Genomic DNA, 56,706 nt, shown 5'->3' with positions numbered 1-56,706 from the left:
GCCATCGGTAAATCCGGCGCCGCTGCCGACCGAGACAAGCTGTCGATCTCCTTCGGAGAGGTATTGGTCGCCGAAAAAGGCTGGGTCTCGCCTGGCTACAAAGAGGCCGACGGCGGCGCCGAGATGGCGAAACCAGAGATTGTCATCAAGGTTGATCTGGGGCTGGCAGAGGGGAAGAGTACCGTCTGGACCTGCGACCTGACCCATCAGTATATTTCCATAAACGCGGATTACCGGTCATGAAGATGGTTCTTGTGTCCGCCGTCGCCCTGATTGATGTCGAAGGTCGTGTGCTGCTCGCGCAGCGCCCTGAGGGCAAAGCGATGGCTGGTCTGTGGGAATTCCCAGGCGGCAAGGTTGAATCAGGCGAAACCCCTGAGGCCGCATTGATCCGGGAGTTGGAGGAGGAGCTTGGCATCAACACCTGGGAATCCTGCCTCGCGCCGCTGACATTTGCCAGCCACAGCTATGATGATTTTCATCTGCTTATGCCTCTGTTTGCCTGCCGCAAATGGGAAGGCATCCCGCAAGCCAAAGAGGGGCAAACCCTGAAGTGGGTGCGCGCGCAGAACTTGCGCGACTACCCGATGCCAGCCGCTGACATTCCGCTGATCCCGATCCTGCGAGACTGGCTGTAGCCGGGAATTTTCCTATTTTACGGTGCGATCGCATGGCTCCGCCAGCTTCTGTGGCGGGGTCGCGGTCAGCCCATCAATCAATCGTTAACTTTTTTCGTCAACCCTGAGAGCCAAGCAGAAGTAATTTATTGAAGTCTTGGCGACCAAAGGTGGCAGCGATCATGATCCGAACAATCAAACAGGGCGCGTTCATTTTTATACAGGGCACGTTCGTGCGCAGCCTGCCCAATGGAAAGATCTCAGTCCGTGTCGGCAACAAAACTTACGAAGGTGAACCGGTCAGCCGCGCGGCCTGACAGGCACCAACACAGCCCCTCCTTGGCGGGTTTGTCCTCCCCAAACCTGCTACAAAAAAAACCCCGACCAGTTTGGTCGGGGTTTTTTTATTTTCATTGTCGAATTACCGATCAATCGAGCGTACGGGTCACTTCCTCGCGCTCGAAAATCTCGATCACATCACCCTTGCGGACATCATCGTAGTTTTCAAACGCCATACCGCATTCCTGACCCGACTGAACCTCGGCCACTTCGTCCTTGAAGCGTTTGAGAGTCTTCAGCGTGCCTTCGTGGATCACGACGTTGTCGCGCAGCAGACGGACGCCGGCGGAGCGGCGTGCCACACCTTCGGTGACCAGACAACCTGCAACCTTGCCCACGTTGGACACTTTGAAGACGTCCTTGATCTCGGCGTAGCCGATGAAGTTCTCGCGGATTTCTGCGGACAGCAGACCCGATGCAGCAGCTTTCACATCGTCCACAAGGTCATAGATGACCGAGTAGTAACGGATCTCCACACCCTTCTGGTTGGCAGAGTTCCGCGCCGATGTGTTGGCACGAACGTTGAAGCCCATGACCGGCGCGCCGGAGGCTTCGGCCAGACCGATATCGGTCTCGGTGATCGCACCGACACCCGAGTGCAGCACGCGCACGCGCACCTCGTTGTTGCCGATTTTTTCCATCGCCTGAACGATAGCCTCGGCAGAGCCTTGCACATCAGCCTTGACCAGAATCGGCAGCTCAGAGACGTTTTCGTCTTCCTTGGCCTTCTGCATCAGCTGTTCCAGCGTGGTCGCGGCACCCGCAGCAGCTCGCTTATCCTTCGCGGCCTGCTCACGATACTCAGCGATCTCACGGGCCTGCGCCTCGGTGTCGGTCACGTTCAGAACATCGCCCGCTTCCGGTGTCCCGTTGAGGCCAAGAACCTCAACCGGAACCGAGGGGCCTGCTTCCTGCACGCGCTCACCCTTGTCGTTGATCAGCGCACGGACCTTACCGTATTGCTCACCTACAACAAAGATATCGCCCTGACGCAGCGTCCCGTTCTGAACCAGAACGGTGGCAACAGGGCCACGGCCCACATCCAGCTGCGCCTCGATCACGGCACCTTGGGCCGCACGATCAGGGTTGGCTTTCAGTTCCAGAATTTCCGCCTGCAGCGCAATCGCTTCCAGCAGTTCGTCGAGACCCTGACCTGTAACGGCAGAGACTTCGACATCCTGGACTTCACCAGACATGGCTTCCACGATCACTTCGTGCTGCAGCAGATCGGTGCGGACCTTGTTCGGGTCAGCTGCCGGTTTGTCGATCTTGTTGATCGCAACAATCATCGGAACCTGCGCCGCCTTGGCGTGGTTGATCGCTTCAATCGTCTGAGGCATCACGGCATCGTCAGCAGCAACAACCAGAACCACGATATCTGTCACCTGAGCCCCACGCGAACGCATGGAGGTAAAGGCAGCGTGACCCGGTGTATCAAGGAAGCTCAGCACAGCGCCACCCTCGGTTTTCACCTGATAGGCACCGATGTGTTGGGTGATGCCACCGGCCTCGCCAGCAACAACCCGCGCATCGCGAATTGCGTCCAAGAGCGAGGTTTTACCGTGGTCAACGTGACCCATGATGGTAATCACTGGCGGACGCGACTGCAGATCTTCGTCCTTGTCCTCGACCTCTTTGATGACGTCTTCGACATCCGAATCAGAAACCCGGACAACTTTGTGGCCAAATTCTTCGATGATCAACTCGGCAGTATCGGCATCAATGGTCTGGTTCTGCGTGACCATCATGCCCATGTTCATCAGAGATTTCACAACTTCGCCGACGCGCTCCGCCATCCGGTTGGCCAGCTCAGAGACAACAATTGCCTCAGGCAGCTGGACGTCACGGATCACCTTCTCACGCTCAACCGAGCCCATCGCCTTCTGACGCGCACGCTCCTGCTTACGCTTCATCGACGCCATGGAGCGCTGACGACCGCCTTCGCCACCGGTGGCCTGACCAAGTGTCAGCTTCCCGGAGCGGCGACCACCACCATCATTGCGACCCTTGGCATTGCGGTTTTGCCGGTCGTCACGATCGCGGTCACCCTTGCGGGGCTGCGAGGACGGGCCGGGTGCCGGGCGTGCCGCGGCTGGTTCAGATTTTTTCTTTTCAGCGTCAGAGGCTGCGCGTTTTGCAGCGGCTTCGGCTTCGACGCGCTTACGCTCTTCGTCTTCGGCCTTCTGACGGGCGCGCTCTTCAGCTTCGCGCTGTTCACGTTCCTTGGCTTCCTGCTCAGCCCGGCGGCGCTCACGCTCTTCAGCGCGGGCCTTCTCCTCAGCTTCGCGCTGCTGCGCTTCTTCCACTTCGCGGGCCTTGGCGGCCTGCAACGCCTTCAGACGGCGCGCCATCTCTGCATCGCTGATGCCAGCCGGACGCCGCGATGCGTCGCCGGAGGGCGTCGCACCGGAGCCCCCTTTTGCCGCGGTCGGCTTGGGGACCACAACGCGTTTGCGCTTGGTTTCCACCACGACATTCTTGGTCCGACCGTGGCTGAAGCTCTGTTTCACATTCCCGGGCCGGGACCCACCACCACGAAGACCCAACGTCTTTTTGCCGTCACTATCGCTCATAAAGCTCTTTATCCTTCCGTGCGGCCCTTGCCGCCCACCGTTTCGCGCAAACCTTGTAGTCGTTGCGCTTCCTCTACAACACGTTTGCCGAGTCCACCAGAGGCCAGCGCCGCATGTATCACAGTTTGGCGCCCAAAGGCCATGCCCAGCTCATCCGCAGTGAGGCATCCGATGAATTTCCCACGGTGCGGCGTGCTTAATTTTGATTTGCCCCGTCCCGATCCATCCGAAGCCTGAATCAAGACGCGAGCGTGTTCCTTGGCCAGCCAGTCCTTGACCTTCTCGTAGCCAGAGACCGCATCACCCGACTTGCGCGCCAGGCTGATCAGTTCGATCAGGCGCCGCAGCACCTGACCTTTGATTTCATCTTCCAGCCCATCGGGCACCGTCACCGGAGCCTTGAAACCGCGCGCAAAGAGTTTCTTCTTTATCGCGGTGCGAAGCGCAACCTCGGTTGAAGTCACATAGACCCCACGCCCGGGCAACTTACCCATCACGTCAGGAACCACCTGACCTTCGGGGCCAACAACGAAGCGGATCAGCCCTTCCTTGGGCTGAATCTCGCCTGTTGCCAGACATTTCCGCTCCGGTCCATCGGACCGGTCTTTGTCACTGCCACCGCGTGCCATTGCTACCCTCGCTGCGAGGCCTGATATCAGGCTTCGCCCTCTTCTGCTTCGCCGCCTTCGATGTCGGCATCGTCTTCAGCGTCCGCTTCCAGTTCGGTGGGATCCACCCAACCCAGCAAAACGCGGGCAGTCATGACAAGGGTCTGGGCGTCTTCCAGCGACACATCAAATGGTTCCAGAATGCCGTCATCCTTGACGCGCTCACCTTTGTTGGTGGTCCAGCCGCCGGCCAGTTCCCAATCCGCGCAGGTGGCGAAATCTTCCAGCGTCTTGATGCCATCCTTGGCCAACGCTTCAACCATTTGGGGCGTCAGACCGTCAAAGTCAATCAGGCTATCCTCAACACCCAAGGCACGGGCCGCATCAATTGCTGCCTTCGCCTGCGCTTCCAGATAGTCAGCAGCACGGGCCTGCAGCTCTTGTGCGGTGCCTTCGTCAACGCCGTCGATGACCAGCAATTCATCCAGCTCGACATAGGCAACTTCTTCGAGGTTGGTGAAGCCTTCGGAAACCAGCAACTGAGCGAAGAACTCGTCCAGATCCAGTGTTTCCATGAACAGCTTGGTGCGCGCCTCGAATTCCTTCTGGCGACGGGCCGATTCTTCTTCCTCGGTCATGATGTCGATATCCAGCGCAGTCAGCTGGGATGCCAGACGCACGTTCTGGCCACGACGGCCGATGGCCAGCGACAGCTGCTCTTCGGGGACCACGACCTCGATCTTGCCAGCTTCTTCGTCCAGAACAACCTTGGACACTTCCGCAGGCTGCAGAGCGTTCACGAGGAAGGTCGGCTGATCTTCATTCCAGGGGATGATGTCGATCTTTTCACCCTGCAGCTCATTGACCACAGCCTGCACACGCGAACCGCGCATACCGACACAGGCGCCAACCGGATCGATGGAGCCATCATAGCTGATCACAGCAATCTTCGCGCGCGAACCCGGATCCCGGGCCACGGCCTTGATTTCAATCACACCGTCATAGATTTCCGGCACTTCCATCTTGAACAGCTCAGCCATGAATTCCGGCGCAGTCCGCGACAGGAAGATCTGCGGGCCACGGGGCTCACGGCGCACATCCTTGATGAAGCAGCGGATCCGATCATTGGGGCGATAGCTCTCACGGCCAATTTTCTCGTTGCGGCGCAGGATGGCTTCGCCAGCGCCCACATCGACGATGACATTGCCATATTCTTCGCGCTTCACCAGACCATTGATGATGGTGCCGGCGCGATCCTTGAATTCTTCGTACTGACGATCACGCTCAGCTTCGCGCACCTTTTGCAGGATCACCTGCTTGGCGGACTGGGCGGCAATACGGCCCATTTCGACCGGAGGCACTTCCTCGACGAAAACATCGCCAACCGACGGATCGGCCATATATTGCTTGGCCTGCTCAACAGTCAATTCCGCCTGGTAGTTCTCCAGCGCGTCATCTTCGACCACGGTGCGGACGCGGGTAAAGGTCGCACGACCAGTCTTGCGGTCGATGGATACACGGATATCCATTTCGCTGCCGTAGCGGCTCTTGGCGGCCCGCGCCAGGCTCTCTTCCATCGCATCGACAACCAAACCGGGGTCGATCATCTTTTCGCGCGCCACGGCTTCTGCAGTCTGCAGAAGCTCCAACTGGTTTGCTGATGTGATAGCCATTACTTTTTCTCCTCTTCGGACCCATCGGCCTCGATTTCGTCGAATGCGTCTTCGTTCAGGGTGCCCGCAGCTTTGCGCTGGCGCAGCATTTCTTTGATCAGATCGTCGGTCAGAACCAGTTTGGCGTCGCTCAACCAATCAAATTTCAAACCGATGGTGATAGTCTCGCCATGTTCTTCGATATTGATCAGAACTTCATCATCCTCGACACCCGCCAGCTCGCCCTTGAAACGGCGACGGCCATCGATCAGCTCGCTGGTTTCAATCTTGGCCTCATAGCCTTCGAACATCTCGAAGTCCTTGAGGCGTGTCAGAGGGCGGTCAATACCGGGGCTGGAGACCTCCAGTGCATAGCTGTCGAGGATCGGATCCTCCACGTCCAGCGTCGCGCTGACCGCATTGGAGATTTCGGCGCAGCCATCAACCTCAATGCCGCCGTCAGGCTTGTCTGCCATGATTTGCAGCGTGGTGGTCTTGCCGGACATCAGCCGAATACGCACCAGCTCAAAACCGAGATCTTCGATCACCGGAGTGATGATCTCGGCAAGCCGCCGGTCGATGGCTGCCTTGGCTATCAGGTCATTGGTCATACGAATTCCAGATCAGTGATTCGGGCACAAAAAAACGGGCGCGCGGCCCGTTGAATTTTCCGGTGGAGCTGAGGGGCAAACCCGACGCGCCGCTGTTACGACAGGCATATACGCCGTCTCAGGTCAAACTGCAAGGGGCAGATCCCTGTCGCCCTCCAGTCACCAGCCGCACCGCAAGCAAGACCTCATAGTTTCACCAATCAGACACGCCACCAGCGCTCAGCGATACGGCCATCATCCAGCGCTGAGCGGGCACCTATCCTGCGCGGCAGGCCCACATCCCGACGTGCCGCCAAGGCCATATCGCTCGCCGATGGATGATAGTGAAAACTGCCGTGCGACAACAACCCGTCAGGCGCAGGTAAGGCGGCGACATCAACGTACCCCTCCCGCAAGGCCTCTGCCCGAACCCCTGCATCAGGAATCACAATCAGCTCAACGGTATCGACCCAGCCTGCCTGACCCGATTTGTAGTGATCCGTCACCCGCGTCGCCCGAAAATCGCGGCCAGCGCGCGCGCGGTCCACCCGGTAGCACCCGGTCCCATCTGCCACAGAGAGATCACACGAAACCTCTCCGCCCGCAGCGATCGAAAAACGGCCATCTGCCAGCAGATAGGGAAGATGCGGGTTCGAGGCGCCCAGCGCAATCTGGATACTGTCTTGAGAAAGCACCTCAATCTGCGCCCCGTGATCGGCTTCAATAACGCTGTTGCGCAGGCTGGCGGCCACATCCTGAGCATGTAGCTGCGCCCCACTATGAAATGTCACATCGGACCGGATATCAAATCGCCAGATCCGCGCATCCGGGCTGCTGCTCCAACGGGTGGCCAACTCAGGGCGCAATGACCCATCCGGGCCGATTTCCGTCAGCGTATCAAAGACAGCACCACGGGCCACATGATCCATCAGATCGCCATCCCGTGGTACAGCCAATCGCAGGGTTCCCCCCGACCGAGGGGCATCTGCAAGTGCCGCACCGGTGGCAGCCAGCAGCGCCGCAGCCGCACCCGATGTGAACAACGCACGTCTGTCGATCCGTGTCATGGCTCCTGCTCCTCGGCAATCTGGTCCATCGCGCGCACCAGTTCCGCGCTGATTCCCGGTTCCGAGAGAGCATGCCCGGCATTGCGCACCATCTTCAACTCTGCATTTGGCCACAGCTCCTTCAACCGCCAGGCCGAGGTCGGTGGGCAGATCATGTCATACCGCCCCTGAACGATTACGCCCGGAATATGCGATATGCGACCCATATTGGCGAAGATCTGACCATCGTAATCCAGAAATCCGCCATTGATGAAATAGTGATTCTCCAACCGGGCAAAGGCGCGGGCGTAGTCACCGGGGCTTTCCCCTGAAACGCCGTTGGAATGGATAGAGGCCAGTGCATTCTCCCACGCCGACCAAGCCCGACCGAACCGAATCTCTTCTGCCATATCGCCAGAAAACAATCGCCGATTATAGGCCGCGATCAGGTCGCTACGCTCATCGTCCGGGATCAGCGAGACAAATCGCGACCAAGTTTCCGGCCAGAACCGACCGGCGCCGCCCCCATAGAACCAATCCAGCTCCGACTTGGTCATCAGGAACACGCCCCGCAGGATCAGCTGGCGCACCCTCTCCGGATGGGTCTGGGCATAGATCAACGACAGCGTCGCCCCCCAGCTGCCACCGAACACCATCCATTGCGACACTCCGATCAGGCGTCGAATGATCTCCATATCCGCGACCAGATGCCAGGTTGTGTTGTCCTCGCAGGAGGCATGTGGCCGCGACCGTCCGCACCCCCGCTGATCGAACAGGATAATTCTGTAAAGCTCCGGATCAAAATACCTCCGCATCGCGGGGCTGGATCCGCCACCCGGCCCCCCGTGACAGACCACGACAGGGGTGCCATCCGGATTGCCGCTTTGCTCCATATAGATATGGTGCCCCTGCCCAACATCGATCATACGCTGGTCGAAAGGTTCGATGGGCGGGTACAAATACTGCACTGCGCGCTTTTGATACGGGTATTTGTCCATTACTGACCTAACTTAGTCCTGACTGATAAAAGAACACACGGAGACAGGAATGCAAGCGCCTCAATCCACGGTAGATCCGTCCGAGATCGCAAAATTCGAAGCCATGGCTGCTGAATGGTGGGATCCGACCGGAAAATTCAAACCGCTGCATATGTTGAACCCCTGTCGCCTTGATTACATCACGCAGCAGATCGCAGCAGAATTCGACCGTGACCTGTCGTCGGATGCGCCATTTTCAGGTCTGCGTTTGCTTGATATCGGTTGTGGTGGCGGCCTGCTGAGCGAACCCATGGCGCGCCTGGGAGCGGACGTCGTCGGTGCAGATGCTGCAGCCGGTAATATCCCGGTGGCGCAGGTCCACGCGCAGCAATCCGGACTGGATATCGACTATCGCCATACTACAGCTGAGGCACTGGCCGAAGCGGGCGAACAGTTCGATGTGGTCCTGAATATGGAAGTGGTCGAACATGTGGCCGACCCGCTTAGCTATCTGACCGCCACGCGGCAATTGCTAAAACCCGGCGGATTGCAGATCTGCTCTACCATCAACCGCAATCCCAAAAGCTACGCCATGGCCATCTTTGGCGCAGAGGTGGTGATGCGCTGGCTGCCGCGCGGCACCCATGAATGGTCGAAGTTCATCACCCCTGATGAATTGTTCGACCTGTTGACAAAATCTGGATTGACGCCGGTTGATCGCAAGGGATTCGTCTTCAACCCTGTGTTCTGGAGCTGGTCACTCTCGGAGCGAGACCTGAGTGTCAACTACGTCACCGCAAGCACCAAACCACGATAAAACATGTCGAAAATTGGCCGCTCCTATACTTAAGGATAGGTGATCATCCTTCTGCGCCGTTGGGCCAATACGCTGCCCGTGGTAAAAAGGTGGTAAGGGTCAAAATGTTCTGACCTGTCACCGAGTGAATGCACAGAGGCCCTTGTTCCGGGCCGCCCTGTCGTTAAGCCTACCACTCACGGACCAGCCTGACGGGGGGCACCAAGGACGTCTGTTCGCAGGCGTCCTTTTCCGTTGTCGGGGAGAGACGCCCAGCGCGGACATCTCCATCTAGTCGCGGCTGCCCAGCTTGATCCGAAATTCTCGCAGGATCGGCAGCGCGGATTTGACCCGGTCACCGCCCAGTTCCTCCACCACTTCGGAGATCATCGGCACGATGCTCGCCAGTGCAGCATCGCGCGCCTGCCGCCCAGCCGGGCTGATGGCAACCATTTTACGCCGCGCATCGTCCCAATCAGGGCGAATATGGACATAACCGGCGGCCTCCAGCTTTCCCAGCGTATTGGTCATCGCGCCGCGGGTCACATGAAACGCCTTCGCCAGCTGCGCGGGAGAGCGTTCCACGCCAGTACGTGCCAGATGGTTCAACACGGAGAAATGCGACAGTTCCATTCCCTTGGGCAGCACCTGTCCCAACCGGGTTCGCGCCAGCTGATCTGCCATCAGAATTTCGCTAAACAGCGAAACCGCAAGGGAATTTGTATCATCCATCAGGGGCCGTCGAACTCTCGGTCATGCGACAGGGAAGGCACCTGTCTGCGCGCTTGTGCCACTTTTTCAAGGTCAAGATCAATGTAGGTGATGCCGATATCCGTACCACCATCCGCAAGGATCTCACCCCACGGCGACACGGCAAGCGAATGGCCATAGGTGCGACGTGACTGCCCACGGGAAGCCGCATGGGTGCCAGTCTGTGCCGCGGCCAACACATAGCAACCCGTTTCGATGGCCCGCGCCTGTAGCAGGGCGTGCCAATGGGCGGCTCCTGTGACATGGGAAAATGCCGCAGGCGCCAAGAGAACCTGCGCCCCTGCCTTGGCCAGACGCCGATGCAGATAGGGAAAGCGCACATCATAGCAGATAGTCAGACCCAACACGGCAAAGGGGGTTTCTGCAACCACCGCTTCGTGACCGGGCCGGTATCCATCGGACTCGCGGTAGGTTTCCTCAGGTGTGACGTCCACGTCAAACATGTGGATCTTATCATAGCGGGCGACAATCTCACCCTTCGGGTCAATCAAAAACTGGCGATTGGCAAAGCGCCCATCTGTATCCGTCGTCTTCAGCGCCAGTGACCCCAGCGACAACCAGATTCCATGTTGCGCCGCCGTGTCCCGTAACGCTGACAACGTCGGATCATCAGCCTCCTGATGCAGGACGGATTGCTGATGACTGCGACTGCCGGACAGACAATTGGTCACCTCCGGCGTCAGCACAAACCCAGCGCCGCCCGCCACAGCATCGTCGATCATCTGCCGCACTATTCCCAGATTTTCGGCTGGTTGGTCGCTTGACGTCATTTGAAGCAGAGCGGCACGCATCTGTCATCTCCTCAGGCTGTCACATATTTTACCGCAGATCAGGCGGCGAGCAGCGGATCCAGCTTCCCGGAGCGGTCCAGCGCATAAAGATCATCACATCCGCCCACATGAGTTTCACCCACGAAAATCTGCGGCACTGTGCGCCCGCCATTGGCACGCTCAATCATTTCAGCCTTGCGGTCCGGGTTTGCCAAAACGTCGATTTCGTCAAAGCTTACACCTTTTTGCGTCAGCAAGCGTTTGGCAGCATGGCAGAACCCGCAAAGCGGGGATGTGTAGATTTCGACCGGTTTCATTCGGGTCTCCGTTTGAACATATCTGTTGGCTTGGCACGAACTTGGGCAGTCCATGATTAAATTGCCAGCCCCAGCGCGTTCAGATCACGAGTGCGTGACCCGTGCAAGCACCGCAACACGCACCCCCGTCGCCCCAGCATCAAGGCAAGCCTCGCTGCAAGCGCTGAGCGTTGCGCCGCTGGTCATCACATCATCCACCAACAGGACAATTCTGCCATTGATCCGCTCGGCGTGTTTTGGGTGGGCAGCAATCGACTGCGCCAATGTCGTGTAACGCTGATGGCGATTTTGCCCCTCCAGCGACGGGGTACGCCGTGTCCGGCGCAGTAGATCCGGGCAATAATCCAAGTCGGCGTCTTGTGCCACGATCTTGGCCAGTAGATCAGACTGATTGTAGCGACGGCGCAAAAACCGCGACCAATGCAACGGCACTGGCGCCACCAGCGGAGCATTTGCCAACAAGGTGGCCGCAGCCCGCGTCAGCCAGCGCGCCGCAGGCCGCGCGATCTCTGTGCGATCTCCATGCTTCAACGCCAGAATCAAACGCCGCGCGGTGCCTTCGTAAGACAGTGCCGCACGCCCCTGCTGCCAAGGGCGCGGATGCGCCATACAGTCATCACACTCAAGCCGAAAACCGTCCCCCTCTCCCATCAGCGCGACGCCGCAGCCGTCACAACAGGTTCCGCTGATGAAGGGGGTGTCGCGCCAACAGGGACCACAAAGCCCGAAATCACTGTCCACCCAATCTCCGCAGGCCAGACAGCGCGGTGGGTAAATCAATGAAACAGCCGTTTGTATCCGTGCCTTCAACATCCTAAATAGCCCTCATGACCCAAGCCACGACGCCCCGCCCGCAGCTGTTCGACCGCCGCGCCATTGCCGCCCATCGCAGCCGACTGACGCCTCAGGCCCTGTTCCTGCATGACATCGCCCGCGATGAGATTGAGGATCGGCTATCCATGGTTAACAGAAGCTTTACCAACCCAGCACTGGTTGCGCCCTTTGCCGAAGGATGGGAGCGCTGTCTGCCTGATGCCAAACATGTGGCGGATGACGAGACCTTGGATCTGGCAGTGGGTGCGCATGATCTTGTTGTGCACGCGATGTCGCTTCATTGGGCCAATGATCCTGTGGGCCAGCTGATCCAGTGTCACCGCGCCCTGAGCGAAGATGGGCTGCTGCTGGTTGTGATGCTGGGCGGCCAAACCCTTCATGAACTGCGCAGCGCCCTGGCAACGGCCGAAACACGGCTTCTTGGCGGGCTCTCCCCGCGCGTGGCCCCGATGGCCGAGGTCCGTGATCTGGGTGCCTTGTTGCAGCGGGCCGGATTTGCACTGCCGGTTGCTGATGTGGTGCCGCTGACGGCAAAATACCGCGACCTGCAACATTTGATGCATGAATTACGTGGCATGGGCGAAACCAATGCGATGACCGAACGACAGAGGATAACACCATCGCGCCGTCTCTTTGCAGAAGCTGAAGAGATCTACCGCGACACCTACGCAACTGCGGACGGTCTTTTGCCCGCAACATTTGAACTGATTTGCCTGACCGGTTGGTCGCCATCAGAAACCCAGCAGAAACCGCTCCGCCCAGGATCGGCGAAGGCCCGTCTGGCCGATGCGCTAAAGGTGCCAGAAACACCACTGCCCAAGTAGACAGTCACCGTCATAGATCTATCCTATGGCTGTGGTGGAATGATCCAATTGGCTATTTCCGCCGTATCTTCGTATTGCTAGGGCGGACCTTGATCCGCTGACCGATTACCGCACAGGACCCTAATAGATGCTGGACGCCACTGCCCCCGCCACCTGCCCCGCTCATGCTCCGGCAGATCACCCAAAAATCGCCCCGGCGAAAGTTGGTGTTCTCTTGGCCAATCTCGGCACGCCTGACGATTACAGTTACTGGCCGATGCGTCGCTACCTCAGCGAGTTTCTCTCTGATAAACGGGTGATCGATTATCCGGCCTGGAAATGGCAGCCACTGCTCCAGCTGATCATTCTGGCCAAACGGCCCTTCACATCGGGAGCCGCCTATAAATCCATCTGGAACCACGATAAGGGCGAGAGCCCCTTGATGACGATTACCAAAGAACAAACTGCGGCGATGTCCGAGGCCCTGCAGGACCGGTATGGCAGCGAGGTTATGGTGGATTTCTGTATGCGCTACGGCAATCCGTCTACAAAGTCCAAAGTCCGCGAAATGGTTGAGGCAGGCTGCCAGAAAATCCTCTTCGTGCCGCTATATCCGCAATACGCCGGTGCGACGTCTGCGACCGCCAATGACCAGTTTTTCCGCGCCCTGATGGAGGAGACCTGGCAGCCGGCTGCGCGCACAGTGGCTCCCTACTTCGACGATCCTGCCTATATCGATGCGCTGGCCCGCTCGGTCGAAAAAGCCTACGCCGCCGCAGAGAAAAAGCCCGAGATTCTCGTGGTTTCCTATCACGGCATGCCAAAACGCTATCTGATGCAGGGTGATCCTTACCACTGCCAGTGTCAGAAAACGACGCGCCTTCTGAAGGAGCGTCTCGGCTGGACCGACACCCAGATCACGACCACGTTCCAATCGGTCTTCGGGCCTGAGGAGTGGCTGAAACCCTACACCGTGGATCACGTCGCCACCCTTGCCAAGGACGGGAAGAAGAATATCGCGGTGATCGCACCGGCCTTCTCAGCTGATTGCATTGAAACACTTGAAGAAATCAACGAGGAAATCCGTGAGAGCTTTGAGCATGCAGGCGGCGAGGACTTTCTCTATATCCCCTGTCTGAACGACGATGCTGAGCATATCGACGCGCTTTCCGGTGTGATCGAACGCAATTTGAAAGGGTGGCTGGACTAATCGCCACGCCCCGGTCCAAATAGCCCAAACGCCCCGGCCAACGGGGCTTGGGAGTTTTGAACAGGGGCATTTCATGACCGCAATCCATTTGGCCGAAGATCACTGGGCCGCCGTCCTGCACGACCACTGGGGCATCCGTGCCGAATTGTCCCGGTTGGACGGGGAATATGACCTTAACTATCGCGCGCTCACTCCTGACGGCCAGGGCTATATCCTGAAAGCCATGCGCCCCGGCTGCGTCTCCGACCTTGTCGATATGCAAATCGCGGCTCTGGCGCATCTCCAAAACACCGATCCCGGCCTGCCGGTCCCCCGCACCGTTGCTGCAAGCAACGGAGAGCTGTGCCTCAGTCTCCAGGATGACACCGGCGAAGACCGACTGGTGTGGGTGCAAACCCTGCTGCCCGGCCGCTGCTATGCCAAAAGCGCGCCGAAATCCGCAGAGCTGATCCGCGAAATCGGCGCGACCCTCGCCGGTACCACCCGCGCGCTCAAAGATTTTGTGCACCCCGCCCTGGAGCGTAGGTTCAAATGGGATTTGATGACCGCAGACTGGATCACGGATGACATCACCTGCATTGCGGATGACAGCAGGCAGCAGGCGATTGCCGAGATATGCGCCGATTTTTCATCCCTGAAACCACAGCTCGACGCCCTGCCAAGACAGGCGATCCACAATGATGCAAATGACTACAATATCCTCGTCACTGGCGAACTGTCGGAGCCTCGAGTTGTCAGCGGCCTGATTGATCTTGGCGATATGTGCGCCGCGCCACGGATCTGTGATCTCGCCATTGCGGCCGCCTATGTCGTGCTCGACCACCCCCAACCGCAGAGAGCGCTTGCGGCACTGGTGTCGGGATATCACGCTGTAACCCCGCTTGCGGAGGAAGAGTTGGGTCTTCTCTGGCCGCTGCTGCGGATGCGGCTCGCCGTTAGTGTCGTCAACTCCACTCTGGAAGCAAAAGAGAACCCAGATGATCCCTATGTAACCATATCGCAGGAACCGGCCTGGCGATTTCTGGACCAGCCGAGTGAACATCCAGCCCTGATCACAGCGCGACTGCGAGCGACCTGCGGTCTGACGGTTGTTGATGGCGCAGACCGCGTACTGGCCTATTTAGAGACGCATTCAGGTGACTTTTCCCCCCTGATGGGACGGGATCTGACGGGTTTTCCGATGGGATCTCTCTCCGTTGAAGAGTCCACTTGGCCACAGAACCCATTTGACATGCCGCTGGCCGAGGCCGCTGAGGTCGGGCAGGAGTTCTCCGGCGCCAATGGAGCCAATTGGTGGCTTGGCTACTATCGCGAGCCCCGTCTGATCTACACCGCGCAGGCCTTCCGCAAGGGAGAGTATTTGGCAAGCGATCGTCGGACCGTGCATCTGGCAGTTGATGTTTTTGCTCCTGCCGGACAATCGCTTCATGCCCCCTTGGCCGGGGAAGTTCAGGTGGTTGAAGATCGCGCCAATCATCTGGACTACGGTGGTGTTGTTATCCTGAAGCACCACACAGACAGCGGCGACGCATTTTATACGCTCTATGGCCACCTTGACCCGGAGTGCTGCACGCGTCTGTCTGTTGGTGACAAAATCGCCAAGGGCGCACCATTTTGCCAGCTCGGCACAGCCGATCAAAACGGTGGGTGGGCGCCGCATGTTCATTTCCAGCTCGCCCTGTCAACGGAGGGGATCGAAGCTGACTGGCCCGGGGTTGCGGACCCCGATGACCTCGCACTTTGGACCGCGCTCTGCCCAAATCCGGCGCCACTTTTGAACCTGCCCACCGCTCAAGTGAGCTATCAGCCAACCGATAAATCAACGGTTCTGGCCGGGCGGCGTGCCCATTTTGGCGGCAACCTCAGCCTGACATACCGCGACCCGGTGATGTTGTTGCGCGGTTGGAAACATCATTTGTTCGATGAGTGGGGGCGCCCCTATCTGGACGCCTATAACAATGTCCCGCATGTCGGGCATGGCCATCCGCGCATTCAGGCCGCCGCTGCCGATCAGCTGAAAAGGATGAATTCCAACACCCGCTATCTGCATCCGGCACAGACTGCTTTTGCGGAAAAAATACTGTCCAAAATGCCGGATCATTTGGAGGTTTGCTTCTTCGTCAACTCCGGCACCGAAGCAAATGAGCTGGCCCTGCGCCTTGCCCGGGCGCACACTGGTGCCAAGGGAATGGTGACCCCCGATCACGGCTACCACGGCAATACAACCGGTGCGATCGACATCTCGGCCTATAAGTTCAATGCCAAGGGCGGAGTCGGCCCCTCCGACTGGGTTGAACTGGTGGAGGTCGCGGATGACTATCGCGGCACCTATGGTCGTGATGATCCGCAGCGCGCACAAAAATACGCTGATCTGGTTGATCCCGCTATTTCGAAGCTACAGGCCAGCGGCCACGGTGTTGCTGGTTTCATCGCCGAAACCTTCCCCTCTGTTGGCGGGCAGATCATTCCGCCCAAGGGGTATCTTCCAGCCGTCTACGAGAAAATTCGGGCAGCGGGCGGGATTTGTATCGCGGATGAGGTGCAAACAGGGCTTGGGCGCTTAGGCGACTATTACTTCGGCTTTGAACATCAAGGGGCTGCGCCGGATATCGTTGTTCTGGGCAAGCCGATTGGCAATGGTCATCCGCTTGGCGTCCTGGTCACAACCCGTGCCATCGCCGATAGCTTCGCACAGGGGCCGGAGTTTTTCTCGACCTTTGGCGGCTCTACCCTGTCCTGCCGGATCGGTACTGAAGTGCTGAATATTGTCGACGACGAAGGACTGCAGGAAAACGCCCGCCAGCGCGGAGCAGATTTGCTCAACGGTCTGCGTGACTTGCAGTCGCGCCATCAGGCAATCGGCGATGTACGAGGCATGGGGCTATTCATCGGGGTCGAGTTGATCCGTACCGACGGATCAGAGGCCTCGGAGATCTGCACCTATGTCAAAAACCGGATGCGGGACCACCGCATCCTGATCGGCAGCGAAGGCCCCAAAGACAATATTCTGAAAATCCGCCCGCCGCTGACCATAGATGCAGAAGGGATCGAAATGATTCTGAAAACACTCGACAGCATCCTGTCAGAGTTGTCTGACAGCTAGGCCACACTCAGCCTGCATCGGCCCCATCCGATGCGGATGGCACCAGCCGCCACGAAAAAAGGCGGTGGAAATCCACCGCCTTTCTTAACGTTCTGATACAAGCAATTAGTTGCTTGCAACAGCCGCGCCGACAACAACCAGCAGCAGCAGCGGCAGAAGGATGCCGCTGGAGGAGCTTTCGGTCTGCTCAACGATAACCGGCGCCTCAACGATCGGCTCAGCCAGGTTGCCCGCGGAAGCGGTCGAAGCAGCAGCAGTCAGAGCAGCAGCGATAACGAGTTTTTTCATGTTAACCTCCAAAAATATGCGCAGTTCAGTCCACCTGAACCACGCGCCCAAGACTTACCTCGTGATATTTTTCTAATCAGCAAAATCCCGGCATTGCAATTGCTTGTTGCATGATTCGGCCCCCGGAATGGGTCGATGTCGTCAAATTAGCAACACTTGAGTGCCCACTTTCGTCAGCCCAAATAGCTCTGAAATATGCTCATTATAAAGGCCAATACAGCCATTTGATGACTTACGTCCGATCTTGCGTGTGTCGTGGGTTCCGTGGATTCGGTAATACTTCCAGCTGAGATACAAAGCGTGGGTTCCGAGCGGATTGTCCGGCCCCGGCGGGATATAGGCCGGCCACTCAGGATTACGTTTGCGCATGTTCGGTGTGGGGGCCCAGCCTGGTCCATCAACCTTGCGAATGATCTTCGTCCGGCCGCGCCGCGTCAGATCATCAGAGAGCGGTACCGACGATGGGAACAACTTATAGACGCTTTGATCTTCAGACCAGAAATGCAGGGCACGACTGTCGATATCAACCAGCACCGCGCCGTTGCGCAGGCTGTCGAAGTAGGGACGCCAGTCCTTGGATCGGAAGGCGGAGATATTGCGTTGCACCGGCGGTTCGGGCTCAGGCGGCGGACGCAGGGGATCAAACCCCTCCGCGACGGTATCCGCTGCATCCTGAGCCCAGCCTGTGCTGGCAACACCACCGCCAATCAGCGAGGCGCCGGCAAACGCGGAACCGGCAATAAACTGCCGTCTTGAGAGAGTATCGAAGGGGCTGCGGGTCATGACTTTTCCAAACTGCGGAGATATGCATTCGTTATGCCGTATCTTATGGCGCGAATGCCTCAGTCGCAAATCAAACAATCCAGCGATGATCAATTCACCGCTGACAGGTTTGCGCCTATGTCACAGCCGGGGTATTGGAGCAGCCAGCAAATGAAGCAAGGTGTAGTATGACACGTGTATTTCTGATCCTTATCGCCGGGCTGATGACCCTTGTCGCGGCCTGTGCCCCTGCACCCGATGGCAGCACAGGCGGCAACGTGTACCGGATCCGTAACGCCGACAAGGTGCAGCTGCGGATGCTCGACTCGGTCAACGCCCTCCGCGAGGCCGCAGGTCGTCCCACCGTTCAGCTGAACCCGCAGCTGACCGCTGCGGCGGCTACCCATTCGCGCGACATGTCGGTGCAGAATCGGCCCTGGCATTTTGGCTCCGATGGCTCTTCGCCGCTGGACCGCGTGGCCCGCGCAGGCTTTACCGGCACCATGATTGGTGAGACGATTTCGGAAACCTATGAGTCCGAGCTGCAGACGCTGACGGCTTGGATGGAACAGGAAGCGACCCGGTCTGTCATCATGGACCCCAAAGCACGCACGATGGGCTTCTCCTGGTTTCAAGAATCCAACGGCAAGATCTGGTGGACCCTGGTAATGGGCAGCTGATCCAGCGTCTTCGCACTTAGCCAAAAATGAAGAAGGCCCGATCTGCCATAAGGCAATCGGGCCTTCTTCATTAAACTACGGTCAGCGTTGAAGATGATGCTGCCCATGTGATCAGGGGCGCAGAGTGATCACCGTTCCATCGCGCACCATCGCATAGATCTCTTCGATCTCATCATTGGTGACAGCAATGCAGCCCGCGGTCCAGTCGTCCACGCGCGCCGCACGCTTACGCTCTTTTGCATTATTGGGCTCACCATGGATGAAAATCTCACCTCCCGGTTTTTTGCCCATTGCCGCAGCTTTTGCCCGGTCCTGCCCGTTGGGATAGGAGATCCCGATTGAGAGGTGATAGCGGCTATTGGGATTACGCCGGTCAATCAGATAGGTGCCTTCGGGTGTTTTACCGTCACCTTCGATCTGCTTGTGACCAAGTGGAGCAAAGCCCAGCTCCATATCATATTCGCGCAGAACATCCTCATGATGGAGAAGATAGACCTTACGCGCGCCCTTGTTCACGACGACCGAGGTCACCTCGGGCCCGTTGTAGCTGCGAAATTTGCTTGGACCGGAGCTGCAGCCCGCCAGCCCAAGGGTCGCCGCGGCGCCCAGTCCGAATGTACGTCTGTCCATTATATTAGGTCTCTGCCTGATTTGCCTCAATTTCCAACTACTATCTTCGTCGGAAAAATCAAAATCACTTCTTCTCGTGCGGCGGCTGCAAGGCCGAGATCTGCTGCTCAATTGCCTCTAACCGGGCCAAAACCAGATCGCGATAGGCATCGGTGCGCTCACCCTCTTCCTCGTGATGGGCATCCTGCATGGAATTAACGATCAGACCAACCAACAGGTTCACAACCGCAAAGGTGGTCACCATGATGAACGGCACGAAGAAAGCCCAGGCATAGGGGTAGATCTCCATCACCGGGCGCACGATCCCCATGGACCAGCTTTCCAAGGTCATGATCTGGAACAGCGAATAGGCGCTTAGCGCAAGATTGCCGAACCAGTCAGGAAAACTCTCTGCAAAGAGCTTCGTCGCAATCACTGACCCGATGTAGAAAATGATCGCCATCAGCAGGAACACCGACCCCATGCCCGGCAATGCGGTGATGAAGCCTTCAACCACGCGGCGCAGACGCGGCGCGACGGAGATGACGCGCAGCACCCGCAGGATGCGCAGCGCCCGCAGCACCGACATTCCCTGCGCACCAGGCAGAAAGGCGATGCTGACAATCACAAAGTCGAAGATATTCCAGCCGCGCAGGAAAAACCGCAGCCGCTGCACCCAAAGTTTCGCCAACAGCTCGACTACAAAAATCGCCAGGCACAGCTGATCAATGAAGAGAACAGCAGCCCCAAACCGGGACATGATCGTATCCGAGGTTTCCATCCCCAGAGTGACCGCATTGATCAGGATCACAGCTGTGATGAAGTTGCCAAAGCCATCGCTGGAAATAAGAGTCCCGAGCCGCTGGGTCAGGGATTGTTTTGCGCTGATGCTCACCGGTTTCACCCCACGTAGGAAAAGCTGGCCGCCAGTTCGCAATGCGAAGACCAGCGGAATTGATCGACCACCTGTACCCAATCCAGACGGTAGCCGCCATCCGTCAAAATCTTGGCATCACGGGCAAAGGTAACGGGATTGCAGGACACATAGGCAACCCGCTTGGTCCGTGCAGTAACCAGCTGCGTTACCTGTGCTTCGGCCCCCGCACGGGGCGGGTCAATCACGGCGACATCAAACGCCGCCCCAAAGGGATTGAGATCCTCTGCCAGCAGCGGATTTCGAAACAGATCGCGGGTTTCGGTTGTAACCTTTTTCAGCCCCCTGGCCTGTCGCCAGCCAGCGTCAAGCGCTCGCAGCATGCTGCCTTCGCCCTCGACCGCGTGCACCTCTGCATTTTTTGCAAGTGGCAGAGTGAAGGTGCCGCAGCCGGCAAATAGATCAACGATACGTTTCGCACCGACCACACAGTCCTTAACCGCCGCAAGAAGCGCCGCTTCACCGTCGCGCGTGGCCTGCAGAAACGCACCCGGCGGCGGGCAGACATGGGCCGGTCCAAACGGTTGGGTTGGCGCCTGCTCCATACCGATCAGCTCGTCCTCCCAGGTCAGGCGTGCGATATGATGGGCATCAACAACCTGTGCCAGCGCGATACGCAACGGACCATCCAGCGGTTTGCCATTGGTAACCAGCACGTCCACACCGACCTCCGACAGGGTCACGGTCACCGACAGCGGCGCCTTACGGCTGGCACCAACCATGGCCAGCGCCTCAGCCATGGGGATGGCGGACAGCAGCTGCGGCGCCAGTAATTGGCAGTCAGGAATTTCAGTGATCACCCCGGAGGCGCGCCCGTGGAACCCGGCCATCGCCCCTTTCTTGGTGCGGCGCACTGATAGCGTGGCGCGACGGCGCGATTGTGGCGGTGAGGTGTGGATCGGGCGAAACTCTGTCTCAAGCCCCTGCGCCGCCAGCGCGTTACGAACGATATCGATTTTCCAGCCCGCAACAAAGTCATCTGTCGCATGTTGCAGCTGACAGCCACCACAGGATTTATAGTGCCGACAAGGTGCCTGGACGCGTGCCTCCGACGGGTTCTCGATGCGGATATCGCTGAGCTGGTGCCCGGCGCGAATACCGCTGACGGTCTCTCCCGGCAGAGTACGCGGTGCAAAAAGCGGGCCCTCGGCGACCCCGTCGCCCTGATGGCCCAGACGAATGATTGTGGCTGTGGTTCTAGCTGCATGTGTCATGGCCGCTGCATACCCTGCGACTGCCGTATGCAAAAGAAAAATGCGCAGCCCCCGTGTGAACGACGGCTGCGATGGGTCATACGGCGCCTATTCCGCAGCATCCCGCGGCGACAGTGAACTGCTCGCCTGATCATCAGCATCCGTCCGGATGAAACCACCAGACTGCCGCGCCCAGAACTGCGCATACAGACCGCCCTGCTCCAGCAGTGCGTCATGCGTGCCTGTCTCGGCGATGCGCCCTTGATCCATGACGATTATCCGGTCCATTTCACTCAACGTGGACAGACGATGCGCAATCGCCAGAACGGTTTTTCCCTGCATTACGCGCTCAAGCGCAGACTGAATGGCTGCTTCCACCTCTGAATCAAGGGCCGAGGTCGCCTCATCCAGTACAAGAATAGGAGCATCTTTCAGGATCGCGCGCGCCAGCGCGATACGCTGCCGCTGCCCACCAGAAAGCTTCACCCCGCGTTCGCCGAGATGGGCGTCATAGCCGGTGCGGCCCTGACCATCCTCAAGATCGTGTATAAATTCATGCGCTTCGGCTTTTTGCGCGGCGGCGATCAGCTCCAGTTCGCTGGCGTCAGGTCGACCATACAGGATGTTGTCCCGCGCCGAACGATTGAACATCGCAGTTTCCTGCGTGACCATGCCAATCTGACTGCGCAACGAGTTCTGGGTGACCTTTGCGATGTCCTTCCCATCGATCAGGATCTGACCAGTTTCCCCATCATAGAGCCGTAGTAAAAGCGAAACGAGTGTCGACTTCCCCGCCCCGGAGGCACCAACGATGCCCAGCTTTTCGCCCGGTGCAATGGTCAGCGAAACACCCTGAATGCCCCCGATATCACGCCCATAGGCAAAACCGACCTCGCGAAACTCAATCTGCCCATCGGTAACGGCCAGTACCTCAGCGGCGGTTTGATCCTCAACCCGGTCGGGACGGGTCAGGGTCGTCATGCCGTTCTCAATCTCACCAATATTGGAATAGATCGCCATGAGGGTAAAACTGACCCACCCAGTCATCTGGGCAATGCGCACGGACACCGCACCAGCTGCGACGATATCACCTTCGCTTGCGATCCCGTCGCGCCACAGCACCAGCGTCGCACCGATCAACAAGACTGGCAGGACGCCCGCCAGCGTCATCAGACAAAACCGGAAGCTGGCCGAAAGATACCCGAAATGCAGTGCTTTGGTGCGGAAATCCGCCATGGAGTCCTGCGCGGTACGCTCCTCAAAATCAGCATGGGCAAACAGCTTCACCGTTTTGATGTTGGTGATCGTATCAACCACCTGCCCTGACACCATCGCCCGCGCCCCAGCGCGCGCAGCGGAGCGTTTGCGAACGCGTGGCAGAAACCAGCGGATTGTAGCGAAATAGCCAACCAGCCAGACCACAAACAGACCGGTAATCCTCCAATCAATCGCCCCCAAGAGCACCAGCGCCCCCAGAAGTGAGGCCAACGCAAAAGCAACCACATTGATCATCTCAACCGCAACCGAAGTCACGGCATTGGCTGTCTGCATCTGCTTCTGCGCGATACGGCCCGCGAAATCATCGTCGAAGAAGCGCACCGATTGGCCCATCGTCCAGCGATTGAGCCGCGACAGAACCAGCGGGTTGACGTTTGGCTGCACGATGATTGCATTGGATGCCGCAGACAGGCCAAACAAGATCGGCCGCAGCAGCAGGAAAAACCCCAGCGCACTGGCAATGATCACAAGGTTACCGGTAGAGAAGAACTGCCCCGGTCCGCTGGAAATCGCGGTATCAATCACCAGACCCAATATATAGGCCGTCCCCGCCTCCATCCCGCCAGCCAGCGCCGAACAGAACGCGGCAAGTGCAAGCATCGGCCAGGCACCAGAGAGGCACCAGCGCAGGAAGCCCCCAAGCCGATTGGGCGGGGGGCCCTTGGCGGGTTGAAATGCGTCGATCAGATTGCCGAGTTTCATTCTGCTGCCTCGATATTCAGGAACCCGCCGGATTGGCGCGCCCAGAACTGGGCATATAGGCCCTCCGAGCGCAAAAGCACGTCGTGTGTTCCCTCTTCAACAATCCGCCCATCATCCAGCACTAGGATGCGATCCATCTGAGCAATGGTGGACAGGCGATGCGCAATCGCAATCACCGTCTTGCCCTGCATCATCCCATAAAGCGTTTGCTGAATTTCAGCCTCCACCTCAGAATCCAGAGCAGATGTGGCCTCATCCAGGATCAGAATGGGCGCATCTTTCAGAATGACACGGGCCAAAGTGACCCGCTGACGCTGGCCACCCGACAATTTCACCCCGCGCTCCCCGACATGAGCGTCGTAGCCGCGACGTCCCTCCGGGTCTTCCAGATCCAGAATGAACTCATGCGCGCGTGCTTGCTTTGCCGCCTCAATCATCTCCGCCTCAGTGGCATCAGGCCGACCATAAAGCAGATTGTCGCGGACTGAGCGGTGCAGCAATGCGCTATCCTGCTGCACCATGCCGATCTGACTACGCAGACTATCCTGCGTCGCCATGCGAATGTCCTGACCGTCGATCAGGATCGCACCGCCCTCAGGATCGTAGAACCGCAGCAACAGCTTCACCAGCGTGGATTTTCCGGCGCCGGAACGCCCGATCAGGCCGATCTTCTCACCCGCGCGGATGTTCAGGGTAATCCGATCCAGACCACCAGAGCCGCGCCCGTAGTGATGTGAAAGCTCACGCAGCTCCACCGCGCCTTCACGCAGATCAAGCGGTGTTGCATTGGCCGCATCCACCAGATCAATCGGCTGGGCGATGGTTTCCATCCCCTCCGCCACAACACCAAGCTGTCGGAAAAACGTGGTCAGCGCCCACATAATCCAACCCGTCATCGCGTTGAGGCGCAGCGTCAGCGCAGTCGCAGCCGCAACCACCCCGACCGAGGCAAGACCCTGCATCCACAGCAGGATTGCCCAACCGACAACACCAACAATCAACAATCCATTCAACGTCACCAGCGCGGCATCCATAATGGTGTAGAGCCTCATCTCCGCCTGGAACGTCTTGCGCGTGCCCTCGATTGCCTCTTTGGCATATGTGAGTTCGGTGTTGTGATGAGCGAACATCTTCACCGAATGAATATTGGAATAGCTGTCCACAACCCGGCCCGTCACGGTAGAGCGCGCATCAGATGCCGCCTGGCTGGCTGGTCCAACCCGGCGCACGGTCCAGCGGATCAGCACCGCATAGAGCGCGAACCAAACCAAGAGCGGCAGCAACAACCGGACGTCCGCAAGCCACAACAACAGCGCGGCCCCCACCAAATAAGCGAGCGCAAAGGTGATCGCGTCAAAAACCTGAAACACCACCTCGCCAGCGGCGGGCGGGGTCTGCATAATACGGTTGGCGATCCGTCCGGCAAAATCATTCTCGAACCAGCCAACCGATTGCCGAAGAACATGTTTATGCGACCTCCAGCGGATAAGCGTGCCGAAATTCGGCAAGATCGCATTGTTCAGCAACAACACATCGAACAGCTGTAACAGCGGACGCACAGTCAGAATGAAAACCGCCAACAGGATGAATTCCGTACCGTGGTCCTGCCACACCTTGGCTGGTTCACCAGACAACAGGTCGACCACCCGCCCCATGTAATGGATCAGGCCAATTTCCACACCAGCCACAATCACCGACATCAGCGCGGTGACTGCGAACACTTTTTTGAAAGGTTGTGAGTAGTCCTTCAGAAACGGCCACAGCTGCCGCGGCGGCGTGTCTGTTTCCAGGTAGTCACAATAAGGGTCGACAAGGTTTTCGAAGAAACGAAACATACGGGTGCTCCAATAATTGAGCATAGGGAATAGTCATGCGAACAGAGGCCATAGCCGTGGCCTCCCGACATATGTCGGACAGGTCAGGCGTCAGTCGTGCCAGATCCCGTGGTACATGCGTATTCCTCCCGTCATAAGATGGTCCCTTATGGGTAGGAAAAAAAATACGCTCTGTCACCCCTTTTTGATGGGGCGCGCTAAAAAAGGGCAGACTAGAGCAGCCGTTTCAACAACGCATCGCGGTCGAGCATGAACCCAGATCTGATCCAGTCCTTTTGCAAGGATTTGAGTGCCGCACCCAGCGCTGGTCCCTGCAGATCCGGCATCAAATCCTTGGCAGAGAGCGGAAATACCGCTGCGGCTCCTTTGGTAATTTCAGTCTCGACATCAGGTGCTATCGGCGCCTCGAATAAGGCGGATCGCAACAGCATCACATTGCGCGCCGTGCTCGCGCCGTGATGATAAGCCAGTGTCGCCGGTCCGTCCGTTCCTTCCGCACCTGCACGCAGCAGGCGCACATCCGCAGCTTGGGATTTACTCAGGCGCAGCGCCTCCCATGGCGCATCCCCGCCCAGCGCGGCCAGACGGCAAAGCGGATCGGCAGATATGCCTCCCTCCAGATGGATGAGCGGCCCCAGAGCACGATCATCACTTCCCGGAAGAATCAGAGATAGCAGGCCAACCTGCCGCATCACCGCGATTGCCGGCGCCGGATCAGGCGCTGCGAGCAGCTTCAGCACTTCACTGCCCACCCGTTCGCGCGAGAGACGACCAATCCCATCCAGGTTTTCGGCGATGGCCGATAATGCGTCCGGGTCGAAACCGGCATCTGAGTTGCCATACCAGGCATGAAATCTGAAATAGCGCAGCGAGCGTAGGTAATCCTCGCGGATCCGCTGCGCGGCACTGCCGATGAACCGGACTGCCCGTGCATGCAAATCTGGCAGGCCATTCAACGGGTCCACCAGCACCCCATCGGGACGGGCATAGAGCGCATTCATTGTGAAATCGCGCCGCGCAGCGTCCTCCTCGATCCGGTCGGCAAATGCCACGACGGCGCGACGTCCATCGGTAACCACATCACGGCGAAACGTGGTGATCTCATAAGGGGTCCCGCGATAGACCAATGTCACGGTGCCATGGTCAATGCCTGTTGGTATGGCCTTGATCCCGGCCTCTTCGGCGAGGGCCATGACACGCTGTGGAGCTACATTGGTCGAGAGATCAAGATCCGAAACCGGTACCCCCAATAGCGCGTTGCGCACACAGCCGCCGACAAAATAGACCTCCGCCCCACCTTTTGTCAGGACCTCGCAGACGTGCTGCACATCTGGATCTTCCAGCCATTTTGCTTTGACACGGGTCATGCCTGCATCCGTTCGGCAAGGCCGCGCAACATGCGTGCGGTGGCGCCCCAGATATAATAGGGGCCGTAGGGCACTGCAAAGTAATGCCGCCGTATTCCCCGCCAACGCCGGGACTGGATCTGATAGTTCGACGGATCGCAAAGATGCGAGAGCGGCACGCTGAAGACTTCAGCCACCTCACCCGCTTCGGCCAGAATATCAAACGGTTGATCAATCAGGGCAACTACAGGCGTCACCGTGAACCCAGTGACGGTTTCATGTATCGGCAGTTGTCCGACGATCTGCGGCAGGTGGCGCGGCAGACCAATTTCCTCCCAGGCTTCCCTCAGGGCGGCATCCGTCACGCTTGCATCTGCGTCGTCCTGTTTCCCACCGGCGAAGGCGATCTGACCCGGATGGTGCTTCAATGCAGATGAGCGTTTGGTCAGAATAACACGCGGCGCGCCCGCTGCAGTGCTGATCGCCACGAGGACACCGGCTGGTCGCAGTTTACGATCAACGGGAAGGACGACGTCGGGGTTCAGGTCGAAATCCGAGGACCCTTCCCCCTTTGTGCCCAGCGCGGCGGTCAGCTGTGCCCGAAGATCAGGCACTCTCACCCTGTTCGCTATCGCCTGCATCTGCCTCAAATCCCAGCGTCGCAGGATCAAGGTCGTAATGCGCACCGCAAAACTGGCAATCGGCTGTCACGCGCCCCTCATCTGTTGTCATGGTCGCAATATCCTTTGCCGAATAGATCGACAGGCTTTCGCGCACCCGGTCGGTGGAACACGTGCAGCCGAATTTGACCGCCTGCGCATCAAAGACTCGCGGTTGTTCCTCGTGAAACAATCGCAAAAGAAGATCTGTCGGCGTCACCGAGGGGCCGATCAACTCCATGTCTTCTACGGTCGCCAGCAGGTGCATCACACGGTTCCAGTTCTCCCCCTCTTCGCCGCTGACCAGATCCTCTGCGGCAAGCGTCGCACCAGTGCCTTCGCCATCCGCAACGAACGGGGAGGCCTTTGGCATCTGCTGCAACATGATGCCACCAGCGCGCCAGTGTTCCGGAACCCCAGGTTCAGCCGAGCGCCCAAAGCTGAGCGAGAAACGTGTCGGAAGCTGCTCCGACTGCGCGAAATACGCCTCGGCACAGGACGCCAAAGAACCACCAGCTAGCGGTGTGATTCCCTGGTAGGGCTTCATTCCCTCTCCCTGATCGACGAGAATGGCGAAATATCCCTCGCCCACCTGATCAAACGGCGCACCATTGGTGAGCCGTGAATCATCGAAGCTGGCATAGGCACGAATACGTGCGGGCTCTCCCTCGGCTGCGGGCGCATAATAATCGGTGGCAATCATGCGCACCGCCCCTTTGGACTGGACCTGCAACGACAGTTTCCACTGCAGTTTCATGGTCTGGCCAATCAATGCCGTCAGCAACGCCATTTCAGCAACCAGCGCTTCAACAACAGGCGGGTAATTATGCTGCTTCAGAATGCCATCCAGCACACCATCCAACCGCGCGACGCGGCCGCGCATGTCCGATACATCAAGCTGGAAGGGCAGGACGGTATCGTCCCACGCGATTTTCGATACAAGTGTCATGGGGTTTCCTTACGCGCCGTGGATTGGCATATCGGGCCTATATAGGGTTTACATCATCAGAGTGAAGAGGTCAGCGCCGTGATCAGACGTTTTGGCGATACGCCGGAAAAATCGCAAAGCTACCGACGGCGGCCAGGGGTCTACGCGCTATTGCCGCGCACTGGCAAGCTGTTGCTGACCTGTCAGCGTGAGCCCGGCCCGGATATTCAGCTGCCAGGAGGGGGCATTGATCCGGGAGAATCGCCTATTCCGGCGTTACACCGCGAGGTAATGGAAGAAACCGGCTGGACCATCTCTCAACCACGCAAGCTGGGCACGTTTCGCCGATTTGCCTATATGCCAGAGTATGATCTCTGGGCAGAGAAACTCTGCCATATCTATATCGCGCGTCCGGCGCGTCAGGTCCGCCCACCCACCGAGCCGTTGCATGATGCGGTGTGGATGCGCGCGGACGTCGCATGTGAAATCCTCGGCAATGCTGGAGATCGGCATTTCGCTAGCATTATTGCGCGATTGATGGGGCAGAGCTAACCGGTCAGGTAATGGTACAAAAGCCAGCATCTGTGGTGCCCGCCCTGACGCTCTATGGACCTTCATACTCAAACAAGGTCGCGGAGACGTCATCCTCCAACCCGTATTGCGAGGACATCACCTGTGTCAGGTTCCAATAAAGGTCATCCAGGAATTCCTGACCGGTCTGCTCCGCGTTGCACTTTCCAATAAGCTCAACCAGACCTTCCGCCTCAAGCATCTCGCCATTTTCCAGACGGGCCTCTGTAAAGCCATCGGAATACAGCAGCAGGCGGTCGCCCTTCTCCATCACCACATCTTCCTGCGAATATGTGATGTCCGGCACCAGACCAACTGGAACGCCACCCTTGCCAATAAACTCGGTGCTGCCATCTTTGCGGATCAGCAGCGGATGCGGATGACCTGCCTGCACCATCTTCAGCACGCCGCTGCGCAGATCGACGATGCAATAGGCCATGGTAAAATATTCTTCGATCCCGGTATCCGCGATCAGCCGCGCGTTCAGCAGACTGGCGACCTCTTCCGGCTGACGCAGCGCATAGAAGCGGTTGAACCGCTTCTCCATCCCGACATTCTGATCAAAATAGGTCGACGACAGATACCCGCCGAGCCGCGCGGTCATCATCGCAGATGTGATGCCGTGCCCGGAGACATCCACCGAATAGAACCCGATCCGGTTCACACCGGGTGAGAACATACCGACCAGATCGCCCCCGATGTGGCCGCAGGGTTTCAGCAGCAGGCTTACGGTGGAGGACCCGAAATCGCGGGAGAGTTCGGGGACCAATGACTCCTGAATTTTCCGGGCCTGAATCAGATCCTTGTCAATCGCGTCATAAACCCGCTGCAGTTCATCCAGCGTGTCTGATACAATCCGGTTTTTCTCAGAAAGCTCGCGCTGCATCCGCAGAATGCGCTCCCCCGCGGAAATCCGGGCGCGCAACTCGTCCGAACTGACCGGCTTGGTCAGGAAGTCATCCGCGCCCGCATCCAGGCCCTGTGCCACCTCGTTCTTTTCGCTCTTCGAGGTTAGCAGGATAAAATAGCTGTAGTTGTCCTGAGACTTTGTGCGAAACGCCCGGCAGAACTCCAGGCCGTTCATCCCCGGCATCATCCAGTCGCTGAGAATCAAATCCGGCGGATCACTCTCGCAAATCTCCATCGCTGCCTCGCCGCTCTCGGCTTCGACAACCTCGAATCCCCATTTTTTCAGCGATGCGACCAAGATTCGCCGTTGCAGACGGCTGTCATCGACCACCAGAACACGGCGGATCGAATTGGTCGTAACCTCTTGGTTTATTTCGATCGAACTGTCTGGCAACACCGAGTGAACCCCACAAAAAACGGCGCAAGATACCTTAAACGCAAGTCACTATCGCGCTCTTCGCTTAACAGGAGGTGAAGTTTGCGAATTATCAGCCTAGCCTCGCGTTAATCGGTGATTTACGAGTTTATAAGTAAAGCAATCGTAAAATGCGATATCAAAACAAGGTTTGCAAAGATGATTGATTGGTCACGCGCGAAAGAGCTGCACGAGGAAGTCGGCGCTGAGGACTTCTCCGAAGTTGTCGAAATTTTCCTGGAAGAGGTCGAAGGTGTTATCGAAAAGCTGCGATCACCCGATCTGGCAACATTGGAACAGGACCTTCACTTCCTGAAAGGCAGCGCATTAAACCTCGGGTTTCGTCAGTTTTCCCGTCTCTGCCAAGAGGGCGAGCGCCGCTCTGCCCAAGGAGAGGCCAAAGACGTAGACACCGGTGCCATCATTGCCAGCTATGAAAATTCCAAGGAAGAGTTTCTGCGCGATATGAGCAGCCAACTCTGAGCCGATACCGGCTCAGATCACAAACTGTGCCAAGGTCTCGTCGCTGGTGATGTCGGTATAGGCAAATCCAGCAGCATCCAGCCGGGCATAGAGATCAGCGAAATTCTCAGGACGCTTGGTTTCAATCCCAATCAGCACCGAGCCAAAGTTGCGCGCCGATTTCTTCATATACTCGAACCGGGCGATATCATCCTCAGGACCCAGAATGCCGAGAAACTCCTTCAGCGCGCCGGGCCGCTGCGGCAGGCGTAGCAGAAAATACTTCTTCAGCCCCATGTAGCGCTGCGCGCGTTCCTTCACTTCCGGCAGGCGCTCGAAATCAAAATTGCCGCCGGAGGTCAGGCAGACCACGGTTTTGCCGCGGATCCAGGAACGTACATCACGCAGAGCCTCAATCGCCAGCGCCCCGGCAGGTTCAAGCACCACACCTTCGACGTTCAGCATCTCAAGTATTGTTGTACAGATGCGATCTTCGGCAATCGACAGCACATCGGGCAATGGGACTTGTTTCAGGACCTCAAACGGCCGTGCGCCAACACGACCAACAGCGGCGCCGTCGACAAATGTATCAACATGATCCAATGCAACGGGATGCCCTGCAGCCAGCGCAGCCCGCAGGCATGCCCCGCCCGAGGGTTCCGCAAACAGACAATGCACCCGATCCCCGAACCAACGCGCGACGCCTGACGACATGCCACCGCCACCAACCGGCAGGATCACATGGTCCGGGGCCGCACCCAGCTGAGCCTCAATCTCCACCGCGATGGAGCTTTGCCCCTCAATCACGTCATCATCGTCAAACGGTGACAGGAAATGACCACCCTCATCAGCACACCACTTCTGCGCCGCAGCCAAAGTGTCATCGAAATAATCGCCAACCAGATGGATCTCGACACTATCGCCGCCAAACATCCGGGTTTTCTGGATCTTCTGCTGTGGTGTGGTCACCGGCATAAAGATCACGCCCCGCTTGCCCAATTCGCGGCACATATAGGCGACGCCCTGCGCGTGATTGCCCGCTGACGCGCAAACAAACAGTGATTGCTCCAGCTGCTTACGCATTGCGTTGAACGCGCCACGGATCTTGTAGGACCGTACCGGGCTCAGGTCTTCTCGCTTGAGGTAAATCTCAGCGTCAAACCGCTCTGACAATAGCGCGCTGCGCTGCAGCGGTGTGGCAGGAAAAATCGCGCGCATGGCCTGTTCGGCGGCCCGGGCCTGGGTCTGAAAGTCACTCATGTCACTTGAGTGACCCAACCCCGCCCCCAAGACAAGGGGGCAAGGTCAAATCATACTGAAGAATACCGCCGATCAGATCGGCCGTTTCTCCACGTAGTAGCCATAAAGCGTGGTGAGAGCGCTGATATTCAGGATCGCAAGCACGACAGAGAAAGCTATATCAAGCACCATCGCGATCAGCACAGCATCAGCCACAAGGAACAGGATCAGTTCAGCCACGAGCTGCAGACCAAAAAGACAAAGGCCGAGGACGAACAAGGTTCCGAATGCACCGGTTGTCAGTGCCAGTGACTCGCTCACACCAATAGGTTTACCAAGCGCCGCCGCCGGTAGGATCAATGCAAACCTGTACATGAATATCGTGATCAGCGCGCCAACGGCCAACAACAGGTACAGGCCAACCATCCCGATACTCTGAACCAATGCAGACCCGATAAATGCTAGGGCACCGTAGAACAGAATGGCGATAAAAAACAGCTTGATCAGACCCAAGATATAGTTGCCCACCTCCGCTTTATGCAATGCTGGAAGCCAGCCGCGAGGATGCTCTTCCAGCAGAATGTAGCGATGCCAGGCCACCACGGTCCACGTGCCAATCAAGCCAATCACCAGCCACAGTCCAACGATACGCCAGAGAACTGAAAAGAACATGTTGCCGTCAAACCCGCGCGCCTGAAGCCCAATATCGCCAAGCAAGCCACCGATGGCCAAATAGGCGATCGCCAACACGATCAACGCGGGAACAAGAAAGATCCGCATCAGCTGCGGGACATTCCGCTGCACCATGCTTACCGAATGTAGAAATAGCTTCCAGCCAATCATTTATTCATACTCCAATACTGCTCAATCGCCGCGCGTGACCATAATGTGCGCGTTCAGGTTCCGATCCGGGGAAAACCTTGCCCTTCTGACAAAAACCGGGTAGGCCGCAGGCGTTCTGATCAAGAGGAAATACAATGTCCGCGCCCAAGAAAGTTGTCCTCGCCTACTCCGGCGGTCTTGATACGTCAATCATTCTGAAATGGCTGCAGACCGAATACGGTTGCGAAGTTGTGACTTTCACCGCCGATCTCGGCCAGGGTGAAGAACTGGAGCCCGCACGCCAGAAAGCCGAGCTCTTGGGTATCAAGCCGGAGAACATCTTCATCGAAGACGTACGCGAGGAATTCGTGCGGGATTTCGTCTTCCCGATGTTCCGAGCAAATGCCGTCTACGAAGGTCTCTACCTGCTGGGCACCTCCATCGCCCGCCCGCTGATCTCCAAACGCCTTGTTGAGATCGCCGAAGCCACCGGTGCCGATGCGGTCGCCCATGGCGCCACCGGGAAGGGCAACGATCAGGTCCGCTTCGAACTGGCGGCCTATGCGCTGAACCCCGACATCAAAGTGATTGCCCCATGGCGTGAGTGGGATCTGACTTCGCGGACCCGCCTGCTGGAATTCGCAGAAGCCCACCAGATCCCTGTGGCCAAGGACAAGCGTGGCGAGGCGCCTTTCTCGGTTGATGCCAATCTTCTGCATACCTCCTCTGAGGGCAAGGTACTGGAAGATCCCGCCGTGGCCGCGCCCGACTATGTCTACCAGCGCACCGTTCATCCGGAGGACGCCCCAAACGAGGCCGAATTCATCGAGATCGGTTTCGAAAAAGGAGACGCGGTCAGCATCAACGGCGAAGCGATGTCGCCCGCGACCATCCTGACCCAGCTCAATGAATACGGCGGCAAACACGGCATCGGCCGTCTTGACCTCGTCGAGGGGCGTTTTGTCGGCATGAAGTCCCGCGGCATCTACGAAACCCCCGGCGGCACCATCCTCCTTGAGGCCCACCGTGGTATTGAATCCATCACCATGGACCGTGGCGCAATGCACCTCAAAGACCAGCTGATGCCGCAATATGCAGAGCTGATCTACAACGGTTTCTGGTACTCGCCCGAGCGCGAAATGCTGCAAGCCGCCATTGATCGCAGCCAGGAACATGTCACCGGCACCGTCCGCGTGAAGCTTTACAAAGGCTCGGCAACCACGGTAGGTCGCTGGTCAGATCACTCGCTCTACTCTGAAGCCCACGTGACCTTTGAGGACGACGCCGGCGCCTATGATCAGAAAGACGCCGCCGGTTTCATCCAGCTGAACGCACTGCGACTGAAGCTCCTCGCCGCCCGCGAGCGCCGGTTAAAAAAATGAGCGACCACGTCGATATCACAGACGATATAGACGACGATCTGACTGAAGAGATGGAGATGTTCGTCGAAGCGCAAGACACCGTTTGGAACGATGTCCGCGCCGAACTCTCTGCGGGAAAAAAGACGAGCCACTGGATGTGGTTCGTCTTTCCGCAACTCGCCGACCTTGGTCAGTCCCATATGGCCCAGCTCTACGGGATAGAGGACCTGGCGGAGGCAACCGCCTACCTTGCCCACCCGGTTCTGCGCACGCGATTGACCGAAGCCAGCGAATTGCTGCTGAGTCATAAGGATCGCAGCGCCCAGGATATCCTTGGCGAAACCGATGCCAAGAAACTGCGTTCCTCCATGACGCTCTTCACCTCGGTTTCTGACGCCCCACAGGTATTCAACGCAGTGTTGGAGACGTTCTTCGACGGCATCCCCTGCCCTGTCACCCATGATGCGCTTGGCTGACAACTGACGCGACCTCCCCTTTGGTCACCCTTGCCCGCTGACACCCCGATGCCTAACCCTTGGCGCAACGAGAGACACCGAGGGGAGACATCATGGCACTACAACCATTGGCGGAGGGCATCCGCGCCGGCCTGACCGGAAAAACCTTTGACGGGTCGCTGAAATTCGACTGTGGCGACGATGGTGTCATCGTCCTTGCGGATGGCGATGCTTCAACGAAAAACCGAGACACTGACTGCACTATCCGCATCAGCACCGAGAATCTGAAAAAGCTGCTGGCCGGGAAATTGAACCCGATGACCGGCGTGATGATGGGTAAGCTGAAAATATCAGGTGATATGGGCGTGGCGATGAAGCTGGGCAAACTGATCAGCTAAGCGAAACACGCTTGATAAGTGTCACCTTTCCGAAAATACTCCGGGGGTGAAGCGCCAGAGGCGCGAGGGGGCAGCGCCCCCTTACCCGATCAGATTTTCTGCGCTTTCAATCGTTCATAGTAGGGCAAAGCGGCCTCAAGAACCGGCTGCAAGGTTGCAGGCACTTCAGGCAACGGCCCTTCGGGTCCTGCAAATTTGGTCGACTGCCAGACAGACCCATACCAATGCGCCGCCCAGATGCCATCGTCCTTATGTCCCCCCATTGGCCATGATAGCATCTTCGGGGAAAACGGTATGCCAAGCCTCTCACAGAGCCGCTCCAACACCATTGCAGGATCGCTGCGGATATCATCGCTATCCACCACCACCGGCGCCTGATCCCAGCGTTTCACCAGATCGAACAGCTCAGCCTGCTGGCGAAACCCAATATCATCCAACGTAGGGTTTTCCCGTTTCTCGGCATATGAGGCAATGACCCGCGCCGGATGGCGGATCAGAAACACATTTGTGACCTCGCGCATCCAGTCGCGCGGTATTCCGTCAATCATATGCTGAGTCATATGTTTTTGATAGAAAAACGGTTTTGCAGCAGGCACCGACCCCAATAGGGAAGCGGCGACAACCTCAGCGTCTCTGGACTGACTTTCCAGAATATCGGCACGCATGGGATGCTCCAGACCGGTCTGCGCCAGATAGGCCGCATAAAAGGGCTCATCCACCACAGCGCAATCGCCGCGATTGCCAAAGGCATACATCATTGCAGTCGACAGGTTGCGTGGCCCTGACCACATGGCAATCCGCATCAGGCACACTCCTGCGCGATCAGATCCTTGTACAGTGCACGCAAACGCTTGGTCACCGGTCCCATCTCGCCATCACCAATCTGCCGCCCATCGATATCACCCACCGGTGTCTGTGCCCCAAAGGTGCCGGTCAGAAACGCCTCATCAGCGCCGTAGGTATCCACCAGGGAGTAGTTGCGCTCAAACACCGGAATATCATTGGCGCGGCACAGGTCGATGACCTTCTGCCGGGTAATCCCGTTCATGCAATAGTCGCCGGTCGAGGTCCAAACCGCCCCCTTGCGTACGATGAAAAAATTGCAGGCATTGGTCGTATTCACGAACCCATTCACGTCCAGCATCAGCCCCTCATCGGCACCCGCTTTCTCCGCCGCGATACAGGCCAGAATGCAGTTCAGCTTGGAATGTGAATTCAGCTTCGGATCCTGTGTCATCGGCAACCCGCGCAGATGTGGCACTGTCGCCAACCGGATCGGGCGCGGCAGGTTTGGGCGCGAATGCTCCATGATGATGGTGAACGTCGGCCCCTGCCGCGACAACGATGGGTGCTGGAACGGGCGGGTTTTAACCCCACGCGTGACCATCAGGCGCGCGTGGGCATCGCTGATCATGTCATTGGCACTTTGCGTGTCTAGTACAGCTTGTTTGACCTGATCTCGGTCCATCCCGATGTCCAGATCAATGGTCTTCGCAGCCTCAAACAAGCGGTCGAGATGTTCATCAATGAACGCCCAGGTCCCGTTGTACAGCCGCAGCCCCTCCCAGACACCATCCCCCAGCATGAAACCGCTGTCATAGACGCTGACCTTGGCCTCGGCTTTGGGAACAATCTCACCATTCAGATAGATCAGGATCTCTTCGTTTCGCTGGTCTTCCTGCGCTTGATGCGTGCTCATTTTTTCGGTCATCTGCTCCTCCTGCGTGGCGCACGCTAGAAGGATTGGATCCTATTTCCAAGCGGTAACTTCCCGTCACCAAGCCGTGACAAACCATGTCACGTGATTGAGCCCAAACAGCGCGCGGGCCAATGTAACGCAACGATGGAGGCGATGATGCGTTCGACAAACACCGCAAGACCAATTGTCCTGACCCTGTTCATGCTGCTGGCCGTGGCCGTGAAAGGACATCAGGCCCATGCCCAGAGTGTTGAAACCCTGACCGTCGCCGGCGGTTGCTTCTGGTGTGTTGAGAGTGATTTCGAAAGCGTCCCCGGCGTGCTCTCGGCGGTGTCCGGCTACACAGGTGGCAACACCAAATCGCCCACCTACAAACAGGTCACGGCAGGTGGCACCGGGCATTACGAAGCAGTTCAAATCCGGTTTGATCCGACCATGGTGACACGCAAGCAGCTGTTGTCGATGTTCCTGCGCTCGGTCGACCCCACCGACGCAGATGGTCAGTTCTGTGACCGCGGCGACAGCTATAGGACGGCCATTTTCACTTCCAGCGCGGATCAGACATCTGTCGCCAAGGCCGCCAAATCCGAGGCGCAATCCGCACTCGGCCAAACCATCGTCACGCCAATTCTGCCAGCGACCGCTTTCTACCCTGCCGAGGCTTATCATCAGGACTACTACAAGGGTCGCAAACTGGTTCTCACGCGTTTTGGCCCCAAACGTCAGTCTGAAGCCTATAAGCGCTATCGAAAGGCCTGTGGGCGTGACGCCCGCGTGTTGCAGCTTTGGGGGGATGCAGCGCCTTTCGCAAAGGGGCATTAACAACGGCCCTGAGGTGATGAAATGGAAAAGGCGCGGGAATACACCGCGCCTTTTCCTGCTAAGAACAGGTCGTGGCGATCAGAAACGTGCGTCCTGCACCTCTTTCAAATCTGGGATCACATCGGCGGTGCCCTTACGTGTCACCATCAGCGCGGCAGCGCGATTGGCCTGTGCCAGCGCCTGCGCCATCGGCAACCCACGATCCAGACCAGACAGCACATAGCCAGTGAAAGTGTCACCCGCCCCTGTGGTATCAACCGGGACAACGGAATGCGCCGCGACGTCATGAGTGGTTCCCGCCGTCGTGTCGTAGTGGCGCGCCCCCTTGGCGCCCAACGTCACAATCACATCTGCAACGCCCAGCGCCTCAGGCGTTTTGCCTGTCGCATCGCGCAACTGCTCGGCCTCAACCTCATTCAGGAACAGATAGTCGAGATAGGGCAAGACCGCTTGAACCGCCGCTGCATCAAACGGTGCTGCCGCATAGGCAACCTTCAACCCCAGATCACGCCCCATTTGGGCTGCCTCGGCCTGCATGTTGGTCTCGTTTTGCATCACCAGGATATCACCCGCACTGGCGGCAGACAGCGCTGCGCCAATCTGGTCTTCGCTGATCTCCCGGTTTGCGCCGGGGAATAGGATGATCTGGTTCTCGCCAGTGGGGTCAACGGCAATGATGGCGTGGCCGGTAGGCACATCCAACTGGGCGATGTGACGCGTATCGACACCGTATTCCAACAAACGCGTGACGGCCCATGCCCCTTCCGGCCCGACGGCGCCCAGATGACAAACATGGCTACCGGCACGCGCAGCCGCGACCGACATATTGGCGCCTTTGCCGCCCAGATACTGCTCCAGCCCCGTCGCCGCGAGGGTTTCCCCCGCAGTCGGCATATGAGGCAGCGCATAAATCATGTCGGCATTGATTGAGCCTAGGTTCCAGATCGCCATGAGATCACCCGATATTACAGGCAGCCAGAACCGCCATGTTCAGAACATCATTTGCTGTCGAGGTGGTCGAGCAGATCTGGATCGGCTTGTCGACACCTGACAGGATCGGACCAACAACAGTTGCCCCACCCATTTCCTGCATCAGCTTAACCGAAATCGACGCGGAATGCCGCGCCGGAACGATCAGGATATTGGCTGGTCCAGTCAGGCGCTGGAAGGGATAAGCCTCCTGCGCCTTAGCGTTCAGAGCAACGTCCACAGTCATCTCGCCTTCGTACTCAAAATCGACACCACGCTGATCCAGCACTGCAGGTGCCAGATGCATTTTTTCCGCACGCTCAGATACCGGGTAGCCAAAGGTGGAGAAGCTGACAAATGCGACCCGAGGTTCCAACCCCATATGTCGGGCAACGCCTGCAGCATGTTCCGCGATATTGGCCAGATCGTTTTCATCCGGCCATTCATGCACCAGAGTATCACCAATCAACACGATGCGCCCCTTGTGTAGCAGCGCCGTGACGCCAGCCGATCCGTTGGTCGCATCGGCATCAAACACATGATTGATCTGATCAAGAACATGCGCTGATTTTCGGGTGGCTCCGGTGACCAACCCGTCGCCGTGACCATGGGCGAGCATCAGGGCCGAAAATACATGCCGGTCGCGCCCGACCAGACGGTGGACATCCTTGCGATCAAAGCCCTTGCGGTTCAGCCGCTCGTAAAGGAAATCCTTATAAGTCTCGAAATGCTGGGTATTGGCCGCGTTGATGATCTCCAGCTCGCGCACCGCATCGCCCAGACCTGCAGTTTCCAGCTTGCTACGCACATCCTCTGGACGACCAACAACCAACGCCTTGCCGAAGCCGGATCGCTGATACATTACCGCCGCGCGCAGAACGCGAGGGTCGTCGCCCTCGGCAAAGATCATGCGTGATTGCGCTGCACGGGCGCGAGCGTTCAGACCACGCAGGATCGACTGGGTTGGATCCATCCGCCCACGCAGCCCATGCTCATAGGCATCCATGTCAATGATCGGACGGCGCGCAACACCTGTGTCCATCCCGACCTTTGCCACAGCAGGCGGGATCCGATGGATCAGACGCGGATCAAATGGAGTCGGGATGATATAGTCCCGGCCAAAGGACAGCGATTTGCCGTAAGCCAGCGCCACCTCATCCGGTACATCCTCACGCGCGAGACCGGCCAGCGCATGGGCACAGGCGATTTTCATCTCGTCATTGATGGCCCGGGCGTGGATGTCCAGGGCGCCACGGAACAGATAGGGAAAGCCAAGAACGTTATTGACCTGGTTGGGGTAATCCGACCGACCAGTGGCGACAATCGCATCCACACGCACCTCATGCGCCTCCTCCGGGGTGATTTCCGGATCGGGGTTTGCCATTGCAAAGATCACCGGATTGTCCGCCATGGATTTCACCATGTCCTGTGTCACCGCCCCTTTGACAGATACGCCAAGGAACACATCCGCGTCCTGCATCGCCTCTTCCAGCGTGCGCAGATCGGTCTTGACCGCATGGGCAGACTTCCACTGGTTCATACCCTCGGTGCGACCCTGATAAATCACACCTTTTGTATCGCAGACGATGCAATTGTCATGCCGGGCGCCCATCGCCTTCAGCAATTCGATACAGGCAATACCTGCGGCACCGGCACCGTTGAGGACGATCTTCACATCCTCGATCTTCTTGCCGGAAATATGCAACGCATTGATCAGACCGGCCGCACAGATCACCGCCGTGCCATGCTGATCATCATGGAAGACAGGAATGTCCATCTCTTCTTTGAGGCGCTGCTCAATGATGAAACACTCCGGCGCCTTGATATCCTCAAGATTGATCCCACCAAAGGTCGGCCCCATCAGACGCACCGCCTTGATGAACTCATCCGGGTCTTCGGTATCCAGCTCAATGTCGATCGAATTCACATCGGCAAACCGTTTGAACAGGACAGATTTTCCCTCCATCACCGGTTTGGAGCCCAGCGCCCCAAGATTGCCCAACCCCAGAACCGCAGTCCCGTTGGAGATGACCGCGACCAAATTTCCTTTGTTTGTATAGTCATAGGCCGTCTCTGGATTTTCCGCGATGGCTTCGCAGGGCACAGCGACACCGGGAGAATAGGCCAATGACAGATCACGCTGCGTGGTCATCGGGACCGTTGCGTTGATCTCCCATTTGCCGGGGGTCGGTTCCAGATGGAAGGCAAGCGCCTCTTCGTTAGTAATCTTCGCTTTGGGCATTGGCTTTGGGTGTCCTCTCACTGTCCCAAGCGTCATAGCCCAGCGCGCGCCTCTTCTCAACGAAGTTGCGTTTTCACCTTTCGTCGCAGCCGCCTGATTTGTAAGGTCGCGCCAAAGAAATCCCCCATTTTACGGAGCCGAACTTTGTCCACAGTCACGCCGATGATGGCCCAATACCTCGACATCAAGGCGCAGTATCCGGATGCCCTCTTGTTCTACCGCATGGGCGATTTCTACGAGATGTTCTTTGACGATGCCGTCAACGCGGCAGAGGCACTCGACATCGCACTAACCAAACGCGGCAAACACGATGGCAACGATATTCCGATGTGCGGTGTCCCGGTCCATGCCGCCGAAGGCTATCTGCTGACACTGATCCGAAAGGGATTTCGCGTCGCGGTAGGAGAGCAGCTGGAAAGCCCGGCAGAGGCCAAGAAGCGTGGCTCCAAATCCGTCGTGAAACGCGATGTGGTGCGGCTGGTCACACCCGGCACCATCACCGAAGATTCCCTTCTGGAGGCGCGCCGCCACAATTTCCTCACCGCCTATTGCGAGCTGCGCGATCAGGCAGCGCTCGCCTGGGCGGATATCTCAACTGGCGCGTTCCATGTGATGCCGGTTGCCTCCGTCCGGGTGTCCCCTGAACTGGCCAGACTGGCGCCATCGGAGTTGATTGTCCCCGATGGTCCTGCGCTGGACCAGCTGCGCACCATCGCAGAGGACCACCAGATCCCAGTGACCCCTCTGGCAAAATCCAGCTTCGACAGCACCGCCGCTGAAAAACGCATCTGTGATCTCTTTAAGGTCTCAACATTGGAATCCTACGGCTCTTTCAGCCGGGCAGAGATTTCGGCCATGGGCGCGGTCATCGACTATCTCGACATCACACAGAAGGGTAAGCTACCGCTGCTTCAGCCCCCGCAGCAGGAGGCTGAGGATCGCGTGGTGCAGATTGATGCTGCAACCCGTCGCAGTCTGGAGCTCACCCGCGCGCTGACCGGTGGTCGCGGTGGTTCGCTGCTTGCAGTGGTGGACCGGACCGTTACCCCCGCTGGCGGTCGGCTTCTGGAACAACGGCTGTCCAGCCCCTCGCGTAATCTTGATGTGATCCGAGCCCGGTTGACGGCGCTGGACTTCGTGGTGGGACAAACACAACTCGCCCAGTCGCTACGCACGGCACTGCGCAAAACACCCGATCTGGATCGGGCCCTGTCCCGGCTTGCTCTGGATCGCGGCGGCCCCCGGGACCTGGCCGCCGTACGCAACACGCTGATCCAGGCCGAGGCAATTTCCGATCTCTGTAACAAAGCCGATATGCCAGCACTATTGCAGCAGGCACGCTCAGGGCTCACCGGATTTGATGCTCTGCTGCCCCTGCTTGACGCCGCGCTGATTGCAGAGCCCCCCCTCTTAGCCCGCGACGGCGGATTTATTGCAGAAGGCTACGACAGCGAACTGGACGAGGCGCGCACGCTGCGTGACGAAGGGCGCTCCGTTATTGCGGCACTGCAAAAGAAATACTCCGATCACACAGGTATCAACTCACTAAAAATCAAGCACAACAATGTGCTCGGCTACTTCATAGAAACAACCGCAACCCATGCAGAGAAAATGCTCTCTGCCCCTCTGTCGGAAACCTATATTCACCGTCAGACAACAGCCAATCAGGTTCGGTTCACGACGGTAGAGTTGAGCGAAATCGAGACCCGTATTCTGAATGCCGGGAATCTGGCACTGGAAATTGAGAAGCGGCTCTATACAAGGCTATCAGACGCTATCTTGGCAGATGCGGCCCTATTGAATGCAGCGGCCCGTGGACTGGCGGAACTGGACCTGATCACCGCATTGGCCGATCTCGCCCTGGGTGAGAACTGGTCCTGCCCAACTGTAGACAACTCGCGGGAATTCAATATTTCCGGAGGGCGGCACCCCGTTGTGGAACAGGCCTTGCGGCAACAGGGCGGTAGTAGCTTCGTTGCAAATGACTGTGATCTGACCGCTGATACAGGGGCCGCCATCTGGCTGCTGACCGGCCCCAACATGGCCGGTAAATCAACGTTTCTGCGCCAGAACGCCCTGATTGCCATCCTTGCCCAAATGGGGAGTTACGTACCAGCCGACAGCGCCCATATCGGCCTGATCAGCCAGTTGTTCAGCCGGGTTGGTGCCTCCGACGATCTCGCTCGCGGACGCTCGACCTTCATGGTTGAGATGGTTGAAACCGCTGCGATCCTCAATCAGGCTGATGATCGCGCACTGGTTATCCTCGACGAAATCGGGCGAGGCACAGCGACCTATGACGGGCTGTCAATCGCTTGGGCCACGCTGGAACATCTGCATGAGGTCAATCGCGCCCGCGCGCTGTTTGCAACCCATTACCACGAACTCACCCAACTCGCCGGTAAGCTGCCCGGCGTCGACAATGCCACCGTTTCCGTCAAGGAATGGGAAGGTGAGGTCATCTTTCTGCACGAGGTTAAAAAAGGGGCTGCAGATCGCTCCTACGGCGTACAGGTCGCGCAGCTTGCCGGTCTGCCCGGCTCGGTTGTTGCGCGGGCTAGGGACGTTCTGGATATGCTGGAAGAGGGCAGCCGCAGTGGCGCTGGCAAAATCCAGATCGACGATCTCCCCCTCTTCGCAGCGGCCCCACCGCCTCAAGCAGCAGCACCAGTCGGACCCTCACTGATCGAAACGCTTCTGAACGATATTCACCCCGATGATCTCTCACCAAGAGAAGCACTGGAAGCGCTCTATCGCCTGAAAGAGGCCGCGAACTGACACAGAAAAGCGGCCTCCTCGGATAAGCAAGGGGCCGCTTGTCATCTTTCCAAAAATACTCGCGCCGCAGGCACGGGCCGCAAGGCCCGTCAATACTGCGGATCAGCTCGCAGGCGTCGAGGAGACACCAACCTGCGCCGGGCGCAGCAAACGGTCGTGCAGCATGAACCCTTCGGCGGAGACCTGGATGATATCGCCGGCTTTGGTGCCTGGCACCGGGGCCTCGAACATAGCCTCATGCACCTGCGGATCGAATCTCTGACCAACTTCCGGCGCGATCACCTGCATACCGTGCTTTTCAAACACACCAAGCAACGCACGCATGGTCAGTTCCACACCTTCAATCAAGGCAGCGGAAACTTCGCGCTGTTCATCGCTTGCGGCTTCGATCGCACGTTTCATATTGTCGTAAACCGGCAGCATGTCCCGCGCCAGTTTAGAACCGCCATACTGCTCAGCTTCGCGGCGTGCCTTGTCACCGCGCTTGCGTGCGTTCTCCGCATCAGCCAAGGCCCGCATGAACCGATCTTTCAGCTCATCCCGTTCGGCCCGCAGGCTATCCAGCTCCAGCGCTGCATCATCAAATTCTTCAGTCTGCGCAGAGAGCTCCTCTGCTTCGGCTTCTGTGATGTCGTCCAAAAAATCGTCGTTCTTGGGCTCTGCCATATCTCACCTCTAACTCCGGTCGGAAAGCAGCTTCCCGACCAGTTGCGCCGTATAGTCCACAATCGGCACGATCCGGCCGTAATTCAGGCGGGTCGGGCCAATGACACCCACCGCACCAATGATCTTTCGATCCGCGTTCATATAGGGAGACACCACCAAAGAGGAACCCGAAAGTGAAAAAAGTTTGTTCTCCGAACCTATAAAAATGCGCACACCTTCACCATCTTCGGTCAGTTGAAGAAACTCTTCGATATCGCGTTTGCGTTCCAGGTCATCAAACAGGTTTCGGATCCGGTCCAACTCCTCCGCAGCCCCGCCGTCCGATAGGAGATTCGACCGGCCACGCACGATCAGCCGCGCAGAATCGCTGCCGTCATCTTCCCAGGCCGCCAAGCCGCTTTCGATCATTTCACGAGCCAAGACATCGATCTGCTGCTGCCGGGCCTTGATCTCTTCCTGAATGGCACCGCGCACATCACCTAATGTCCGTCCCTCAATCAGCGCATTGAGGAAATTCGCCGCCTCTCGCATTGAGCTGGGCGTCTGTCCGGGCGGTGGCGTGAACAGGCGGTTTTCCACGTGACCGTCTGAAAACACCAGCACGACCAGCGCCCGATCATGGGCCAAAGTGACAAATTCAATATGGCGGATTTCGGCCTCATGTTTCGGTGTCAGCACCAGAGAGGCACCCTGTGTCACCCCCGACAGGGCCGAGCCCACACGATCCAGCATGCCTGCCAGACCCGCAGATCCACCGCCAGCAGTCCCGCCCATGGTCTCATCAATTCTCTGACGGTCCTGGGTGTTCAAGTCCCCAACTTCGAGCAGGCCGTCCACAAACATCCGCAATCCGACCTGTGTCGGAACCCGACCAGCGCTGGTGTGCGGACTGTTCAACAGCCCAAGATGCTCCAGATCCTGCATCACGTTGCGCACGGTGGCAGCGCTCACCTTCTCATTCAGGGATCGCGTCAGAGTCCGGCTGCCAACGGGATCTCCCGTCTCAAGATAGGATTCCACGACCGCACGGAACACATCCCGTGACCGATCGTTCATATCCTTCAATATGTCGGTACTGCTGTTCATCGCATTCTATGTGTGGTCACCGCCGAAGTTCCGCAAGCCTTGGCTCCCTGTCCTACAGTTGTCATTAAAGAGCGCAGCACCAAAAGGTCAATCATGCTTGCATAGCCAACCCTGCGGACGCTATCCCGATTGGTAAGCAAACAAAGGATGACCCATGCGACCCTCCGGACGAGACCTAGACCAAATGCGCGCCGTTTCTATCGAAACCGGCTTCACCAAACACGCTGAGGGATCCTGCCTGATAAAGATGGGCGACACCCATGTGCTCTGCACTGCCACCATTGAGGATCGTGTGCCGCCGTTTATCAAAGGCTCAGGTCTCGGTTGGGTGACCGCTGAATATGGCATGCTGCCCCGCGCGACCAACACCCGTATGCGCCGCGAAGCCGCGATGGGCAAACAGGGCGGCCGCACCGTCGAAATCCAGCGCCTTATCGGTCGCGCGCTGCGCGCCGGCGTCGACCGCGTTGCACTCGGCGAGCGTCAGATCAGCATCGACTGTGATGTGCTACAGGCCGACGGCGGCACCCGGTGCGCCTCCATCACCGGCGGTTGGGTCGCGCTGCGCCTTGCGGTGAACAAGCTAATGAAAACCGGCGAGGTCAAGATTGATCCCCTCGTTGATCCTGTGGCCGCAGTTTCCTGCGGCATCTACGCGGGTCAGCCCGTACTGGACCTTGACTACCCGGAAGATTCCGAGGCCGGCGTCGATGGCAACTTCATTATGACCGGGTCGGGCCAACTCATCGAAGTGCAGATGTCCGCGGAAGGATCCATGTTCAGCCGTGAGCAGATGAACACGTTGATGGACCTTGCAACCAAGGGCACCGCCGAGCTGGCAGAACTGCAGAAGGCAGCCTGCGCATGACCCGTAAATTTGTCGGCGACCGGCTGCTGGTCGCCACACATAACAAGGGTAAACTGGAGGAGATGAAACATCTTCTCCAACCCTTCGGTGTGACTGTCGTCGGCGCCGGCGAGATGGATCTTCCAGAACCGGCCGAAACCGAGGATACATTTGTTGGAAATGCCCGGATAAAGGCTCATGCCGCCGCTAAGGCGACCGGTCTGCCCGCCTTGTCTGATGACTCGGGTATCACCATTGACGCGCTCGACGGCGCCCCGGGAGTGTATACTGCCGACTGGGCAGAAACCGGTGATGGCCGCGATTTCATGATGGCCATGACCCGTGCCCATAATGAGTTGGAAGCCAAGGGTGCGGCCCACCCTCGCCTTGCACAATTCCGCTGCACGCTGGTTCTTGCCTGGCCTGATGGTCACGATGAGGTATTCGAAGGCGTGATGCCCGGCCAGCTGGTCTGGCCCATTCGCGGTAAGGACGGATTTGGCTATGATCCAATGTTCCAGCCAGACGGGCATACCCAGACCTGCGCCGAAATGGATCGCTGGGCCAAAAACAAGATCAGCCATCGCGGCCAGGCAGTCGCGAAATTTGTAGAGGCATGTTTCGGTGGATGATTGGCGCAACGGGGGGTTTGGCCTGTATGTGCATTGGCCCTTCTGTCAGGCCAAATGCCCCTATTGCGATTTTAACAGTCATGTCACCGCGCAAATTGACCAAACCAGATGGGCTGCAGCCTATCGTGCTGAGATGCTACGCGCGGCACCTGCTCTGTCTGGTCGCGTCCTGAATACGATTTTTTTCGGGGGCGGAACACCTTCGCTGATGAACCCCGATACTGTGGCCGCAATCATCGAGACAGCTCGAGAAATATGGCCTTTTTCCAACGACATAGAGATCTCTCTTGAAGCAAACCCAACCTCAGTCGAGGCAGGTCGCTTTACGGGTTACCGAGATGCTGGCGTCAATCGAATTTCTATGGGTATTCAAGCGCTTAACGATGGTGATCTACACCGCCTCGGACGGATGCACAGCGTTTCTGAGGCGCAGAAGGCCTTTGATGTGGCTCGAAACTGCTTTGACAGAGTCAGTTTTGACCTAATCTACGCCCGTCAGGGCCAAACACTGGTCGGCTGGCAACAGGAACTTGACCAAGCCTTATCTATGGCGATCGACCACCTGTCCCTCTATCAATTGACCATTGAGGAAGGCACCGCATTTGGGGATCGCTACGCGCGGGGGAAATTACGCGATCTTCCAAGCGACGACAACGCCGCGGATATGTATCTTACCACGCAGGAGATCTGCGACAAACATGGCCTGCCCGCCTATGAGGTCTCCAACCACGCGCGTCCCGGTGCGGAGTCGCGGCACAATCTGATTTATTGGCGCTATGGCGATTACCTTGGTATAGGACCAGGGGCCCATGGGCGCTTAACTCTTGACGGGACCAGATACGCGACTGAAACCTATCTGCAACCTGGGGCTTGGCTTGCTGCTGCAGAAAATCACACCGGTGAGTGTTCGCGCATCCCACTTACTCCTGAAGATGCTAGTGTTGAATACCTCATGATGGGGATGCGATTGGTTGAGGGACTCGATTTAGATCGGTTTCGTGCCATTTCAGGTCGTACTCTTTCTTCGGAGCGTATCTCTAATCTCCGCGAAATCGGCATGGTGGAGCTCTCTGACGAACGTATTCAGGCAACTGACACCGGTCGCGCGGTATTGAATGCGGTACTCCGCGATCTACTGGTGGAGTGACAACTGATGCGACTTCTCTACGCTGCGCTTGGGCTTTTATGCGTTGGGTTGGCGCTCGTCGGAGTGGCGCTTCCCCTCTTACCAACCGTTCCGTTTCTGCTGCTCGCCAGCTTTTTCTTTGCCAACTCTTCCGAACGCCTGCACGACTGGATCCTGAACCATCGACTGTTTGGCCCAATGATTCAGGATTGGCATGAACGAGGCGCCATCCGACCTGCTGCAAAAAAGGCGGCAACTTTCTCAGTTGCCGCCGTGTTCGGCTTGTCGATTATTCTCTCCGCACCAAGTCACGTCCTGATCCTCCAGGCCATCACGCTCGGCGCAGTGATGATATTCATCTGGTCACGACCTAACGGCTGAGACGTCCACAAAGATCATCCAGCTCATCCAGAGATGTGTAGCTGATCGACAAAACACCGCTTTCACCGCCGGCGCGATGATCAATCGACACCTTCATACGCAACGCGGCTGAGAGGTCAGCCTCCAAGGCGCGCGTATCCGCATCTTTCTCAGCTGTTTTCTTCGCCGAACGCGCTGTTGCAACTTGCAAGCCGGCCGCGTCCTTCTTCACCAATGCCTCGGTCGCACGCACTGAGAGACCGCCTTTGACAATTTTCTTCGCCAAATCTGACGCATTGTCGGAAGTGATGAGCGCGCGGGCATGGCCAGCTGAAAGACGACGCTCTTGAACCAAAGACTGTACGTCATCCGGCAGATGCAAGAGTCTGACCAGATTGGCAATATGGCTCCGGCTCTTACCAAGTGCTTCTGCCATTTTTTCTTGCGTATGGCCAAATTTGTCCATCAACTGCTTATAGCTCTGCGCCTCCTCCATCGCGTTGAGGTCAGAGCGTTGAATATTCTCGATAATGGCAACTTCCATCATCTCGACATCGGAATAGTCCCGAATGATAACCGGAACTTCGTGCAGTTGTGCACCTTGAGCGGCACGCCAGCGGCGTTCACCGGCAACAATCTCATACTGCCCACCAGGCCGCGGTCGCACGATAAGGGGCTGAAGAACCCCCTTTTCCCGAATGGATGCAGTCAGATCGTCCAGATCTTCTTGCAGGAACTGGCGACGCGGCTGATCCGGGTTCGCGATAACTTTTTCGATAGGCACCATGACTTCGGTGCTTCTGATTGCCTGTTTTTCTGTGCTAACAGGTTCCGGGTTCACATCCGCCATTAGAGCTGACAAGCCTCTTCCCAATCCTCTGGGTTTATTTTTCTTTTCTGACATTACTGCGCCTCCAGCTGTCGTTAGGCTGCGAGTTTCTGATGTCTCGCAATCAGTTCTTCTGCAAGGGCACGATACGCATTCGCCCCAAGCGAGTTCGTGTCATAGTTTAACACCGGCAACGCATAAGACGGCGCCTCGCTGACACGTACATTTCGAGGAATTTTAGTTTCAAAGACCAATTCACCCAGATGCCCACGGGCATCCTGCTCCACCTGCTGAGACAGGTTATTCCGCCGATCGTACATCGTCAGAACAATTCCCTCGATCCGCAAGTTCGGGTTCGCGGTCTGACGCACCTCACGAATTGTGAGCATCAACTGAGAAACCCCTTCAAGTGCGAAAAACTCACTCTGTAGCGGGACCAAGACTGAATGGGCTGCAACCATGGCATTGACTGTCAATAGATTCAGTGATGGCGGGCAGTCGATCAGGACATAATCCCAGTCATAATCATCCATTGCCGGCTGACGTAACGCATCGTGCAGTAAGAAGCTGCGCTTTTCATTTGTAAAAAGCTCGATATCCGCCGAACTTAGGTCGACCGTTGCTGGAATAATGCAAAGATCTTCGATCTCCGTCTCGCGAATAACGTCATTTAGTGCAACGTCATCTACAAGAAGATCATACGTTGTACGGGTGCGATCTGTCGCTTCGATCCCAAGACCAGTTGAGGCATTGCCCTGCGGATCCAGGTCTACAACAAGGACTCGATATCCGGTCTCAACTAAGGCTGCTGCCAGGTTGATCGCGGTCGTCGTTTTACCAACCCCACCCTTTTGATTGGCCACTGCAATAATTCGAGGCCCAGCCGGCCGGGACAAATCAGACACGCGTCACTCCCCTGATTTCTAAAACAACCGCCTCGGGTTCAGTCCAACTATTAGTGGATTTCAGGTCGAATTGCCATTGGCTGCGCGCGTTATCCACTTCTTTTTTCCACTGTATTCCTTTGGAGAAAAGCGCAATTCCTCCCGGTTGGAGGTGTCTCTCGGCAAAGCCAAGCAACGTTGTAAGATCAGCCAATGCGCGTGCTGAAATAACATCAGCCGCCATCGGTGGCACCTTTTCGATCCGCTCTGACACAACTTTTGCATTCGCTCCGCATTCGCGAATCGCCGTGCGAAGAAAGGCGCACTTCCGTTGATCGCTCTCGATCAAAGTAATCACGCAATCTGGCGCACGCTCAACCGCGAGAATCGCAACGACGACACCTGGAAACCCGCCACCACTCCCGATATCAAGCCAGGTTTGCGGAAAATCGATTCCTTGGCAGATTTGAACAGAGTCCACAATATGACGGTCCCAGACATTATCCAAAGTCGACTTCGCAATCAGATTTATTTTAGGAGACCATTTTTTGACGAGACTTTCATAGTGTTTAAGGCGGTCATATGTTTCACGTGAAACATGCGCCTCTCCGATCTTCACCTCACTCATTTAGGATCTCTTCCCTTGGCCGTCCGTGGCACCACGGCGCAGCCGTGCCAAGATCAATGCCAACGCCGCAGGTGTCATACTGTCAACCCTCCCCGCTTGGGCAAGTGTTTCCGGTCGTGATTTTTCAAGTTTCCCACGTAGTTCATTCGATAGCCCCTCGAAATCGTAAGAAAAATCAGGTGGAATACGATACCCTTCATCACGCTTCAAAGCCTCAATCTCTCGTTTCTGACGGATGATATAGTTAGCGTAAAGCGCGTCTCGCTCGATCTGACGGCGAATAGGATCTTCGCAGGTTGCCAGTTCGGGAAGCAGGCGTAAAATATCCTCGAATGCGACGTCAGGAAACGCCAATACATCAGTCGCGGTCCGTCTGTTTCCGTCCTGGTTTACTGCGATACCGGCTTCATTGATTTCTTTCGGCGTAAACTGGCGGGTATCCATCCTGGCTCGTGCTTCTTCGAGTTTTTCCATCTTTCTGGAAAAAAGCTCACGACGCACCTCACCGACACATCCTAGATTGGAACCAATACCAGTTAACCGCTGATCAGCGTTATCTGCGCGCAGTGATAGTCTGAATTCAGCTCGGGAGGTGAACATTCTATAAGGCTCAGTCACACCATTGGTGGTGAGATCATCCACCATCACGCCAATATAGCTATCAGACCGACTAAACGTGACCGGTTCCATTTCCTTTGAATAGCGCGCAGCATTCAATCCAGCTACAAGCCCCTGTGCCGCAGCCTCCTCATATCCGGTGGTACCGTTAATCTGCCCCGCAAGATACAGACCTTGATAGGACTTTAGGGCCAGATCTAGTCCCAGCGCGCGCGGATCTACATAGTCATATTCGATCGCATACCCGGGCTGCAAGATAACAGCATCTTCCAATCCGACAATAGAGCGCACATAGCGTTCCTGAACATCCAGTGGCAGACTTGTCGAAATCCCATTCGGATAGACCGTATGATCATCCACGCCCTCCGGTTCGAGGAAGATCTGATGACTTGTCTTATCTGAGAAGCGCACAACCTTATCTTCGATCGACGGACAATAGCGCGGACCCACACCGTCGATATGTCCACCATACATGGCAGATCTTTCTAGATTATCGCGGATAATGTCATGTGTATGCGTATTGGTGTGTGTAATGCCACATACGACTTGAGACGCCGATACGGATGTCGTCAAAAAACTGAAAAACGTCGGATCGTCATCTCCGGGCTGCCCTTCCAGCTTTTCCCAGGCAATTGTACGCCCATCCAGCCGTGGTGGCGTGCCTGTCTTTAGCCGCCCTAATTGCAGATCAAAGCTGTCGAGCCTTTCTGCGAGACGGACAGATGGCCTATCCCCCATACGACCGCCAGGCTTAGATACATCACCTATGTGAATGACACCTCTCAGGAAGGTTCCGGATGTCAGGATCACAGCACGGCTTGTGATTTCACTCTCGTCGGCAAGACGTACGCCACGGATTTTGTCACCTGTCATAAGGAAATCGACAACTTCACCAGTGACAATATCAAGATTGGGTTGCGCTTCGATTTCCGCCAACATCTCACGACGATAGATCTTACGATCTGATTGCGCCCTCGGGCCCTGTACAGCAGGCCCTTTCCGTCTATTCAGGAGGCGAAATTGTATGCCAGCTTTGTCAGCGACACGCCCCATAACGCCGTCAAGCGCATCAATCTCTCGAACCAGATGACCTTTCCCCAATCCGCCAATTGCCGGATTGCAGGACATCACACCAATGCCGTCCTTAGTGAGGGTTACGAGAGCCGTTTTTACTCCCATCCGGGCGGCCGCATGCGCTGCCTCGGTTCCTGCGTGGCCGCCACCGACAACGACCACATCGTAATTTGGATGTTTCACGTGAAACACTCCCTACTTTCCCAAGCAAAAACTGGAGAAGATTTCATCCAACAGATTTTCAACCCCAACACGGCCAACAAGCATCTCCAGGGAGCGAATAGCCGAACGCATATCTTCAGCAGCAACATCATAATACTCAGGGCCATATCTTAGCACATCTTGCGCGGACTGAAGCCGGTCATATGCCGTCTTCATTGTCTCTCGATGTCGTGCGCGAGTTGCAATGCCCACCTTACCAGCGCGATTCCGCAGTACTTTGGTGATATCTGTAATTAGCATATCTATGCCCTGCCCCGTTTTTCCGGAAACAGCCTTTTGAGGAACACCATCACCGACGAGATCAGCCTTAGGTGCGATGACAATATCATCCTCAGAGATGTCGATATCAATTGCAGCTCGATCTTCGGTCAAAAATACGCGCAGATCAGCCTTCTCTGCGCGTTCTTTCGCCATTTTGATACCGATCCCCTCGACATGATCATCAGTCTCGCGCAGGCCGGCAGTATCGAGAAGAGTTACCGGCAGCCCGGCAAGATCCATTCTTACTTCGATTACGTCCCGAGTGGTCCCGGCATATTCAGACGTGATCGCAGCCTCGCGACCGGCCAAAGCGTTAAGTAGAGTTGATTTCCCAACGTTTGGTGCACCAATGATCGCGACCTCAAAACCGCTGCGTATCCGTTCAGCCATTTTTACGCCGGCAATTTGAGGTTCCAGATCCGCCGTCACGCCGGCCAGAAGTTCTTTGACTTCCTTCGTTACATCAACCGGGACGTCTTCATCAGCGAAGTCAATCGTCACCTCGATCAGGGATGCTGCGCGAATGAGATCTTTTCGCCAGCGCTCAGCCAGGTCGGCCAACCCGCCGGCGAGCACGGCTTGCGCCTGTACCCGCTGCGCCTCGGTCTCTGCATCGATCAAATCCGCCAATGCTTCAACTTGGGAGAGGTCCAGCTTACCGTTTTCAAGAGCACGGCGCGTAAATTCACCAGGGTCAGACAGCCGCACGTCCTCGAACTGGCCCAGCAGATTAAGCATAGCGCTGACAACCGAAGTACTACCATGCACCTGAAATTCAACGGTATCTTCACCAGTAAAGCTATTCGGGCCGGCAAAGGTAAGCAGTAGAGCTTCGTCTATACGTGCTCCGCTGCAATCAGAAAGAACGCGTAACACCCTGCCCGGACAGAGCAAATCACCGCCACTGATGACAGAAGCGGTGCTAATGGCCTTTGGGCCAGACATGCGAATAACAGAAACGCCGGCCTTCCCTTGGGCGGAGGCCAGCGCAAAGATCGTGTCCATCAGATGACCTTCCTTTCGTGCCGGCCCGTCTACTAGGTGTTCATTGAGTCGAAGAACTCAGAATTTGTCTTTGTTTGCTTTAACTTAGACAAAAGGAATTCAATCGCATCGGTAGTGCCCATCGGGTTTAGAATCCGGCGAAGCACAAATGTCTTTGCAAGATCCCCTTTGTCAACGAGCAGATCCTCTTTCCGTGTACCGGATTTGAGAATGTCGATCGCTGGGAATACACGTTTGTCTGCAATCTTCCGGTCGAGGACGATTTCAGAGTTGCCGGTTCCTTTGAATTCTTCAAAGATCACTTCATCCATCCGGCTACCAGTATCGATCAGTGCCGTGGCGATGATCGTCAAAGAACCGCCTTCTTCGATATTTCGGGCTGCACCAAAGAACCGTTTGGGACGTTGTAGAGCATTTGCGTCCACACCACCGGTCAAGACTTTACCAGAAGACGGCACAACGGTGTTGAACGCTCTACCAAGTCTTGTGATCGAATCAAGCAAGATCACAACATCTCGTTTATGTTCCACCAAACGCTTGGCTTTCTCGATCACCATCTCCGACACGGCAACGTGCCGGGTCGCAGGTTCATCAAAGGTGGAGGATACGACCTCACCCTTGACCGAACGCTGCATATCAGTGACCTCTTCCGGGCGTTCATCGATCAAGAGAACGATCAAGTAGCATTCCGGATGATTCTTCGCGATGGAATGCGCGATATTCTGAAGGATTACTGTCTTACCAGTCCGCGGCGGAGCCACGATCAGAGACCGTTGGCCCTTGCCGATGGGCGACACCAGATCGATCACGCGAGCAGACCTATCTTTGATGGTGGGATCTTCGATCTCCATCTTCAGGCGCTCATCAGGATAGAGCGGAGTCAGGTTGTCAAAGGCGATTTTATGACGGGCCTTCTCCGGTTCTTCGAAGTTGATCTTGGTGACATTGGTCAGCGCAAAATACCGTTCGTTTTCCAGCGGCGATTTGATCTGACCGTCGACCGTGTCACCAGTCCGTAGCGCATACTGACGAATCATATCGGGCGAGACATAGATATCATCAGGACCGGGCAGATAGTTGGCCTCAGGCGATCTCAGGAAACCGAATCCATCCTGCAGAACCTCAAGCACGCCGTCGCCGGCAATTTCCCAGCCCTCATCCGCACGTTCGCGGAGAATCTGGAACATCATCTCGCCCTTGCGCATGGTGGAGGCGTTTTCGATCTCCAGCTCTTCGGCCATGGACAACAGGTCCTTAGGGCTCTTTGCCTTAAGATCGGAAAGGTTCAGGGATTGAACGGTCATATATATACGGCCTTTGTTCTCCCCTGAGATCTGGGGAGCGGTGTCATTGGTATAAGGAAGACACGAGTGCCCGGACGGGCCCGTTGGCCGCATACATAAGGGGTCCACCCTGTTGAGTCAAATCCTCGCTCAGAACTTGAAAATGACCGATACCACGATGACCACCATCAGCAATGTCGGGACTTCATTCATCATTCTATAGCTTCGACCACTGCGGGTGTTTTTACCATTCGCGAAATCACGGTGACGAACCAGCAACCAGTGGTGAAACCAGGTCATCCCCAGAACGCTCAGGCCCTTCGTCCAGGGCCAAAGACTGTTCCAGTCGACCAACCCCGGCGTCAGTACCATTAGCAGCCCTGCAGCCCAGCTGACGTACATGGCGGGCCTCATAATGATGCGAAGCAACTTCTCTTCCATCATGACAAAGATGGGAAGGCTGTCCGGTACCTTCTCTGCCTGCTCCACGTGATAGACAAATAGCCTCGGGAGGTAGAACAGACCTGCCATCCAGCTGATTACTGCCATGATGTGCAGAGATTTGGCGTAGGGGTAAATTTCAAAGAGCAGATCGCTCAGATCCATGGTTGGCCTCTCGGTTCCCTCTCTCCCCTTAAAATATAAGTATTTTAAAAGGATGATGTTTTAGTAGTGCACCCTAAAAACGGTGGATAACTGACTCGTCCACCGGCTTATCCCCGCTTGGGATAACTTACCAGCTTTACCCCCAGCGACATGATGCCCCTTGCCGGCAGGCTATAAAAACATGAGAAATATTACGTGCAAGCTGGGGTTTGATCGTGGGGATAAACTTGGGGTGAAATCAGAGCAACTGAGATATCCACGATTTCAAAGTTATCCCTATCCTCTCAGGGCGAATCTGCCGGCAAGCAAATGGGGATTTTGAGGTTCTCCACGGCTTGCGAATTGGCCGAAATTTCATACAAACCGTCCAAAGCTCATCACACTCTTGCCCACGGGGTTTTCCACATGTCTACCCACATCGTTCTGGCTTCCGGATCGCAGATACGCGCCCAGCTGTTGCGGCAGGCTGGCGTTCCGTTTGAGGTCGCCGCAGCCCGTATTGACGAAGCGGCGATCAAGGCGGCGCTTCTGGCAGAGGAGGCCACGCCGCGCGATATCTCCGATACGCTGGCAGAGGCGAAGGCGCGCAAGGTCAGCGCGAAACATCCTGGAGCCCTGGTCTTGGGCTGTGATCAGGTTCTCGAGTTTGATGGAAAATTGTTATCAAAACCAAAAGATTCGGATGATGCGTTTGCTCAGCTGAAGATGATGCGCGGCAAGCGACATATGTTATTGTCCGCTGCGGTTATCTATCGCGACAATGAGCCGCTATGGCGGCATATCGGGCAGGTGCGGCTTAGGATGAGGTCGAGTTCCGATGCATATCTGCGCAGTTATGTTATGCGGAACTGGGACAGTATTAAGTATGCCGTTGGCGGATATAAGCTGGAGGAAGAAGGGGTGCGATTGTTCAGCGCCATCGAGGGAGACTACTTCAATGTGCTCGGATTACCTTTGCTGGAGCTTCTGAACTATCTGGCCCTTCAGGGAGTGATAGAACAATGAATGATACTCGGATTCCGCTGGCTGGCGTGATCGGTAGCCCCGTTGCACATTCGCGATCACCTTTGGTGCACGGCCATTGGCTCCGGACCTATGGCATTGCTGGTCACTATATACCGCTGCATGTCGAACCGGGTCAGTTGGAGGAGGTCGTTCGCAGTTTACCCAAGATGGGCTTTGTCGGCGCAAACATCACCATTCCACACAAGGAACAGA

Annotated in this window: 57 protein-coding genes (2 of these 57 cut by a window edge); 21 read left to right on the top strand and 36 right to left on the bottom strand. The window is 57.1% G+C overall.

Features of this window, described 5'->3' with window-relative positions; all coding sequences use genetic code 11:
* From argJ to J4721_RS19855, 3 genes are all read left to right on the top strand, one after another.
* A protein-coding gene (gene argJ, locus J4721_RS09435; protein ID WP_211002577.1) for a bifunctional glutamate N-acetyltransferase/amino-acid acetyltransferase ArgJ crosses the window boundary here: on the top strand, window positions 1-243 show its 3' portion. It extends 987 nt beyond the left edge of the window; only the last 243 of its 1,230 coding nucleotides appear in the window; the start codon falls outside the window, past its left edge; it ends in the stop codon at window positions 241-243.
* The gene (gene mutT, locus J4721_RS09430; RefSeq protein WP_014876346.1) at window positions 240-638 is read left to right on the top strand and encodes an 8-oxo-dGTP diphosphatase MutT; all 399 of its coding nucleotides are present in this window, start codon (window positions 240-242) and stop codon (window positions 636-638) included. The genes argJ and mutT overlap by 4 nt, the downstream gene beginning before the upstream one ends.
* Before the next feature lie 161 nt (window positions 639-799).
* On the top strand, window positions 800-934 hold the full coding sequence (locus J4721_RS19855; RefSeq protein WP_024098841.1) for a hypothetical protein: 135 nt from the start codon (window positions 800-802) through the stop codon (window positions 932-934).
* Between the two features lie 111 nt (window positions 935-1,045).
* On the opposite strand, the gene infB is transcribed toward J4721_RS19855, so the two are convergent.
* The 6 genes from infB to pip form a co-directional block, all read right to left on the bottom strand.
* Window positions 1,046-3,529 carry a translation initiation factor IF-2 gene (gene infB, locus J4721_RS09425; protein WP_014876347.1) on the bottom strand — a complete coding sequence of 828 codons (2,484 nt, stop codon included), beginning with the start codon at window positions 3,527-3,529 and terminating at the stop codon, window positions 1,046-1,048.
* An 8-nt stretch (window positions 3,530-3,537) separates the two neighbouring features.
* Complete coding sequence (locus J4721_RS09420) at window positions 3,538-4,158, bottom strand: RNA-binding protein (protein ID WP_027248351.1); 621 nt, start codon at window positions 4,156-4,158, stop codon at window positions 3,538-3,540.
* Between the two features lie 26 nt (window positions 4,159-4,184).
* Window positions 4,185-5,810 (bottom strand): transcription termination factor NusA, encoded by a 1,626-nt coding sequence (nusA, locus tag J4721_RS09415; protein WP_014876349.1) that lies wholly within the window; start codon window positions 5,808-5,810, stop codon window positions 4,185-4,187.
* On the bottom strand, window positions 5,810-6,400 hold the full coding sequence (rimP, locus tag J4721_RS09410) for a ribosome maturation factor RimP (protein WP_014876350.1): 591 nt from the start codon (window positions 6,398-6,400) through the stop codon (window positions 5,810-5,812). Before rimP ends, nusA begins: the two co-directional genes overlap by 1 nt.
* Window positions 6,401-6,600: 200 nt before the next feature.
* A complete protein-coding gene (locus J4721_RS09405; protein WP_102875181.1) occupies window positions 6,601-7,446 on the bottom strand; it encodes an ABC transporter substrate-binding protein in 846 nt (281 codons plus the stop codon).
* Complete coding sequence (gene pip / locus J4721_RS09400) at window positions 7,443-8,423, bottom strand: prolyl aminopeptidase (protein ID WP_102875182.1); 981 nt, start codon at window positions 8,421-8,423, stop codon at window positions 7,443-7,445. The genes J4721_RS09405 and pip overlap by 4 nt, the downstream gene beginning before the upstream one ends.
* A gap of 49 nt (window positions 8,424-8,472) precedes the next feature.
* Between pip and ubiG the strand changes: the two genes are divergently transcribed.
* On the top strand, window positions 8,473-9,219 hold the full coding sequence (ubiG, locus tag J4721_RS09395; protein WP_076618092.1) for a bifunctional 2-polyprenyl-6-hydroxyphenol methylase/3-demethylubiquinol 3-O-methyltransferase UbiG: 747 nt from the start codon (window positions 8,473-8,475) through the stop codon (window positions 9,217-9,219).
* 270 nt (window positions 9,220-9,489) lie between these two features.
* Here the strand turns inward: ubiG and J4721_RS09390 are convergent, their stop codons facing one another.
* The 4 genes from J4721_RS09390 to J4721_RS09375 all read right to left on the bottom strand — a co-directional run bounded on the left by J4721_RS09390 (window position 9,490) and on the right by J4721_RS09375 (window position 11,869).
* Window positions 9,490-9,930, bottom strand: a complete 441-nt coding sequence (locus J4721_RS09390) for a MarR family winged helix-turn-helix transcriptional regulator (protein ID WP_027248348.1) — start codon at window positions 9,928-9,930, stop codon at window positions 9,490-9,492.
* Entirely contained in the window at window positions 9,930-10,760 is an 831-nt protein-coding gene (locus J4721_RS09385; RefSeq protein ID WP_014876355.1) for a carbon-nitrogen hydrolase family protein, read from the bottom strand. The genes J4721_RS09390 and J4721_RS09385 overlap by 1 nt, the downstream gene beginning before the upstream one ends.
* A gap of 38 nt (window positions 10,761-10,798) precedes the next feature.
* Window positions 10,799-11,056, bottom strand: a complete 258-nt coding sequence (grxC, locus tag J4721_RS09380; RefSeq protein WP_014881502.1) for a glutaredoxin 3 — start codon at window positions 11,054-11,056, stop codon at window positions 10,799-10,801.
* Between the two features lie 84 nt (window positions 11,057-11,140).
* Complete coding sequence (locus tag J4721_RS09375; protein WP_014881503.1) at window positions 11,141-11,869, bottom strand: ComF family protein; 729 nt, start codon at window positions 11,867-11,869, stop codon at window positions 11,141-11,143.
* 14 nt (window positions 11,870-11,883) lie between these two features.
* On the opposite strand from J4721_RS09375, the gene J4721_RS09370 reads away from it, so the two are divergent.
* The 3 genes from J4721_RS09370 to J4721_RS09360 all read left to right on the top strand — a co-directional run bounded on the left by J4721_RS09370 (window position 11,884) and on the right by J4721_RS09360 (window position 17,006).
* On the top strand, window positions 11,884-12,714 hold the full coding sequence (locus J4721_RS09370; RefSeq protein WP_102875184.1) for a methyltransferase domain-containing protein: 831 nt from the start codon (window positions 11,884-11,886) through the stop codon (window positions 12,712-12,714).
* A gap of 127 nt (window positions 12,715-12,841) precedes the next feature.
* On the top strand, window positions 12,842-13,903 hold the full coding sequence (gene hemH / locus J4721_RS09365; protein ID WP_027248347.1) for a ferrochelatase: 1,062 nt from the start codon (window positions 12,842-12,844) through the stop codon (window positions 13,901-13,903).
* A gap of 73 nt (window positions 13,904-13,976) precedes the next feature.
* The gene (locus tag J4721_RS09360; RefSeq protein WP_211002578.1) at window positions 13,977-17,006 is read left to right on the top strand and encodes an aminotransferase class III-fold pyridoxal phosphate-dependent enzyme; all 3,030 of its coding nucleotides are present in this window, start codon (window positions 13,977-13,979) and stop codon (window positions 17,004-17,006) included.
* A gap of 105 nt (window positions 17,007-17,111) precedes the next feature.
* Here the strand turns inward: J4721_RS09360 and J4721_RS09355 are convergent, their stop codons facing one another.
* The gene (locus J4721_RS09355) at window positions 17,112-17,294 is read right to left on the bottom strand and encodes a hypothetical protein (protein ID WP_014876361.1); all 183 of its coding nucleotides are present in this window, start codon (window positions 17,292-17,294) and stop codon (window positions 17,112-17,114) included.
* A gap of 141 nt (window positions 17,295-17,435) precedes the next feature.
* Window positions 17,436-18,077 carry a L,D-transpeptidase gene (locus J4721_RS09350; protein WP_014881507.1) on the bottom strand — a complete coding sequence of 214 codons (642 nt, stop codon included), beginning with the start codon at window positions 18,075-18,077 and terminating at the stop codon, window positions 17,436-17,438.
* Window positions 18,078-18,244: 167 nt separating this feature from the next.
* On the opposite strand from J4721_RS09350, the gene J4721_RS09345 reads away from it, so the two are divergent.
* The gene (locus tag J4721_RS09345) at window positions 18,245-18,736 is read left to right on the top strand and encodes a CAP domain-containing protein (RefSeq protein WP_061050129.1); all 492 of its coding nucleotides are present in this window, start codon (window positions 18,245-18,247) and stop codon (window positions 18,734-18,736) included.
* A 111-nt stretch (window positions 18,737-18,847) separates the two neighbouring features.
* Here J4721_RS09345 and J4721_RS09340 read toward each other — a convergent pair whose 3' ends face one another.
* The 8 genes from J4721_RS09340 to J4721_RS09305 all read right to left on the bottom strand — a co-directional run bounded on the left by J4721_RS09340 (window position 18,848) and on the right by J4721_RS09305 (window position 28,241).
* The gene (locus J4721_RS09340; protein ID WP_014876364.1) at window positions 18,848-19,366 is read right to left on the bottom strand and encodes a murein L,D-transpeptidase family protein; all 519 of its coding nucleotides are present in this window, start codon (window positions 19,364-19,366) and stop codon (window positions 18,848-18,850) included.
* A gap of 64 nt (window positions 19,367-19,430) precedes the next feature.
* Window positions 19,431-20,240, bottom strand: coding sequence for an ion transporter (locus J4721_RS09335; protein ID WP_014876365.1), 810 nt, complete (start codon window positions 20,238-20,240; stop codon window positions 19,431-19,433).
* A gap of 5 nt (window positions 20,241-20,245) precedes the next feature.
* Window positions 20,246-21,493 carry a class I SAM-dependent RNA methyltransferase gene (locus J4721_RS09330; protein ID WP_211002579.1) on the bottom strand — a complete coding sequence of 416 codons (1,248 nt, stop codon included), beginning with the start codon at window positions 21,491-21,493 and terminating at the stop codon, window positions 20,246-20,248.
* An 87-nt stretch (window positions 21,494-21,580) separates the two neighbouring features.
* Window positions 21,581-23,452: an ABC transporter ATP-binding protein gene (locus tag J4721_RS09325; protein ID WP_211002580.1), complete on the bottom strand. Its 1,872-nt coding sequence runs from the start codon at window positions 23,450-23,452 to the stop codon at window positions 21,581-21,583.
* On the bottom strand, window positions 23,449-25,287 hold the full coding sequence (locus J4721_RS09320; RefSeq protein ID WP_027248342.1) for an ABC transporter ATP-binding protein: 1,839 nt from the start codon (window positions 25,285-25,287) through the stop codon (window positions 23,449-23,451). The genes J4721_RS09325 and J4721_RS09320 overlap by 4 nt, the downstream gene beginning before the upstream one ends.
* Before the next feature lie 212 nt (window positions 25,288-25,499).
* Entirely contained in the window at window positions 25,500-26,654 is a 1,155-nt protein-coding gene (locus J4721_RS09315; RefSeq protein ID WP_211002581.1) for a CCA tRNA nucleotidyltransferase, read from the bottom strand.
* Complete coding sequence (locus J4721_RS09310; RefSeq protein WP_102859510.1) at window positions 26,651-27,247, bottom strand: CoA pyrophosphatase; 597 nt, start codon at window positions 27,245-27,247, stop codon at window positions 26,651-26,653. The genes J4721_RS09315 and J4721_RS09310 overlap by 4 nt, the downstream gene beginning before the upstream one ends.
* Window positions 27,240-28,241 carry an Hsp33 family molecular chaperone HslO gene (locus J4721_RS09305; RefSeq protein WP_076618123.1) on the bottom strand — a complete coding sequence of 334 codons (1,002 nt, stop codon included), beginning with the start codon at window positions 28,239-28,241 and terminating at the stop codon, window positions 27,240-27,242. The genes J4721_RS09310 and J4721_RS09305 overlap by 8 nt, the downstream gene beginning before the upstream one ends.
* A 78-nt stretch (window positions 28,242-28,319) precedes the next feature.
* Between J4721_RS09305 and J4721_RS09300 the strand changes: the two genes are divergently transcribed.
* Window positions 28,320-28,772, top strand: coding sequence for an NUDIX hydrolase (locus J4721_RS09300; RefSeq protein WP_014876372.1), 453 nt, complete (start codon window positions 28,320-28,322; stop codon window positions 28,770-28,772).
* Window positions 28,773-28,824: 52 nt separating this feature from the next.
* Here the strand turns inward: J4721_RS09300 and J4721_RS09295 are convergent, their stop codons facing one another.
* Window positions 28,825-30,096 (bottom strand): PP2C family protein-serine/threonine phosphatase, encoded by a 1,272-nt coding sequence (locus tag J4721_RS09295; RefSeq protein WP_102875192.1) that lies wholly within the window; start codon window positions 30,094-30,096, stop codon window positions 28,825-28,827.
* Window positions 30,097-30,273: 177 nt separating this feature from the next.
* On the opposite strand from J4721_RS09295, the gene J4721_RS09290 reads away from it, so the two are divergent.
* Window positions 30,274-30,597: an Hpt domain-containing protein gene (locus tag J4721_RS09290; RefSeq protein WP_014876374.1), complete on the top strand. Its 324-nt coding sequence runs from the start codon at window positions 30,274-30,276 to the stop codon at window positions 30,595-30,597.
* A gap of 12 nt (window positions 30,598-30,609) precedes the next feature.
* Here the strand turns inward: J4721_RS09290 and ilvA are convergent, their stop codons facing one another.
* A complete protein-coding gene (gene ilvA, locus J4721_RS09285; protein ID WP_014876375.1) occupies window positions 30,610-31,836 on the bottom strand; it encodes a threonine ammonia-lyase IlvA in 1,227 nt (408 codons plus the stop codon).
* Between the two features lie 72 nt (window positions 31,837-31,908).
* Window positions 31,909-32,658 carry a hypothetical protein gene (locus J4721_RS09280; protein ID WP_014876376.1) on the bottom strand — a complete coding sequence of 250 codons (750 nt, stop codon included), beginning with the start codon at window positions 32,656-32,658 and terminating at the stop codon, window positions 31,909-31,911.
* 134 nt (window positions 32,659-32,792) lie between these two features.
* Here J4721_RS09280 and J4721_RS09275 point away from each other — a divergent pair, with 134 nt between their 5' ends.
* From J4721_RS09275 to J4721_RS09265, 3 genes are all read left to right on the top strand, one after another.
* Window positions 32,793-34,019, top strand: coding sequence for an argininosuccinate synthase (locus J4721_RS09275; protein ID WP_014876377.1), 1,227 nt, complete (start codon window positions 32,793-32,795; stop codon window positions 34,017-34,019).
* A complete protein-coding gene (locus J4721_RS09270; protein ID WP_014881520.1) occupies window positions 34,016-34,474 on the top strand; it encodes a DUF1810 domain-containing protein in 459 nt (152 codons plus the stop codon). The genes J4721_RS09275 and J4721_RS09270 overlap by 4 nt, the downstream gene beginning before the upstream one ends.
* 92 nt (window positions 34,475-34,566) lie before the next feature.
* Complete coding sequence (locus tag J4721_RS09265; RefSeq protein ID WP_211002582.1) at window positions 34,567-34,851, top strand: SCP2 sterol-binding domain-containing protein; 285 nt, start codon at window positions 34,567-34,569, stop codon at window positions 34,849-34,851.
* 89 nt (window positions 34,852-34,940) lie between these two features.
* Here J4721_RS09265 and J4721_RS09260 read toward each other — a convergent pair whose 3' ends face one another.
* Both J4721_RS09260 and J4721_RS09255 read right to left on the bottom strand, forming a co-directional pair.
* Window positions 34,941-35,654 carry a hypothetical protein gene (locus J4721_RS09260; RefSeq protein WP_014881522.1) on the bottom strand — a complete coding sequence of 238 codons (714 nt, stop codon included), beginning with the start codon at window positions 35,652-35,654 and terminating at the stop codon, window positions 34,941-34,943.
* Window positions 35,654-36,562 (bottom strand): D-amino acid aminotransferase, encoded by a 909-nt coding sequence (locus J4721_RS09255; protein ID WP_014876381.1) that lies wholly within the window; start codon window positions 36,560-36,562, stop codon window positions 35,654-35,656. The genes J4721_RS09260 and J4721_RS09255 overlap by 1 nt, the downstream gene beginning before the upstream one ends.
* A 144-nt stretch (window positions 36,563-36,706) precedes the next feature.
* Between J4721_RS09255 and msrA the strand changes: the two genes are divergently transcribed.
* Window positions 36,707-37,372 carry a peptide-methionine (S)-S-oxide reductase MsrA gene (gene msrA / locus J4721_RS09250; RefSeq protein ID WP_211002583.1) on the top strand — a complete coding sequence of 222 codons (666 nt, stop codon included), beginning with the start codon at window positions 36,707-36,709 and terminating at the stop codon, window positions 37,370-37,372.
* A gap of 78 nt (window positions 37,373-37,450) precedes the next feature.
* Here msrA and J4721_RS09245 read toward each other — a convergent pair whose 3' ends face one another.
* Together J4721_RS09245 and J4721_RS09240 are read right to left on the bottom strand one after the other, a co-directional pair.
* The gene (locus tag J4721_RS09245) at window positions 37,451-38,323 is read right to left on the bottom strand and encodes a ribokinase (protein WP_211002584.1); all 873 of its coding nucleotides are present in this window, start codon (window positions 38,321-38,323) and stop codon (window positions 37,451-37,453) included.
* Window positions 38,324-38,327: 4 nt separating this feature from the next.
* Entirely contained in the window at window positions 38,328-40,583 is a 2,256-nt protein-coding gene (locus tag J4721_RS09240; RefSeq protein WP_014876384.1) for an NADP-dependent malic enzyme, read from the bottom strand.
* Window positions 40,584-40,745: 162 nt separating this feature from the next.
* Between J4721_RS09240 and mutS the strand changes: the two genes are divergently transcribed.
* Window positions 40,746-43,361, top strand: a complete 2,616-nt coding sequence (gene mutS, locus J4721_RS09235; protein WP_211002639.1) for a DNA mismatch repair protein MutS — start codon at window positions 40,746-40,748, stop codon at window positions 43,359-43,361.
* Between the two features lie 102 nt (window positions 43,362-43,463).
* Here the strand turns inward: mutS and J4721_RS09230 are convergent, their stop codons facing one another.
* Together J4721_RS09230 and hrcA are read right to left on the bottom strand one after the other, a co-directional pair.
* Window positions 43,464-44,027, bottom strand: coding sequence for a nucleotide exchange factor GrpE (locus J4721_RS09230; RefSeq protein ID WP_014876386.1), 564 nt, complete (start codon window positions 44,025-44,027; stop codon window positions 43,464-43,466).
* A gap of 9 nt (window positions 44,028-44,036) precedes the next feature.
* Window positions 44,037-45,113, bottom strand: a complete 1,077-nt coding sequence (gene hrcA, locus J4721_RS09225; protein WP_014876387.1) for a heat-inducible transcriptional repressor HrcA — start codon at window positions 45,111-45,113, stop codon at window positions 44,037-44,039.
* 154 nt (window positions 45,114-45,267) lie between these two features.
* Here hrcA and rph point away from each other — a divergent pair, with 154 nt between their 5' ends.
* Genes rph through J4721_RS09205 form a run of 4 tightly spaced genes read left to right on the top strand, consistent with a single transcriptional unit; the run spans window position 45,268 to window position 48,099 of the window.
* Entirely contained in the window at window positions 45,268-45,981 is a 714-nt protein-coding gene (rph, locus tag J4721_RS09220; protein WP_061050113.1) for a ribonuclease PH, read from the top strand.
* Complete coding sequence (gene rdgB / locus J4721_RS09215; RefSeq protein ID WP_014876389.1) at window positions 45,978-46,592, top strand: RdgB/HAM1 family non-canonical purine NTP pyrophosphatase; 615 nt, start codon at window positions 45,978-45,980, stop codon at window positions 46,590-46,592. The genes rph and rdgB overlap by 4 nt, the downstream gene beginning before the upstream one ends.
* Entirely contained in the window at window positions 46,585-47,739 is a 1,155-nt protein-coding gene (gene hemW / locus J4721_RS09210) for a radical SAM family heme chaperone HemW (protein ID WP_102884232.1), read from the top strand. The genes rdgB and hemW overlap by 8 nt, the downstream gene beginning before the upstream one ends.
* A gap of 6 nt (window positions 47,740-47,745) precedes the next feature.
* Window positions 47,746-48,099, top strand: coding sequence for a YbaN family protein (locus J4721_RS09205; RefSeq protein WP_102884233.1), 354 nt, complete (start codon window positions 47,746-47,748; stop codon window positions 48,097-48,099).
* Here J4721_RS09205 and J4721_RS09200 read toward each other — a convergent pair.
* The 7 genes from J4721_RS09200 to J4721_RS09170 form a co-directional block, all read right to left on the bottom strand.
* Window positions 48,089-48,982, bottom strand: coding sequence for a ParB/RepB/Spo0J family partition protein (locus tag J4721_RS09200; RefSeq protein WP_014876391.1), 894 nt, complete (start codon window positions 48,980-48,982; stop codon window positions 48,089-48,091). The two genes, J4721_RS09205 and J4721_RS09200, sit on opposite strands and share 11 nt — an antisense overlap.
* A 20-nt stretch (window positions 48,983-49,002) precedes the next feature.
* On the bottom strand, window positions 49,003-49,812 hold the full coding sequence (locus J4721_RS09195; RefSeq protein WP_044040856.1) for a ParA family protein: 810 nt from the start codon (window positions 49,810-49,812) through the stop codon (window positions 49,003-49,005).
* Complete coding sequence (rsmG, locus tag J4721_RS09190; protein WP_102884234.1) at window positions 49,805-50,419, bottom strand: 16S rRNA (guanine(527)-N(7))-methyltransferase RsmG; 615 nt, start codon at window positions 50,417-50,419, stop codon at window positions 49,805-49,807. The genes J4721_RS09195 and rsmG overlap by 8 nt, the downstream gene beginning before the upstream one ends.
* Window positions 50,420-52,294: a tRNA uridine-5-carboxymethylaminomethyl(34) synthesis enzyme MnmG gene (mnmG, locus tag J4721_RS09185; RefSeq protein ID WP_211002585.1), complete on the bottom strand. Its 1,875-nt coding sequence runs from the start codon at window positions 52,292-52,294 to the stop codon at window positions 50,420-50,422.
* A 12-nt stretch (window positions 52,295-52,306) separates the two neighbouring features.
* Window positions 52,307-53,599 (bottom strand): tRNA uridine-5-carboxymethylaminomethyl(34) synthesis GTPase MnmE, encoded by a 1,293-nt coding sequence (gene mnmE, locus J4721_RS09180; RefSeq protein ID WP_102875201.1) that lies wholly within the window; start codon window positions 53,597-53,599, stop codon window positions 52,307-52,309.
* A gap of 32 nt (window positions 53,600-53,631) precedes the next feature.
* Window positions 53,632-54,903, bottom strand: coding sequence for a transcription termination factor Rho (gene rho / locus J4721_RS09175; protein WP_014876396.1), 1,272 nt, complete (start codon window positions 54,901-54,903; stop codon window positions 53,632-53,634).
* Between the two features lie 129 nt (window positions 54,904-55,032).
* Complete coding sequence (locus J4721_RS09170; RefSeq protein WP_014876397.1) at window positions 55,033-55,488, bottom strand: CopD family protein; 456 nt, start codon at window positions 55,486-55,488, stop codon at window positions 55,033-55,035.
* Window positions 55,489-55,893: 405 nt separating this feature from the next.
* On the opposite strand from J4721_RS09170, the gene J4721_RS09165 reads away from it, so the two are divergent.
* Together J4721_RS09165 and J4721_RS09160 are read left to right on the top strand one after the other, a co-directional pair.
* Entirely contained in the window at window positions 55,894-56,493 is a 600-nt protein-coding gene (locus J4721_RS09165) for a nucleoside triphosphate pyrophosphatase (RefSeq protein ID WP_076618161.1), read from the top strand.
* Window positions 56,490-56,706 carry the start of a shikimate dehydrogenase gene (locus tag J4721_RS09160; protein ID WP_211002586.1) on the top strand. Its footprint extends 617 nt past the window's final position, so 217 of the gene's 834 nt are visible here — the first part of the coding sequence; its start codon is at window positions 56,490-56,492; its stop codon lies off the right edge, out of view. Before J4721_RS09165 ends, J4721_RS09160 begins: the two co-directional genes overlap by 4 nt.

This window comes from Phaeobacter sp. HS011, assembly GCF_018101215.1.
Taxonomy (GTDB): Bacteria; Pseudomonadota; Alphaproteobacteria; order Rhodobacterales; family Rhodobacteraceae; genus Phaeobacter; species Phaeobacter inhibens.
Note: the sequence above shows the minus strand (reverse complement) of the source record. Positions and strands in the feature narration are given on the sequence as shown.

Bases quoted from the DNA above. Each gene is read 5' to 3' on its own strand.
- J4721_RS09350 (WP_014881507.1), bottom strand. From the start codon at position 18,077: ATGACCCGCAGCCCCTTCGATACTCTCTCAAGACGGCAGTTTATTGCC.
- J4721_RS09390 (WP_027248348.1), bottom strand. From the start codon at position 9,930: ATGGATGATACAAATTCCCTTGCGGTTTCGCTGTTTAGCGAAATTCTG.
- J4721_RS09420 (WP_027248351.1), bottom strand. From the start codon at position 4,158: ATGGCACGCGGTGGCAGTGACAAAGACCGGTCCGATGGACCGGAGCGG.
- J4721_RS09305 (WP_076618123.1), bottom strand. From the start codon at position 28,241: ATGACACTTGTATCGAAAATCGCGTGGGACGATACCGTCCTGCCCTTC.
- J4721_RS09245 (WP_211002584.1), bottom strand. From the start codon at position 38,323: ATGGCGATCTGGAACCTAGGCTCAATCAATGCCGACATGATTTATGCG.
- hemH (WP_027248347.1), top strand. From the start codon at position 12,842: ATGCTGGACGCCACTGCCCCCGCCACCTGCCCCGCTCATGCTCCGGCA.
- J4721_RS09170 (WP_014876397.1), bottom strand. From the start codon at position 55,488: ATGGATCTGAGCGATCTGCTCTTTGAAATTTACCCCTACGCCAAATCT.
- J4721_RS09165 (WP_076618161.1), top strand. From the start codon at position 55,894: ATGTCTACCCACATCGTTCTGGCTTCCGGATCGCAGATACGCGCCCAG.
- J4721_RS09340 (WP_014876364.1), bottom strand. From the start codon at position 19,366: ATGGACAGACGTACATTCGGACTGGGCGCCGCGGCGACCCTTGGGCTG.
- J4721_RS09290 (WP_014876374.1), top strand. From the start codon at position 30,274: ATGATTGATTGGTCACGCGCGAAAGAGCTGCACGAGGAAGTCGGCGCT.
- rdgB (WP_014876389.1), top strand. From the start codon at position 45,978: ATGACCCGTAAATTTGTCGGCGACCGGCTGCTGGTCGCCACACATAAC.
- J4721_RS19855 (WP_024098841.1), top strand. From the start codon at position 800: ATGATCCGAACAATCAAACAGGGCGCGTTCATTTTTATACAGGGCACG.
- J4721_RS09230 (WP_014876386.1), bottom strand. From the start codon at position 44,027: ATGGCAGAGCCCAAGAACGACGATTTTTTGGACGACATCACAGAAGCC.
- ubiG (WP_076618092.1), top strand. From the start codon at position 8,473: ATGCAAGCGCCTCAATCCACGGTAGATCCGTCCGAGATCGCAAAATTC.
- J4721_RS09360 (WP_211002578.1), top strand. From the start codon at position 13,977: ATGACCGCAATCCATTTGGCCGAAGATCACTGGGCCGCCGTCCTGCAC.
- J4721_RS09320 (WP_027248342.1), bottom strand. From the start codon at position 25,287: ATGTTTCGTTTCTTCGAAAACCTTGTCGACCCTTATTGTGACTACCTG.
- grxC (WP_014881502.1), bottom strand. From the start codon at position 11,056: ATGAAACCGGTCGAAATCTACACATCCCCGCTTTGCGGGTTCTGCCAT.
- mutS (WP_211002639.1), top strand. From the start codon at position 40,746: ATGATGGCCCAATACCTCGACATCAAGGCGCAGTATCCGGATGCCCTC.
- hrcA (WP_014876387.1), bottom strand. From the start codon at position 45,113: ATGAACAGCAGTACCGACATATTGAAGGATATGAACGATCGGTCACGG.
- J4721_RS09270 (WP_014881520.1), top strand. From the start codon at position 34,016: ATGAGCGACCACGTCGATATCACAGACGATATAGACGACGATCTGACT.
- rimP (WP_014876350.1), bottom strand. From the start codon at position 6,400: ATGACCAATGACCTGATAGCCAAGGCAGCCATCGACCGGCGGCTTGCC.
- nusA (WP_014876349.1), bottom strand. From the start codon at position 5,810: ATGGCTATCACATCAGCAAACCAGTTGGAGCTTCTGCAGACTGCAGAA.
- J4721_RS09275 (WP_014876377.1), top strand. From the start codon at position 32,793: ATGTCCGCGCCCAAGAAAGTTGTCCTCGCCTACTCCGGCGGTCTTGAT.
- J4721_RS09330 (WP_211002579.1), bottom strand. From the start codon at position 21,493: ATGACACATGCAGCTAGAACCACAGCCACAATCATTCGTCTGGGCCAT.
- mnmE (WP_102875201.1), bottom strand. From the start codon at position 53,599: ATGGACACGATCTTTGCGCTGGCCTCCGCCCAAGGGAAGGCCGGCGTT.
- J4721_RS09370 (WP_102875184.1), top strand. From the start codon at position 11,884: ATGACCCAAGCCACGACGCCCCGCCCGCAGCTGTTCGACCGCCGCGCC.
- J4721_RS09375 (WP_014881503.1), bottom strand. From the start codon at position 11,869: ATGTTGAAGGCACGGATACAAACGGCTGTTTCATTGATTTACCCACCG.
- J4721_RS09240 (WP_014876384.1), bottom strand. From the start codon at position 40,583: ATGCCCAAAGCGAAGATTACTAACGAAGAGGCGCTTGCCTTCCATCTG.
- J4721_RS09255 (WP_014876381.1), bottom strand. From the start codon at position 36,562: ATGACCGAAAAAATGAGCACGCATCAAGCGCAGGAAGACCAGCGAAAC.
- J4721_RS09315 (WP_211002581.1), bottom strand. From the start codon at position 26,654: ATGACCCGTGTCAAAGCAAAATGGCTGGAAGATCCAGATGTGCAGCAC.
- J4721_RS09280 (WP_014876376.1), bottom strand. From the start codon at position 32,658: ATGATTGGCTGGAAGCTATTTCTACATTCGGTAAGCATGGTGCAGCGG.
- infB (WP_014876347.1), bottom strand. From the start codon at position 3,529: ATGAGCGATAGTGACGGCAAAAAGACGTTGGGTCTTCGTGGTGGTGGG.
- mutT (WP_014876346.1), top strand. From the start codon at position 240: ATGAAGATGGTTCTTGTGTCCGCCGTCGCCCTGATTGATGTCGAAGGT.
- J4721_RS09260 (WP_014881522.1), bottom strand. From the start codon at position 35,654: ATGCGGATTGCCATGTGGTCAGGGCCACGCAACCTGTCGACTGCAATG.
- ilvA (WP_014876375.1), bottom strand. From the start codon at position 31,836: ATGAGTGACTTTCAGACCCAGGCCCGGGCCGCCGAACAGGCCATGCGC.
- J4721_RS09265 (WP_211002582.1), top strand. From the start codon at position 34,567: ATGGCACTACAACCATTGGCGGAGGGCATCCGCGCCGGCCTGACCGGA.
- J4721_RS09200 (WP_014876391.1), bottom strand. From the start codon at position 48,982: ATGTCAGAAAAGAAAAATAAACCCAGAGGATTGGGAAGAGGCTTGTCA.
- J4721_RS09345 (WP_061050129.1), top strand. From the start codon at position 18,245: ATGACACGTGTATTTCTGATCCTTATCGCCGGGCTGATGACCCTTGTC.
- rsmG (WP_102884234.1), bottom strand. From the start codon at position 50,419: ATGAGTGAGGTGAAGATCGGAGAGGCGCATGTTTCACGTGAAACATAT.
- J4721_RS09405 (WP_102875181.1), bottom strand. From the start codon at position 7,446: ATGACACGGATCGACAGACGTGCGTTGTTCACATCGGGTGCGGCTGCG.
- rph (WP_061050113.1), top strand. From the start codon at position 45,268: ATGCGACCCTCCGGACGAGACCTAGACCAAATGCGCGCCGTTTCTATC.
- J4721_RS09325 (WP_211002580.1), bottom strand. From the start codon at position 23,452: ATGAAACTCGGCAATCTGATCGACGCATTTCAACCCGCCAAGGGCCCC.
- rho (WP_014876396.1), bottom strand. From the start codon at position 54,903: ATGACCGTTCAATCCCTGAACCTTTCCGATCTTAAGGCAAAGAGCCCT.
- J4721_RS09385 (WP_014876355.1), bottom strand. From the start codon at position 10,760: ATGCGTGCCGCTCTGCTTCAAATGACGTCAAGCGACCAACCAGCCGAA.
- msrA (WP_211002583.1), top strand. From the start codon at position 36,707: ATGCGTTCGACAAACACCGCAAGACCAATTGTCCTGACCCTGTTCATG.
- pip (WP_102875182.1), bottom strand. From the start codon at position 8,423: ATGGACAAATACCCGTATCAAAAGCGCGCAGTGCAGTATTTGTACCCG.
- J4721_RS09205 (WP_102884233.1), top strand. From the start codon at position 47,746: ATGCGACTTCTCTACGCTGCGCTTGGGCTTTTATGCGTTGGGTTGGCG.
- J4721_RS09355 (WP_014876361.1), bottom strand. From the start codon at position 17,294: ATGAAAAAACTCGTTATCGCTGCTGCTCTGACTGCTGCTGCTTCGACC.